The organism is Mesobacillus persicus (genome assembly GCF_900109925.1).
Lineage (GTDB): Bacteria > Bacillota > Bacilli > Bacillales > Cytobacillaceae > Mesobacillus_B > Mesobacillus_B persicus.
Genome location: NZ_FOBW01000013.1, coordinates 1 through 57,671, shown reverse-complemented (window position 1 = coordinate 57,671; position 57,671 = coordinate 1). Strand labels below are relative to the sequence as shown.

The following is a 57,671-nucleotide window of genomic DNA, read 5'->3' as shown; positions in this document are numbered from 1 at the left end:
TTACTAAATGTAGTTGGAAAACTACGAATATAGCTTCTAACTGCCGATTCCATCTCTTCAAATACGGTTAACTGTGCATCCAATTCTTTTATCGCTTGCATTCAGTCACAACCTTTCGGAATATTCAATCTTTTAAAGTGGTAATGATTCTATTCAGGTACTACATGTTTATTTTTGATTAAAAGGTCCAACTCGGTATGTTTGCTCAGCTTCATGTCCGGGTTCCGGAAACATCTCTTCAGTGAAACAATCTGAAATTTCACAGGGACAATCCATTTTTTTTGCCAAGCCTTTAAAGAGCGATTGTGATGGCACATTTGAAGGGGACACAGTTGCCTCCAAGTATTGAACATCTTCACATGCTTCTCGATCTAATAACTCATTTAAAAGCTTATTCCCTATTCCTTTCCCACGATAATCTGAATTGACAGCAACTTGCCAAACAAATACTGTATCAGGATTCGCGGGTGGACGGAAAGCGGACACAAAGCCGATGATTTGATCCTCATCCTCTGCAATTACACATGTATCAGAAAAGTAATGGCTAAGCAAAAGATAAGAATAAGCTGAATTTAAATCCATGTTACTGGTACTTTTAATCAATTCCCACATTTTAGCCCCATCTTCTTTATCTGGAATGCGGTAAGAATATGAGGTCAATTTATCTAACTCCGATGTTTTTATCATCTAAAGTATTTGAATCCTCCTTTTGTTCAAGATAATAAAAGTATAAAAGGTTTAACTTAGGAAATTGTCTAGCTCCAGCGCCCAGCGACTAGTGGACTTCGCTCTACTCCCTACGATAAGTCAACATCGAATCGCTAACGCTCTTCGTGTTTCCTTTATCTCAGTCGAAGCGCTCCAGTCCATACGTCGCTGAACGGGCGCCTCCGCTTTTCTAATATCCTAACGATATTTATCATAACGGGAAAAAAAAATAGCGTCAAAGCGCGTATTTAGGGGTTAATCTAAATAATCAAGGCTGAATAAGTGTAAGGCATACTCAGCTTGTTCTGCTTCCATAATCCCCCTGTTTCCTCCCGAATCCTCGCAATCGACAAAATATTTTAAATTTTTTACGCACCATTTTATGGTTTAACTGGATAGAATCATATTCCGCTTCTCTTCACCCTGAACCCTTGAGGGATATGTGTTTTAACACGAAAGGCGACCACTGAATTGCTGCTCTTTCATGACTAAACATTTAACAATTTCTATTCTTCTTATAAAACTTAAAAACTTTTACCTCATCTCACATAAAAAACCGAGCACCACAATTAAAGCAGCGGCACTCGGTAAAAGAATTATTTCTTCCTCTTGGTATCATTATTCGTTTTATTTGCCGCTTCTTCAAGTCGCCGGAAGCGACGCAAATCCGCCTTTCTAATCGGCAAGGGTTCTTTAGCTAACAATTTTGCAATTGCAAACATCAAGAGCATTAAAATAATTGTAAATGGCAGTGCAGCAATTAAGGACGCCGTTTGTAAGGCCTCGAGACCTCCTGCATATAAAAGAACTGCAGCAATTGCCGACATAAGAATTCCCCAGACGACCTTTGCGTATTGGGGAGGATTTAAACTCCCAAACATCGTCATACTAGCCAAAATATAGGTTGCCGAGTCAGCTGACGTTACAAGGAACGTAAAAATCAGCAAAATAGATAATACTGAAAGGATTGTTTTTAACGGTAGAAATTCATACGTCTGAAACAACGCCGTTGTCAAATCAGCATTTACAAGTTCAGCAATATTCGTTCCGTTATTTAAATCATTCCATAAGCCTGTTCCACCAAAGGCAGCAATCCAGATACAGGCGATTAACGGCGGAATAACCATGACACCGATAATGTATTCACGGATTGTTCTTCCCCTAGAGACCCTCGCAACAAATGCGCCTACATATGGAGACCAAGCTATCGCCCAGGCCCAATAGAAAATGGTCCAATCTCGAACCCAAGTGCCTCCTCTGTACGGTTGTAACCTTAAACTATATTGGATGAAATTCGTTAGGTAGTCCCCTATGCCCAATGTGAAGGATTCTAAAATAAAAACAGTCGGGCCTGCAAAGAACACAAACACTAAAAGTACTAAAGCTAGTCCTAAATTTAAATTACTTAAATATTTAATCCCTTTTTCAAGTCCAGTTGAGGATGACAGCATATAGGCAATAAAAATGACCAAGATGATGATCATTTGCGTACCGACTGAATTACTAGTTCCAAATACTACATTTAAACCACCATTCATCTGGAGAACACCTAGACCAATGGAGGTCGCAATCCCCATTACGGTTGCAATAACTGCTAGGGAGTCAATGGTTTTTTTGACAACAGGTTTGTTCCCCGTTACAGGTTCTAATGCCGTTGAGACAAGGCCATCCCTTTGCTTTCGAAACTGTAAAAATCCAATGACTAAACCCACAATCGCAAATACAGACCACTGACTAACACCCCAATGGAAAAAGGAGTAACCCATGGCAAGCCTTGCAGCCTCAACTGTTTGCCCCTCAGCTCCCACAATCGGTGGTGTAAAAAAATGACTCATCGGTTCCGCTACGCCCCAGAATACTAAACCTGCTCCAAATCCAGCGGAAAACAACATTCCAATCCAAGTAAAGAAAGAGAATTCAGGCCGTTCCTTTTCTCCTCCTAATCGAATGGCTCCATATTTACTAACTGCAAGTCCAATCAGGAAAATTATTAGGATAAATACCGCCAATAAATAAAACCAACCGAAATTAACCGTTGTAAAACCGAATAACCTCCCAGCCACTTCTCCAAAAGCTTTTGGTAATATAGCTCCAATAATGACTAGTAAGGATATGACAATTCCAGATATTAAAAATACAGCATTCTTCCAACTATTGTTTTCCATATCAATCCCCCCTAGAACGTCTATCGTTTATTATTACCCAATTGTTTCATTTTTTACGCTAAATTACCGGTATAAAAAAGAGAGGCCCTTACCTGAAGTAGGTAGAATCCTCTCTCTTAAAAATAACCTATTTTATTTGTTTTAAACCTTCACTGTTTAAATGGGTTTTTCCATTCCATTAACGCCGCATAATTCTTAGACTCTTCATCTTCCAAATAATCTGTTACAACGCCAAGAGGTGTTCGTCCACACCGAAGCAGGAAGGAAATGACAGGGTCTTTCAACGTCCCTTTGACCACCTGCTCCAAGTAGTGATCCGCCGTCATTGTACTCGCATGTTTATGATATCCAGGCATACGGCCTCCACCTAGCAGTCGATCAAGCCCTTTATGGACGACAACTTCATACATCGACTGCATTAACCATTTTCCTAAATCAAGTTTACGATAGGCTGGACGAATACAAATATCGACCACATATAAGGAATTCCCATTTGGGTGGTGATTTCGAATATATCCGTTATCTGTAATTTCCTCCCAGGTGTGATTGGGTTGATTTGGATTAAAATCAACGATCAAGCCTGTCATTGATCCAGCCAAAATGCCATCAACCTCCACACATAATGCTCCTTCGTTAAATAAAGTAATATGGTTCATTAGTTGGTCTTCATTCCACCATAATTCCTCGGGAAATGGTGGGGGAAAGCTCTCCTGTTGTATCCGAATTAGATCCGTAAAGTCATCCTCTCCATAATTACGGATGACCACCTCTACGTTACGTTCACCATTTTTAAGAACAAGACGCTTTTTAAAGCCCATTTCTCTCCTCCCCTTTGCTCTAAGGTTACTTTTTATAGTAAAAAAAATGCCGGCTATTTTCTATTAAAAGGCTTATTAATTTATCTTATTTGACCAACTCCATCGCTTTCATCTCTCTTTTTGATCGGTAATAATTATAGACTCCAAAAATTAGAAGAACTACTCCTATAGAAATAGCAGTATATGCTGTAATCTGTAACTTCTGACTCTTGTTAAAGAATTCTATAAGTGCAGCCGCTGCGGCAAAGAAGGATAAGGATGTGCGAATATAGGCCAAAAGTGTGCGATCATTAGCAAGTTTTGTTCTTTCCATGGCTAATTTGGTCCGCTCCATAGCAAGTAGGTCCCTCGCGTTGACTGTATATTGACTTTGTGACTGATTATTACTCCCGCTCATGTTTTACTCCTTTATGGTTATTATGTTTATCTAGTATGCCACTTTGGGATAAACCTCAGTATTGCTGCTCTAAAATCAATAACCTTACGATTAGATAATAAGTATTTTCATTCAAAGCGGGATAGTTCCTTTTCTTTTACAGATAACTATAAGTGGAGACATTTTTTTTGTGAGAAAGAGGTTATCGAATGAAGGAGATGAATTACTGGAACCCAAATGATCAAACATTTTGGGCTTCTAGAGGAAAATCCGTTGCCAATCAAAACCTATGGATTTCCATTCCGAATTTGTTAATTGCCTTCAGTGTTTGGCAAATTTGGTCAATCTTATCGCTTCAATTAACTGATGCAGGATTTCCATATACAACAGAACAAGTTTATTCTCTTACAGCCATCCCTGCACTAACGGGAGCCTTAGTGAGAGTTTTTTATTCAATAGGTGTGACCTATACGGGAGGAAAGACATGGACCGTTTTATCCACGCTTATTCTTCTCGTTCCTGTGGTCGGCATCAGTTTGGCCTTGCAAAATCCTGAAACACCTTATTCCATTATGGCGTTGCTTGCTGCTCTTTGTGGTTTTGGAGGTGGGAATTTTGCCTCCTCAATGGCCGCCATTGGCCCCTTTTTCCCTAAATCGAAACAGGGGTCGGCTTTAGGAATTAATGGCGGCCTAGGAAATCTCGGAGTTAGTTTAGCTCAGTTTCTTATCCCTCTTGTCATTACCATTCCTCTGTTTGGACAGCTAGGCGGCCCACCACAAACGATTCAAACGGGGAATGATACAACTGAGCTTTGGCTTCAAAATGGTGCCTTAGTCTGGATTATTCCGATTGTACTATTTGCTTTGATGGCGTGGTTTGGGATGACAAATTTACCTCTAGAAAAGCCAAAACTATCCGAGCAATTGAGGGTATTTAGGCGGAAACATATGTATCTAATCACCATCTTATATATTATGTCTTTTGGCTCTTTTATCGGTTATTCAGCTGCCTTCCCACTATTATTAAGGGGTGAGTTCCCGGAAATTAATGGGATTCAGTTAGTGTTTATTGGACCATTACTTGGTGCCCTTGGCCGACCTGTTGGTGGCTATCTTGCTGATAAAATTGGAGGGGCAAAGGTCTCCATTATTGATATTGGTTTTATGATTATAGGTGTGATCGGCGTACTTATTTTTATAAGTGAAAACTTTAGAAGCTTCCTAGGCTTTTTCCTGTCTTTCCTGCTATTATTTGCTGCTGGTGGAATTGCAAATGGATCAATATTCACGATGTTTCCAATTATTTTTGGGCCTAGTGAATCACCGGCTGCAATTGGCCTCGCCTCAGCAATTGGCGCTTTTGGTGGATTTTTTATTCCTCAATTGTTCGGGTGGTCGATAAAGAATACTGGGGACGTCAGCAGTGCATTTTACGTTTTTGTTCTCTATTACTTATTTTGTGCGGCCATCATTTGGATTTATTATGCTCGTGACAATGCCGAAGTGCCAATTGATTCACTAAGGACAAGTAAACCTTGTGATTGAGGAAGTAGGCGCAGAGAACCCCCTTCCTTCATATTAAAAAGATCTTAAATACCAAAAAGGCTAACCTTCAATGATAAGAAAGGTTAGCCTTTTTAAGCAGCTAGCTTTTTATGTTCCTTTTTCATAAGCATATACGCTAGAAGTGTTTTACATTGTGGTAAGGAGAAACCGACAATTGGACCTAAGAAAAAGGCGATAATTACCGTGCCAATTCCAACTGGTCCCCCCAGTCCCCAACCTAGAAGGAGAACTAGAACTTCCATCCCATTGCGAACCCATTGGATACTCCAACCGGTTTTATCAACAATCATGATCATAATACTATCACGGGGTCCCGAACCTAAATCAGCTGAAACATAGAGTCCAATTCCATAACCTATTAGCACAACACCTAAGATAAAGAATAAGACAGCACCGATTAAACTATCAGTACTAGGCAATAGCCAGATAAAGAAGTCAATAAATAAACCAAGCAACAGCATATTCAAGAAAGCACCGATTTTAGGTAGTTGTTTCGTTAGGATGGAGGATGTAGTTAATAGTAGGAATCCGATAATGATGGACCAAGAACCAATGGTTAATCCCAGCTTTAGTGACAGTCCATAATGAAACACGTCCCAAGGACCAATTCCTAGAAACTTCCCTTCCACCGTCAAGGCAGCACCAAGTGCTAAAATCATCAATCCGAAAACAAAAAAAGACCAGCGAAGAATCCTTTCCTTTGTCATATTAGATCCCTCGATTCTCAACGTTTTTAAGCTAACCCACTATACCACAACAAAACGACCGAATTCCATAAAAAATATATGGGAATCCATAAGAAAACACGACTATTTTTTTGAAACAACTCTATAATTCGTTATACTATAGCTGTGATTCATTCTAAAAATAAAGTATAGTTAATTATTTACTAAACAATCCTCTAATTTAAGGGTGGGTGTAGCAACATGCGTATTAATAAGTTTATAAGTGATTCTGGAAAAGCATCGAGGCGTGGTGCAGATAAATTAATTAACGATGGGAGAGTAATGATAAACGGCAAAAAGGCAACACTGGGCAGCCAGGTTGAGCCCGGGGATGAGGTTCTTGTAAACGGGGATCCCATTCGGATCGCAAGGAACAATGTCTATCTTGCCTTGAATAAACCTGTCGGCATTACTAGTACAACAGAAAAAGGTGTAAAGGGAAATATAGTTGACTTGGTCAACCATCCATTAAGGGTATTTAATATTGGGCGCCTCGATAAGGATTCAGAGGGATTAATCCTACTTACGAATGATGGTGATATTGTTAACGAAATTCTCCGTGCTGAAAACAAGCATGAAAAGGAATATATCGTTTCCGTGGACAAGCCAATTACACCTGAATTTTTAAAGAATATGTCAGAGGGTGTAAAAATATTGGGAACAAAAACACTTCCTTGTAAAGTCCATCAACTATCAAAATTTGACTTTCAAATCATACTTACACAAGGGTTAAACCGGCAAATTCGCCGCATGTGCGAAGCTTTGGGCTATGAGGTCTACAGATTACAACGAACCCGGATCATGAATATTCATTTAGGCAACCTCCCACCTGGGCAGTGGAGAGATCTATCTAAGAAAGAGCGAACACAATTATTTAGGGAATTAAATTATGAACCTAGAGAGTGGTAGATTAGGCGGATATCGAGTTTGCCTCGAAAATTCGAATAGTGCTGCTTTCCATGAAAGAAGCACTCAATGACTTAGGAACCCACCTATTTTTTTGTGGTACGGTTCATCATGACTCATCAAACTCTCTTCCTTTTGATTGGTGAACCTAGCAAAAGAAAAATAAGCGGAGATTTTCCGTCTAAATACAGAATGGAGCTCATTTCGATGTAAATAAGGGGAGATTTTCCGGTTATGCAAAGCAAAATACCACATTTTCACGTTTTTCGAGTCAATAACCGGAATTTCTCCGTCTATTTGAGCTAGTTTTTATAAAAATTACTAATTAAGCGGAATTCTTCCGCTTATTAATTAGACCGGATCTTTAACCTGATCCCCTAACCGATAGGAGCGGATCCTCTTGGTTCCAGATGTAGGGATTAGCATCTTTTTTTCGACTAATTGAGAAAGTACTTTTTTTACTGTCTTGTCACTTAACTTTAAATACTCCTCAACTTCCGTTGGGGATATGTCTTCTCCTTTTCGAATCACTAGTCGAAGCACTTCCTTTTCAAGAAAGGACAGAGATGTCTGGTCCAGCTCATCACCCAGCCACTTACCAATCACTTGCTGAACAATCTGTTGGCATCTACGAGGATTCTCTTTCACTTGATCAAAAGAAAAGCGAATCACGGTCCATCTATCAATCACCAGCTGGTTTTGACGTTCTAGGTTGTCGGAAAATTGCCATCTGCTGATGTTCTTTAGGTGAGGGCCATACCCGTCGACCTCTAAGCAAATCTGGATGCCGGGACGAATATAAGCAAAATCCAAATACCGTTTGCCATCCTTGTAATCATCCACTTCATGTTCTGGATGAAGATACTTGAATTGGTGAAATAATGGCCACCATACTTGTTTTAAAAACAACATTTCAGCCTGTTTGTGACCTTCTTGTAGGCGCCGCAACCGTTCACCGGTTCTTGCCTGTAAGTGAGCATTTAAAAAGGCCTGGTATTCTTTTTCAAATCCCATACTTCCCTCTCCTATCTAAAAGAACATTCACAACATAGACAATTAAATAAAATCCAGTGAATATCTCCATTACAGATTGCCTAGAATTTTTAGACGGATCTTTGAAAAACTATGAAAATTATTATGTGGTAGATGATAGCGAAAAAAAGAGGATTAGTAAAACACAATTGAAGGATCGTAATTGGCAAATAAGACTTGCGGAGTAGAGCAAAGATATAAGGATATTTCGAGAAAAATTCGTGGATAGAACTAACTTTAGTTTAATAGAATTATTACAATTGTCAATCCACTTACTTCATTATTGGGGAATACCCTTCCTATAGTTTTTTTCTAACCTCCCCAACACTTAAGGAGAGGCGTTGGTCTAAATCTGATTTACTTATGATACGGTTCAGCCTTGTGAATCTAAATGAGGGTTTTCTAGTTTTAATGCTTAATGCTTAATGTTTAATGCTTAATGCTTAAAATTCAAAAACTGCATTTATTCTTTCGTAGTTTTTTTTCCATCTAATCTGCTAAATTTAAGCAAGCCAAGTAAAAAGTTTTACCCTCAACTGTCTATTAATGATTTTAAGAAATTAAGATGTTTTCTAAAAATTCATCAGATACTTTATATTCCTTCGGTCTTTGGCTTACCAAATTAACATAGCCATCATCTTCTAATTTACTCATTATATGATTTACTTTATATCTTGACTTATTAGAAAGTTCCATCAACCTAATTACAGAAAAATTGATTTCTTCATTAACAAATACACTTAAATATGTCATTATCCTTAATAAATCGGATTCTTCCATTCGTTCATGCCAGATTTCACTTTTAAAAGATTCTTTAATTCGTTCTATTTTGGACAAATTTATTTCTAAATCTTCAATAATCCCTTCTTGCCCTGACAAAAGCAATTCTAGCATATCCATCAAATAAAAGGTCACTTCTCCTTTATTTAAAGGAGTAGGTATTTCTTCAAGAGCTTTATAATACTTTGATTTGTTCTTATTCACTGCATAAGAAAAAGTAATTGAAGAATATCTCTCTAAATATCTAGATAAATAACTACAAACTAATAAACGCCCTGTTCTACCGTTTCCATCATAGAAAGGATGTATGTATTCATAATAGTAATGTGCCACCATATAGCGGTACAATTCTGAATGCTCTTCATCATCGAGAAAGTTGACTAATGCGTTTAGTGATTCAATAATTTTCACTTCGGAACTTACGCCTATATGAGTTGTATTTGATCCATCATTTATCTCTACATAACCTTTTCTAAATAATTCACCGTCAGGCGCATCTTCCCTATCTATCTCATCTGAGACTAAATCATCAAATAGCTTTCTGAAATCTGATATTTCCGTAAAAGGTTTAATTTGATCAATAAACAAATATGTCTTCATTAATCCTTTAAAACGTTTTTGTTTTTTTTCAGATTTCATTACATCTCCCAATACTTCTTTTAATTCCTTTTTAGTACTACGTATACCTTCTATTTCATTATTACTTTGTGCTTCGTTCACAATTAGTTTATGGAAATATGGCTCTACCACGAACTTGGGGAGCCTACTAATAAGTGAAGATATCTTTGAACTATTGATTAACACTTTGTTATTTAGAGACATCAATTGATGAGTATTCACATAAAATAATTGGTAGGATTCATTAATTATTTGTCCTTTTCTAAAACTTCTAATAGTTAAGTTTGTTAAATAACTACCGTAACTACTTTTTCTTTTCTCAATTTCATTTTCATAATATTCTTTTCCCTTTTTATAAAAAACCTTAGATAATTTCTCATATTCCATACCAGATCACCTACCTTAATTTAAATTATTGCCTTTTTTTAAATTATATAGTCAAACAAGATGATTTAAAACTTAAAAAAACTATATTTTTTAATTTACATGTCTACATTCTGAAGTTATTCACTATATAATTTAAACTTTTATTCTTTTTGAAATAATAAAAGGCTTGAACCGAACATATATGTGTTAGGCTCAAACCTCCTTTTCCTTATTTAAAAACCTCACTTACTTATGGTAAGGTTCACCGTGACATGTCTAAATGAGGTTTTCCATCTTTTATTTAGTCATTTGCGGCTCATTTGCGGCTCATTTGCGGCTCATTTGCGGCTCATTTTTTTAATTTATATTTACTGGATTTATTTTGACCTTCTAAAATTATTCTTTCCTGTTCCCTTAAATCCTTTAGTATTCTTTTACTTGTAGCTGGTGAAAATCCACAAAGCCTCTCAACTTCTTTACGGGTTATATATTCGTTTTTAGATAAGTAGTCCAAAATCATTACGTTAGCTTGAATTTCATCAAAGTCTTTATCTTTTGTATATTCAATATTGGCATTAAAACTTTCGTATACTCGATGGGTAAACATATATTTATTTCTTGCTTCCCTTTGTAGAATATTTCTCTTTTTACAAAGTTTGTTTAACACATTTGCTGCTGATTGAGTTGTTATTTGAGCCACCTCGGCAGCCTTGCCTAGAGTAATGGTTTTATTAGATTTAATGTATTTTAATATACAGATTTCCGAAACTGAAAACTCACCGTTAGTTTCTTCTTCTTTAGTAATAAACTTTAGAAATTCTATGTCCTCTAAACTGCTTCTTAAAGTCAAACTTACTGCCTCAGAATATAAATTATATTCTGGAGCTGACTTTCCTAAAGACAGCATATCTTTAAATATGATATCTACTCCTTGTCCGGAACGTTGAACGTATCTCAGTTTTTGGAGCGTTTCAGCAATTAACTTATTTCTCGGTGAAGAAGGATGTGTAATAATATTTGTACTATCTACCCCAGACGGGAACGAGCCAGGATTTTCAATAATTATTTCATTCGGATAAAACTTAACAAATATTGAAGAAGTGCTCTCATAATCACGATGTGAAATTGCATTTAAAAGAGCTTCTTGGAAAACATTAATAGGATAATCTTGAATTTCCAATTTGAATAGTCCCATTTGAATGTTCTGTATTCCATTTCTATCTTCAAAAAATTGTTGAATCCTATCTACTGCCTGGACTAATGGAACTTTGAGCTCTAAACGCTTATGGTATTCAGTTTGCCCTTCATTATATGTAAGAATAATTATCTCAGATTGTGGTAAATACCTAGTAATTGCCTCTTTAGTTCCAACAAATAATAAACCTGCCACTGTTAACTGAATTTCATCACCAATAATATCTATCAATCGTAAGTCCTTTAAGAAAGTGATATTGTCTGATTGGTATAAAGTAGAATCTTTATCACGAGATTGTATTTTTAACTTTAAGCGCTCTACTTCAGTAAAATCTATATCATCATTGGTAGCAGGTTCGATAATTTTTGCGGAGTAGTCTCCTTTAAATCCTTTTATACTATTTGAGGTGTATTCTGATGGATAAAATGGCTTTGTATTTTTCCCTAATCTTTTAAATACAACGCCTTTTGAAGTAGCTACAATTTCATGTGATTTTTGAATGGATATTTTTATGATATCTTTATTAGCAATCTTTATTACATCAATATCAGTAAACAGCTTCGGTATCGTCTTATCATAAATGCTCTCAATGATACCCTGTTCATCATAGTCATCACATCCGGTAATTTCCCCATCATCTTCAACTCCGACTAAAATAATACCACCATCTGAATTAGCAAATCCGACAGCCTCATTTGTTAAGATATTCATGAGTTCTTTTTTGTTTGCTTTCACCCAACTTTTAAACTCTACATACTTAGTTTCACCCTGTTTAATTACCTCTTTAATGTCCATAAAATACACCTCCTAACTTGATATATACATTATATCAAGTTCAGAAGACAAAACGGAAAGATATGGTTATAAAACAACTACTAAAAAACCTCATTTACTTATGATACGGTTCACCACGGTTAATCCGAAAAGCTCGATAAACTTGCTCTACAAGAATCAACTTCATCAGTTGATGTGGAAAGGTCATCTTTGAAAAACTCAACTGCTCATCCGCCCGCTTTAATACATCATTACTTAACCCAAGCGATCCACCGATAATAAAGGCCACCTTGCTCTTCCCGTAGGTGGCCAATTTATCGAGGGTCTCAGCGAGTTCTTCTGATGATTTCAATCTCCCATTAATTGCAAGAGCAATCACATATGTATCCTGGTTGATTTTTGCTAATATGCGCTCGCCTTCTTTTTGCTTCACTTGCTCCATTTCTATTTCGCTTAATTCTTCGGGTGCTTTTTCGTCTGCTACCTCAATTAAATCAATTTTCGCATAGCTATTTAGTCGTTTTACATATTCCTCTATCCCTAGTTTCAAGTACTTTTCTTTTAATTTCCCAACCGTCACAATTGAGATATGCACAGGCCATCCCCACTTTACAAACAGTTTACAAACAACATATCCACAGAAGTTATCCACATATCAACAGCATTAACTGTATTTAGTAGGCAGATCATTCGTTCCCTACCATATATACAGCAGGTTTTCCACAGTATCCACAGGTTCCGCTTGAGTTTTCCACACTTTCTAACTTCTCAAGCTTTGGAGCTACCTCATGTTCATCCACAACATCATCTAATGCCATATCTACATGTTCTGTACAGCAATAAATCACACTTTCATCTCCATTCATCTGACCATTTTCTTTCCTTATTAATTTATCCACAGACCATTTTAGCATACAATGAAAGATTTTATTTTTATTATGTGTTGATTTACGCTCCAGGCATTAGTATCCCTTTAACTTCAATGAGTCCATCCAATAATCCCTTTTAACAGAACGACATAAAAAAGACAGTAAGCAAATAGCCCACTGTCAAATACTGATTCCTGTTTAATTCACTTCCAAATTTTCCTCCACAAGCATCAAAGTCGTTTCCTGAAGCTTGCCATCACGATAGAACTTAACTTTTAACTCCTGGCCAGCATCTTTTTCATTATATAAATGCTTGCGTAAGTCTACGGCATCCTTAATTTGAACTCCATCCATTTCAACAACTACATCATATTCCTTTAATCCTGCTTCTGCTGCTGGTGAGTTTGGAACGATTTCTAATATTGCCACACCAAAATTAATATCCTCAGGTAGTTTCAAAGTAGACTGTTGATAACGTACAGGGATTTCGTTAACGGAACTCAAGCTAACCCCCATATATGGTCGCTTGACTTCTCCATATTGCTCCAAGTCCTCAATAACCGGTACAGCATAGTTAATTGGAATCGCTAAGCCAATTCCTTCAACTGAAGATTGGGCAATTTTCATTGAATTGATCCCAATCACCTGTCCATCAATATTAACTAAAGCTCCACCACTGTTTCCTGGATTAATGGCTGCATCCGTCTGAAGGACCTCCGCCTGCCAATCTGGTACCCCGTCCTGATTAATATCAACTGGTATAGCACGTTCCAGGCCAGAGATAATTCCTTGTGTTACAGACCCGGAGAATGTTAACCCTAGGGGATTTCCAATCGCAATTGCTGGTTCACCGATTTGCAACTGATCGGAGTCACCGAACTCTGCTACTGTTTTTACCTGTTCAGATTCAATCTCTAAGACTGCTAAATCTGTCCATTGGTCTCCGCCTACAAGGGTTGCTGGTACTTTTTTTCCGTCACTAAAGGTTACTTCAAGCTCGGATGCCCCTTCAACCACATGATAATTAGAAACAATATAAGCTTTGTCACCACTTACCTTGTAGATGACGCCAGAGCCCGTACCAGCTTCTTGATTTTGACTGGTTTCAAACCAGAACCCACTTCGTCCAGACTGAATATTTGTAATGCCAACCACTGCTTCGCCTGTTTTTTCAACCGCTTCCGTGATTCCTGTTAAAACATTAACTGACACATTTTTATTTTCATCACTTTCTACTACATGTTCAACGGCATTTTTAGGCGCTACGTCATAAGGAAGCGCTCCAAACTCTGCAAGAGTTGGTACACTAAATATAACAATTAGCCCACCTATTACGGCCCCAGCTAGACTTGAGAAAAGAGAGCCGCCTTTCCCTCGTTTTTGCTGCTGATAGCGAGTTTGTTGGTCTTCATCATAATAGCCCATGATATCCTTCCTTTCACAAAGCGTATGAAGATAAAATTCATTATTTTCCTATAACCATTATAACCTGAGATTACGTTAATTTTAATTTTTAGGTTTCGTCAAATTGCGTAACAAAAAGCCTCATCACAGTGTAACGTGGTTTTTTCATACTAGAATTAAGTTGGTGTTCATTTTACTACCCTTAAGAAAGCTCTCTTAAACTAGCATGATGGTTTCCACTCCAGATACTCTAACCAACGGTGAGCAACATCACCAATGTCCTTTAACATAGCCTAAAAAAAAGGAATGAACGCCATTTCTGACCACATTCCACCAGTTTCTATTCACAGCTGCCAATTCTAAACAGCTGTTAAAGCCGTTGGTTTTTTCGGATCAGTATCGAAGAGTTCAAATTGTTCACCTGTTCGGATCCCTCGTCCCTCAAGTGTCTGAGATACAGACATTTTCGCAAGGTCCTTCATATTATTATCAGCACTAAGATGAGCTAAATAGATCTGTTTGGTTTTATCACCAACGACTTCACTCATGGCGATGGCTGCATCTTCATTTGACACATGCCCATAATCACCTAGAATCCGTCGCTTAATATTCCAGGGATAACGGCCCATTCTTAACATTTGGACATCATGATTGCTCTCAAATACATAAACATCCGCATTTGAGATGATCCCCTTCATCCGGTCACTTACATAACCTGTATCGGTAATAAGAGCTAGCTTTTTCCCTTCATGGTGAAAAACATAAAACATTGGTTCGGCTGCATCATGTGAAACCCCAAATGATTCAATATCTAGAGAACCAAAGCTTTTGACCGTTTCCATATCAAACGTGAACTTCTGTTCAAGTGGTACTTCCCCAATTAACCCATCCATCGCTTTCCATGTCTTTTCATTCGCATAGATTGGTAACTTATATTTACGGGCAACGATCCCTATTCCTTTAATATGATCGCTGTGTTCATGCGTAACTAGTAAACCTGAGAGGTTCTTCATATCACGGCCAACTTGCGTGAATAAAGCGTCCATTTGCTTGCCGCTTAACCCAGCATCCACCAAGAATCTCTGGTCCTCCGTCTCCACATAGATCGCATTTCCCGTACTCCCGCTTGCGAGAACACTAAAATGCAAAGTCATATCTATTTCACTCCGTTATATTATTTTCGTCTTGATTGAACTGAATAACTTGTCCTTCAAATGCATGGACAAATAGATTTTCTTCCCCATTAACAACAACTCTCCAAGTCGGAGCTAATACTTGTGATGCTGCTAATTGTACTAGTGTAGAATATCCTAACTCTACCTTGGTAATCTCGCTCTTCGGCTTTAATAAGCCCTTTTTATAAAGAGTTTCGATTGCCCCCAACTTAGTAAGTATTTCTTGCTCATTTGATAGCTTTTCAATCTCTTCTGAATAGGTCTGTTCATAGGAGACGACTTCATTTTTATCATTTAGATAAAAGGTGAGCTTCCCATTCAAGTTATTATACAACATTTTCCCTTCATAAAGTTGATAAAAAGTGATGGTTCCTTCTAAATCGTCCTTTTTCCAAAATCGGTATTTTTCCCCTGATTGAACGATCCCTTTTACAGCGAGGATTAATTCATCCGGATTGAACTCAGCTCCTATTTTAATAGGCTCTTCTAACTGTCCAATAATCGTCGTTCCATCAATATTATTAGAAATCTTAAGTGCTTGATTTGCCGATAAGTCTGCTTGAGTAAAAACTTTAGGCTTCACGCTAATATATCTCTCTTTTTCTAGTTGTTGTGAAGCCTCATTATTATACTTTATATCATCATTCTTTAGCTTTTCTTCAATAGAGGCTTCTTCAATGACTTCATAATTTGCTTCACTACGCGTATTCATAAATTGAAAAACGAGATAAATATCTAGGAGCAGGAAGCTGATGATAAAGATGGTTTTAATCCGACTCCAATCCATTCATTATCACCCTCTCATTTAGAATCAGCTCAAACCATATCCCATCGTATTGATAAAACCATCCTGGTCTCAAGGTAATAATAGAAGAATCTTGGCTATCTTTTAACATATAATACCCGAGCGATACATCCTCAAGAAGTTCTTTATCTAACTCCTCTTTTGAATTTAACACCTCGATGATTTCGTTCCCTGAAGGCATAGTCACTAATCTCATTTCTGGATTGATTGGTAACTCTAGCTGAAAGCTTGGCCGAACGAATCGTTTAATCTCTGATTGACTCCACTCTTGATAGATTTCAGATAAACCAACCTGATTAAAGATTGGATACCCTTCATCACTGTACATACGGAAGACCACTTGTTGATTAAAATCATCCTTAAACGCATATCGATAATTATCCGTCCAACCACTATGACCATTAATAAACTCGATTCCTTTTTGGATGATATTCTCCGTACCCACAACAGACTCACTTTCTCTAAAAGGATTAACATAAGTGATCATATTGGTATTGTTATTAACCGTCATTTTACTCGCTTCATCTGTGTATTCTTCCCCATCAGTGACAAAACTTCTTTGAACAAAGCTTGGATCCCTAAAGAGGGCCTTCTTTAATTCCTCAGGTTCTATTGGATTCCGATAATAGGTGTAATTTAACATCTCCATCTCTTGCACAGGCAAATAAATCATCGTACCATTGGCCAACTCATGTGAAAAAAAAGGTTTAAAATCTTCAACTCTCTCTTCATATTCCTCAGAAAATTCATTAATGGATGCCAAGCTTACATGGCTTAAATAAGCTTGTTGGTTTTTTGTAGAATAAAAATAAACGGAACCCTCTTTTCCCTCATTTGCTAGTTCATCAATTATAATTCGGTCAAACTCAAATTTAGGTAGATCCTGGTCTTCAAAGTTTAGGACTTTTTTATAAAGCTCTATCGGGACTTCATCTGGAAAAATCAGTTCGGTATAACGTCCCTTAGTAAGTGATTGGTTTATTTCAAAGCTGCGGTTAGAATCATTTATCACATCGTAATATTTCCATTGGCTTATCATCGTAACAATTTTATTAATTTCTGAATCATCATTCGTACCAAGGTGTTTTCCTGCCGTATGAAAGACAATTTGGTCCGGCTGAACAATTTTCTTCACTTCTTGCTTCAATCCCAAAGCTACATTCACTGGTTTTTCATTTTCCATTACTTCATATCTTGGTTGAAAGGTCCAAATATTCCAAGTTAGTACCCCACTAAGAACAATTAAAAAAACTAGCAATCCTGTTTTCACTTTTTCATAATTCATGACCATTCATCCTCTGCCGTTCGATCATAAGGAAGAGTGAAAAAGATGGTTGTTCCCTTTCCTTCCACACTTTCTGCCCAAATGTCTCCTCCATGCGCCTGAACCATTTCCTTCGCAATGGCAAGCCCTAGTCCTGTACCTCCAAGCTTACGTGTTCTTGCTTTATCTACTCGATAAAAGCGGTCAAAGATTTTCTTCACATTGTCTTTTGGGATTCCAACACCTTCATCCGACACACTAACAACGATCTTCGTATCCTCTTCCTTCAGTTTAAAAGTAATGTGGCCACCTTCTGGAGAGTATTTCATAGCGTTTGAAATGATATTATCCAACACTTGTGTTGTTTTATCTTCATCAATCTCAACAAAAATAGAATTACTAGGAATTTCCCTTTCAAAGGTGACATTCTGGTTTTTTGTGAATTCAAACCGATCAATGATTCGGTTAAAATAAATCGAGAAATCAATCCATTCCTTAGAAAGGCGGTAGTCCGTTCGATCCATTTTAGAAAGCTGTAACAAGTCATTGACTAGCCTAATCATTCTCTCTGTTTCTGTCCGAGTCGTTTGTAAGAAGTTCGGCGCAATTTCTTTATCCTGCCATGCCCCATCAGCTAGTGCTTCTAAATAGCTTCGCATGGTTGTTAATGGAGTCCGTAGCTCGTGCGAAACATTTGCAACAAACTCGCGCCGCTCCATTTCAATTTTCTCCTGTTCCGTAATATCATGTAATACCGTAATCAGGCCATTAACAAAACCACTATCCTTTTGGATAACAGAGAAATTAGCCCTTAATATTAAACGTTTATTCTTTGTGCTAAAGTCCAGAATGACTGATTCCTGCTCAAGCAACAAGTCATCAAAGCTATAGTCGTCCTCAACTCCAAGAACCGAAACTATTGAATTTGATAACACTGTTTCACGTGAAACATCAAGCATTTTTGCTGCCGGCTCATTGATTAAAATAATTCTCCCTTTACGATCGGTAGCAATTACCCCGTCAGTCATATTTGAAATGACTGAGCTAAGTTTCCGCTTTTCCCCTTCTGTTGTCGCCGTTGCTTCTTGGAGCTTCTTCGTTAGATCATTAAATGTCATCGCGAGTTGACCAATCTCATCGTTATCGTAAATTTTTACCTTTCTAGAGAAATTCCCTCTAGTCATTACTAACGCTTGTTTTTTCATATCTGCTATCGGTCTAGTAATGGTTCTCGCCAGTAGAATTCCAAGAAGTGCGGTGAAAATTAAAGCAATAGCCGTTCCAGTGAAGAGAATTTTATTAATATCTTTCATTTGGGTAAATATATTTTCAACCTTAGCGACTAAATAAACAGCCCCAATCACCTCTCCCTTTGACCGGATGGGTGTAGACTGGACCCAGACTCTGCTGACTTTACTTCCTGTCTGTGTGTCTAGCTGAATACTCCCCTCATCCCGATCCAGAGCGATTGATCGTTTAATTTTCAGTTCAGGAGTCCTTTGGCCAACTATTCCTTGTTTACTCTGGTCCGATGTACCGATGATTCTGAAGCTTCCCCCATCGATTACCCTTATCTCAGAAATATCCGTGGTTTTATATTCACGTAATACTTGTCTAATTGCCTCTTCCCTAGTAGCATCCTCTTTCCCACGTTCCTTGACCATCTCTTCTTCAATATCAAAAACGAGCATATTGACTCGCTGTTTGAGAGAATTTTGGAAATTGGTCATTAGGGTATCTTCAAGTGTTTTCACAAAGTAAACACCAATAATTTGCATTGCAATCATAATCAGAAGTACATAAATAATGACAAACTTAAGGTGAATAGAGCGAAAGAAACCAACCTTTTTCATTTACTCTATTACTCCTGTTCAGAGTTTCTTAAATAATAGCCGACTCCCCTACGAGTGACAATCCATGTAGGGTGACTCGGGTTATCTTCAATTTTTTCCCGAAGACGTCTAACTGTAACATCTACCGTTCTTACATCACCATAGTAGTCATATCCCCAAACCGTCTGAAGTAAATGCTCTCTAGTCATGACTTGTCCAATATGTTTCGCTAGGTAATGAAGCAACTCAAATTCACGATGAGTCAGTTCAATCGTTGCGCCTCGCTTTGACACCACATAAGCATCAGGATGGATTGTTAACGAACCAACTGATATTTCATTGGACTCTTCTTCTTCTTCAACCCGTGATGCATTATTCTGATGCCGACGTAAATTGGCCTTTACACGGGCAATTAATTCTCTTGTACTAAATGGCTTTGTTACGTAATCATCCGCTCCTAATTCTAAACCAAGCACCTTGTCAATTTCAGAATCTTTAGCAGTCAACATAATAATCGGCATATCATATTTCTTCCGTATTTCCCGGCATACTTCCATGCCATCTTTTAAAGGAAGCATGATATCTAATAAGATAATGTCAGGTTGAATTTCATCTACCATTTCAACCGCAGTGTTTCCATCATAGGCACAGTGGACTTCATAGCCCTCTTTTTTTAAGTTAAACTGTAATATATCCGCAATCGGCTTTTCATCATCAACAACGAGAATTTTTTTCTCCATAATCAATCTCCTTTTCGTCCGTAAAATGTTCTAGTTTTAATCATTCTACCTAATCTTTCAAAAAGGTTCTATTTAACCTATTTTACTGTATTAGAAGGAAAAACAAAATTATTCTGTTATCTACCTTTGATATCTTCTTTGGGAATGTAAACATTTCTAAGAACAATCAGCCTAAAAAATCTAAGCAATTGCTAGAACATAATCAATCCTTAAAATGAAAAAGCCTCTAGTGATATCTAGAGACTTTTCCTATATGATATTATCTAAAATGCGGATCTTGGATCAATATGTTGTCCATTCCTTAATACTTCGATATGAAGATGGACACCCGTAGAGTCACCGGTTGATCCCATCACACCAATTTTCGATCCTCTAGGTACTGTTTGTCCAGGACTTACCGAAATGGAAGCAAGATGTGCATAAACTGTGCGATAGCCATTTTGATGATCAATCACTACCTTGTTTCCATATCCACCATTATCATAACCAGCCGACACGACTACACCATTGTCTACTGCTTTAATGGTAGGTTCACTCGGCCTAGCTATATCCATGCCTTTATGCATTCTTCCCCAACGATATCCCATATTGCTTGAAACATAACCTCCGTTAGTTGGCCAAACGAAGCTACCTGTTCCACGGGACGGCACAACTTTAGTACCTTTGATGATGATTTCTTTAACAGGCTCTTCAATGACCTCTGTTGCTAATGTTTCCTGTTCAACAATAACTCCATTTTCTTCAGTTACAGAATAGGTTACACCTTTTAGTCCTTGTTTACCTTCTTGCTTAACTTTAGTATCCCCTTTAAACATTGTGTCATCAGAGATCACTTCTCTATCGAATGGGACTACTTCTGTTCGATAACCTTGTTTGTCGACTTGAACTACAGCCAATGGCTTCTGATATGTAACATTTAACTCCATATCAGGCTTTAGGACTGTGTTCTCATTGAAACCAGGATTTAATGACATAAGCTGGTCCAACTGTAAGTCATGAGAGTCTGCTATCGTTCCAAGAACATCCCCGGGTTGGACTTTATACTTCTTCTCTTCTAACGTTCCCTTTTTGAAGAGTTTAACTGCTTCTTCAATAGATAAAATATCTTCTGGATTAATTTCTACTTCAGTTATTGAAACTTCTTCTGATAAATTAACGTCTACTATAATAGAAGTTTGATCTTCTGTTACTTGTGGTATAGATTGATTAGAATCATCTTGTCTGGCATCTACTTCAGCAAGCTGATCTTCCGTTACATAATCTAGCTTTAGCTCCTTAAGCACATTCGCTGCGGATTCTTCATCCGGAACATAAGCAACTTCATTACCATCAATAACTAGGGCGTAAGCATTTGCCACAAGATTAACTTTTGTATCAAGGATATCTAGTATTCTGTCAAGGTCTGCTTGATAGCTAGATTGAAAAGCTTGTTCCGGGATATAGGAGAAATCCTCTCCTAATTCTAATTCAACACCTTGATACTGATCTTCCATTGACTCAACCTTCTGTTCAAGGAACAATTCTACTTCTGCAATATCCTTTACTTTTCCAATATACTCATTTTGTATGTATAGATGGTAGAAAGTCGTTAACTGTGAATTTGCAGCTGCTATTAAATGACCCGTTCCAAATGTAAGCGCAGAAACGGTCAATACTGATACGATTGATTTATTAATTGCCGGCTTAAGTTTAGTAGTAAAACCAGACAAAATATTTCTCATCTTTCTCATGTTATCCTCCTGCAGGTACAAAAAAAAACAACTAAGACTAGTACCAATAGAATCATAATTTTTTAGATTAACCTTCTATAGGTTACCACATTTGGTTTTAAAAAGATTAGTTGAATTTATAATGTAACAAAAATGTATAATAACTGACATTTTACTACATTATTTGTAAATCAATTGGTAATCTTTTTGTGAAAGACTCTGGGTCTTATTACCCTCTTATTGTCGAAAAAACCAGTAATATAAAGGAATCGCATATATTACGATCTGCTGTAACCTCCTCTCTCTATCCATATCCACCATTTATATAATGAGAATAATTATATTATGCTGTTTGTTACAGTTTTGTAATATAAGGTCATTTAAAAATAAGGCTCTGTTAGACAAGTATGTTGATTTCCGCTCCAGGCGCTTGCTTTCCGCGGGGCGTGCGGTGAGCCTCCTCGTCGCTGCACTCCTGCGGGGTCTCACCTGTCCCGCTGCTCCCGCAGGAGTCAAGCGCCTTCCTCTTCAATCAACGGTTAGCAAAAACAGCATTACTCTTTATAAAAAATAAAAAAAGGAACGTGTAATGTATACACGCTCCCTTTTTTGATGGCTCAGGACGGAATCGAACCGCCGACACATGGATTTTCAGTCCATTGCTCTACCGACTGAGCTACTGAGCCATAAATAGTATTTAGTTTCGCTTAATCCTTGTTTTAAGTCCTACGTCCCAGCCTTAAGTGTTATGTTCATGCAGCGATTGGCTGGTACGCTGGTGTATTTCAAAGTAGCTTATTCGGTTGTGCACGACCGACTCAACTACTGAGTGTTCTAAACAGTCTTACCCATGCGTTTTATGTAAATTATGTATAATGACCCCTACGGGATTCGAACCCGTGTTACCGCCGTGAAAGGGCGGTGTCTTAACCGCTTGACCAAGGGGCCATGATGAAAAATTATACTAGTGTGAAGAAATGGTGAGCCATGAAGGACTCGAACCTTCGACCCTCTGATTAAAAGTCAGATGCTCTACCAACTGAGCTAATGGCTCTTGCTATGTTAGGTACTACATGGTGCTCTGTAAAAGTCTTACTAGGTAGCGCATCTGCGCTGCTCGAAACACCTTACGGTCTTCCTCGCAAGTTTCCTAGATGCTTTTCAATGAAGTTAGAAACTTGCTCTACCAACTGAGCTAATGGCTCTTGCTATGTTAGGTACTACATTTACAAGTTTCGACAAATTTCTCACCGCTCACAAACGACTTTTTTATATTATCATAGGGAAAAACGTTTGTATATCTTTTTTTGAGTTATTTCTAAAAAATTTATATCATTAAGGTTTTAATATCTGTTGTACTATTTTCTTGAAACATAACTTTTGCAATCTTACCCTAATATTTTTTGTTCCTAGCAGTTTCATGGTGCATATATTCCGGCTTCCCACCCAATTTGAATAAAACAAAAACTCCCTCATAAAAGGGAGTTTTTAGTTAGTTACTTATTAATTCTGTCTCCATGGGCTACGAACGATATTGGTTTGGTTTCGATCTGGGCCGACAGAGAAGATTGATAATGGAATCCCAGTCAATTGAGATACTCTTTCAATATAATGCCTTGCATTCACCGGTAACTCATCTAAAGTTTTACAAGAAGTGATATCTTCTTTCCAACCTGGTAGTTCCTCATAAACAGGTTCACATTCCGCTAAAACCTTTAGGCTAGCTGGAAATTCATCTATAACTTTTCCTTTATGCTGATACGCAACACAAATCTTTAAAGTCTCAATTCCTGTTAGAACATCAATTGAATTGAGCGACAGATCTGTGAGGCCACTTACACGACGTGCATGTCGAACGACTACGCTATCAAACCAGCCGACACGGCGTGCCCTTCCTGTTGTCGTACCATATTCGCGACCTACTTCACGAATTTGATGCCCAATCTCATTATCTAGTTCTGTTGGAAATGGCCCATCCCCTACTCTAGTTGTATAAGCTTTGCACACGCCGACTACATGAGTGATTTTAGATGGCCCAACGCCAGAACCAATCGTCACTCCTCCAGCCACTGGATTTGAAGAAGTAACAAAAGGATAAGTACCCTGATCAATATCAAGCATCACTCCCTGAGCTCCTTCAAATAGAACGCGGCGCCCGTCATCTAAAGCGTCATTTAAAACAACTGATGTATCACAAACAAGTGGAGCAATTTGTTGACCGTATTCATAATATTCATTAAGAATATCTTCAATCTTAAATCCATCTGTTTCATACATGCGCTCAAATAAACGATTTTTATCTTCAAGGTTACGAGTTAGCTTCTCCTCAAATACTTCACGGTCAAGAAGGTCAGCGATCCTTATGCCAACACGTGCTGCCTTATCCATATAAGCGGGACCAATCCCCTTTTTCGTCGTTCCTATTTTATTATCGCCTTTTCTTGCCTCTTCCACTTCATCTTGTTTCAAGTGGTAAGGTAAGATGACATGCGCACGATTACTAATTCTTAAATTATCTGTCGCAACACCTTTGTCGTGGAGGTAAGCTAGTTCTTGTACCAACGCTTTCGGATCAACGACCATCCCGTTCCCAATCACACAGATTTTATCTTGATAGAAAATTCCTGATGGAATGAGGTGAAGCTTATAGGTCTCACCGTTAAATTTAATCGTATGGCCCGCATTATTGCCACCTTGATAACGAGCAACGACTTCAGCATTCTCAGATAAAAAATCGGTGATTTTTCCTTTTCCTTCGTCTCCCCATTGCGTTCCGACTACAACAACTGATGACATACAGAAAGCACCTCCAAATGTTCTATGTAAAAAGTTAATTTTTCTAATCAAACAAGATAATTTTATCAGTTTTACCTAAATAGTGTCAATAAAACACGAACAATAAATATATAAATTTATATTACGTTCGTAAAAATGCACACACTTAACCTTTTCAAGATTATTATGCCTAAAAAGGCGACTGTGGTAAACATGTCAATTAATTTCCACTTAATCAACCGGTTGTTGTTTAACAGAGCTAAAGAAAAGAAAAAAAGATTAACCTATAGTAGGCTAATCTTTTAAGCTCCTGGAGGAATGGCCGACGAATCATACCGTGTCTCCAAATTAACGAATTTATTATATTCTTTAACAAAAGCTAATTGAACAGTCCCTACTGGGCCATTACGTTGCTTCGCGATAATAATTTCTATAATGTCCTTGTTTTCTGATTCCTTGTCATAATAGTCATCACGATATAGGAAGGCAACAATATCGGCATCCTGCTCGATACTTCCTGATTCACGAATATCTGACATCATTGGGCGCTTATCTTGACGTTGTTCCACACCACGGGATAGCTGAGACAAAGCAATAACCGGGACCTGTAGCTCTCTGGCTAGGGCCTTTAGGGAACGTGAAATTTCCGAAACCTCTTGTTGTCGGTTCTCTCCAGACCGTCCATCCCCTAGAATAAGCTGTAGATAGTCAATTAGAATCATCCCTAATCCATGCTCCTGTTTCAAGCGACGGCATTTTGAGCGAAGTTCACCGATTTTAACCCCTGGAGTATCATCTATGAAAATACCAGAATTAGATAGGCTTCCCATTGCCATCGTTAACTTACCCCAGTCTTCATCTGTTAAGGAACCTGTTCTTAAATTTTGAGCATTGATATTGCCCTCGGCACAAAGCATACGCATCACTAGCTGCTCAGCACCCATCTCGAGACTGAAAATAGCCACATTCTCTTGAGCTTTAGTGGCAACATTTTGAGCAATGTTAAGAGCAAATGCTGTTTTACCTACAGAAGGACGTGCTCCTACGATGATTAAATCATTCCGCTGGAATCCTGCTGTCATTCTATCAAGCTCTGCAAATCCTGTTGGAATACCTGTTACATCACCAACACGATTAGCGATTGTCTCGATGTTGTCGTATGTGCGCACTAGTACATCTTTTATATTATGAAAGGCCCCAGCATTCTTTCGCTGTGCAACCTCTAGTATACTTTTTTCAGCCTCACTAAGAAGTGACTCTACTTCATCTTCTCTAGAGTAGCCATCAGAAGCAATTGTTGTGGCCGTTCGAATTAATCTTCTTAACAAAGACTTCTCTTCAACAATTTTCGCATAATATTCAATATTGGCTGCAGTTGGTACCGACGCGGCTAGTTCACTCAAATAACTAACTCCACCTGTATCTTCAAGGAGCTTGGCCGCAGCCAGTTCCTCTGTAACGGTTACAAGGTCAACTGCTTTCCCTTTATCGTTAAGGTTCAAAATGACATTATAAATCTGCTGATGTGCTGCCCGATAAAAGTCATCAGGAATTAGGAGCTCAGAAGCAACGGTTAAAGACGAAGGCTCTAGGAAAATAGCACCTAACACGGCCTGTTCCGCTTCAATATTTTGCGGCGGCATTCGATCAGCTAATAATTCATTCATCTAAAAACCTCCTATTTAGAGGATATATAACTATCATCCACTTATACTATTTAAAATAGCAATATAAAGAAAAAAAGTGATCAGTATAAAAACTAACCACATGCTGTACATAGAAAGGACAGAAAGGTTGACTACGTTTCTGCCGATTCTTTTATTTTACCACGTTTTTTTTGTAAAGGAACTGCCAAATTTAACTGCCTTCTTTTACATGAACATTTAATGTGGCTGTTACTTCGGAATGAAGCTTGACTGGAACCTTTGTAACACCAAGAGCTCGAATCGCATCATCCATTTCAATTTTACGTTTATCAATTTTAATCTTATGCTTCTTTTGTAGTTGTTCAGCGATTTGCTTGCTTGTAATCGACCCAAATAATCGGCCGCCTTCTCCTGATTTAGCTAAGAGTTCAACCGTAAGCTTTTCAAGCTTTTCTTTTAAATCCTTCGCTTGTTGTAGCTCTTCCTCTGCCTGCTTCTCTTCTTTTTTCTTTTGAGCATTCAATGAACTCATCGCTGCTGATGTGGCTTCTGCAGCAAGCCCTTGTTTAATCAGGAAGTTATGAGCATAACCGTCTGAAACATTTTTGACTTCACCTTTTTTACCTTTACCTTTAACATCTTTTAGGAAAATGACCTTCATTCTTTCGTTCCCCCTTCTAAATAGTTAACAATGGCTTCTTGCAACATGAATTCAGCTTCGCTAAGTGTAACATTCGTAAGCTGAGTAGCCGCATTTGTCAGATGACCACCGCCATTTAAATTTTCCATTATAACCTGGACGTTTACTTCACCAAGCGACCTTGCGCTAATACCTACCAGCGTGTCTGACCTTAGCGAAATAACGAAGGATGCACTGACACCATCCATGGTTAAAAGTGTATCTGCTGCCTGAGCAATAATGACTTGATTGCTTATATCTTCATCATCTGCTTTCGCAATAACAATGCCCTCGCGGAAGAAATACACATTTTCAATAATTCTAGCACGCTTGATATACGTCTCGATATCTTCTTTAAGAAACTTTTGTACCAGAACCGTATCTGCACCATGGCTCCGTAAATACGAGGCAGCATCAAACGTACGAGATCCGGTTCTAAGTGTGAAACTTTTTGTATCAACAATAATCCCTGCAAGTAGAGCTGTCGCCTCAAGCATTTGGATTTTACCACTTTTGGGCTGGTATTCAAGTAACTCTGTGACTAACTCAGCTGTCGAGGAGGCATATGGTTCCATATAAACAAGCAATGGATTCTTAACAAACTCTTCTCCTCTTCGGTGATGGTCAATAACGACGCGATTTTCAATTCGATTCAATACACGTTCATCGATAACAAGTGATGGCTTATGAGTATCGACAATAACGAGGAGTGTATCATCTGAGGCAATTTCAAAAGCCTGTTCTGGACTGATAAACCGAGAAGATAGCTCTTCCTTCTTGCCTATTTCCTCCATCATTCGCTGAACACTAACATCAATTTCCTGTTTATTGACGACTATAAATCCTTCACGTTGATTCATCTGAGCAACCTTTAGAATCCCAATGGCAGAACCAATCGCATCCATATCAGGGTACTTATGCCCCATCACCAATACCTTATCGCTTTCCCCAATTAAATCTCTCAAGGCATGTGAAATGACCCTTGCCCTTACGCGTGTACGTTTTTCTACTGGATTAGTCTTTCCGCCATAGAACTTCACTTTACCATTCGTAAGTTTAATAGCTACCTGATCACCGCCGCGACCTAATGCTAAATCAAGGCTAGACTGGGCTTGTTCTCCGAGTTCCGGCAAAGAAGAAAAGCCCGTTCCCACCCCAATACTAACCGTAAGCGGAACATTCTGCTTCAAGGCCGTTTCCCTTACCTCATCAAGGATGGAAAACTTTCCTTTTTCTAATAACTGTAGGATATGTTCATTAAAGACACCGATAAATCTCTCAGAAGAGACCCTTTTAAGGAACACACCGTTATTTGTTGCCCATTTATTTAATAGTGACGTAACGAGATTGTTCAAACTACTCCTTGTCTGATCATCCATCCCCTGAGTTAGTTCATCATAGTTATCAAGATAAATATAGGAGATAACTGTTCTTTCATCATAATAGAGCTTTTCAATTTCCGTTTGCTCTGTTACATCAAAAAAGTAAAGTAATCGTTCCTCTGACTTGTGAACTACCCTGAATTTCCGATCATACATAGAGATAATCTCAGTCTCAACTTCCTGCTTTATAAGCGGGACCACCACATCTGCTACATCATAAAGTGATCGTCCAACAAGGCTATCTTCATTGAAACAAGAGGCGATAAATGGATTTGTCCATTCAATGAGATAATCATCATTAATTAACATTATTCCTATCGGCATCTCCATTAAAGCCTCTTCGCCGACCTTCTTCACACGATAAGAAAGTGTTGAAATATACTCTTCGGTTTCTTTCCTTACTTGATAAAAGATATTAAAGAGAAAGAAAATGCAGAGCCCTGTTAGGAAATAACCAATCGCTCCAATAATCCAATTATAATAAGATAAAATTCCAAGAAGAACAAGGAGCACAGCTATTAACCCATATAAAGGATATCTCATTTGCCGCCTTTCTAAATATGAAGGCATGTACTCAGCTCCTATAGCAGTGATTTCTACTTATTTTTTCTCACCCATTCGCTTTCTTAAATCGAAACCTAAGTCAATTATACCTAATATCCTAACAATATAAAGAATAAAAGGAATTAGGACTGCAAGGATAATCGAAACAACCAAGATTGCCTTAGAGTACCCTTTTGGATGAGAATAATAAGCAATAAAAGTAAAACCTTGAACCAACATAAGGAATTGCAACACAAAGAGAAGATTCGTTATTGCCCAATGCCAATAACTCCCTACCTCTGGTTGCACGAACATAGAGGCTATTAGTGAAAGAAGGTAATACCATAACAAACTTTTCGGTAAAGACATTTCTCTAAATGGCATCCATTGTTGGACCTTAACCCCAAACCTCCTTAAGACAGGGAAACACAATAGTTGAATAAGGAAAACAATCATAAATGATGCCATGACAAACATACTAGGCATTAACGTTTCCATCAAGGTTACGGTTGATTCAAATTGTTCGACAACCGACTCATCCACGGTTTGGCCCATATTTTCAAGCATGCCTACTGAAGTATTGATGGATTCTTTAAAAGTAACTAGAAACTCTTCAATCATATTCATGTTAAATAAAGCAACAGCTATTGCATATTGAATGATTGTGTTTGCTAGAAACACCAAAGACCCTGCGACAAAGATAGCCAATCTGCTCTTTCCCTTGCCAATCATCAAGCCAATTACTACCCCGGTCACGCCATACGTAAGGGCAATTGGAATGGCAAGGAATGTCCCTACGATAAGAGATAGGATAAGAGCAGCAATTGTAAAAACAGATGCACTCTTCCAATCATGTTTTGCTGAAAACATCATAAATGGCAAGGCTAAAAAGAAATTCACCACTAACCCTAAGCCTGGTATATAAAGTGTCATCAACAATAATACAGTGAAAATGGCCAAGAGAATGGCCCCTTCGGTCAACTTATATGTACTTTTATTTTTCAAATTGTCACCTCAAGAAAAGTTCTACGTAACAACTATTTTAGCTAGTCATCACGTGAGTTTCAACTAAATGACATATAATCTGAAAACAAGAGGCAGCGGGAATCCCCCGCTGCCTCTTGTTTTCGAACATTATTCGCCTGATACGTATGGCAGTAATGCCATTGTACGTGCACGTTTGATTGCAACTGTCAATTTACGCTGATATTTCGCGCTTGTACCAGTTACACGACGTGGTAAAATTTTACCGCGTTCTGAGATGAATTTTTTCAGAAGATCAACTTCTTTATAATCAATGTGCGTAATTCCGTTAGCTGTGAAATAACAAACCTTACGGCGTTTTGCACGTCCGCCTCTGCGTCCTCCCATTGCCATGAGTTTTCCCTCCTTTTTTTATCATTTTATTTAAACCTTAACGATCTTAAGATTAGAATGGTAGGTCATCATCTGAAATGTCAATCTGACCGCCACCTGCAAATGGATCTTCATCTAATCTAGTATTTCGTTGAGGTTGAGGTTGGCGTTGATTCTGATTTCCAAACGGGTTATCTTGTCCACCATTCGGACGAGGAGTATAACCTTCTCCTCTATCAGCGTTTTGGTTTTGACCTTTTGGTTCAAGGAACTGGACACTTTCCGCCATTACTTCAGTGACGTAAACACGTTTGCCGTCTTGTCCTTCGTAACTACGAGTTTGGACACGTCCGTCAACACCTGCAAGACTCCCCTTTTTAAGAAAGTTCGCAACGTTTTCAGCAGGACGACGCCAAACAACACAATTAATAAAGTCCGCTTCCCTCTCACCTTGCTGGTTCGTAAATGCCCGATTAACAGCTAGAGTAAAAGAAGCAACTGCTACTCCGTTCGGTGTATACCGAAGTTCCGGATCCTTTGTCAAACGGCCGACAAGAATTACACGATTCATCATCAGTAATCAACCCCTTTCTTTTCAGTAAGTTCCACGTGGAACAATTATACCTGAAAATTTATATAAAAATTATTTTTCGTCTTTAATTACAATGTGGCGAATGATATCTTCGCTGATCTTTGCTAGACGAGTGAATTCATCAACCGCAGTTGGACCTGCATTCACTTGAAGGATTTGATAGTATCCGTCGCGGAAATCGTTGATTTCATACGCAAGACGACGCTTACCCCAATCCTTTGCCTCAGCAATCTCCGCACCATTATCAGTTAAGATGCCGTTAAAACGTTCAGTTAACGCTTTTTTCGCTTCATCTTCAATATTTGGGCGGATGATGTACATGATTTCGTACTTTCTCATCACTTTCACCTCCTTTTGGACTAACGGCCCACTCAATTGGGCAAGGAGCAATTATACATTACTCACAATGAAAGATTATAGCATATAGATAGATCAAAAGCAACTAAGCTTGAGGGTGAATCTTGTTTGTTCTATTTACTTTACTTTCTTTCAATTAAATACTAACATACGTTCGTACTCTTGTCCATTTTTAGAATGCTCTGTAAACCTGTATGTTGGTTTCCGCTCCAGGCACTCGCTTTCCGCGGGCGTGCCGGGGAGCCTCCTCGGCGCTTATTGCGCCTGTGGGGTCTCCCCTGCCCCGTCATCCCGCAGGACACTGCATAACATCCTCGAATATGCCCACGCACGAGAAAATGTGCAGTTCATTTTCGAGGAGTCGAGTGCCTTCCGCTCCAACCAACATATAGCGAATTAAACAATTTTCCTCCTAAATTAGTTCTTAGAAAGAAATCTAGCAAATAAAAACCCATAGCTTTTCTAAGCTACGGGCTACTCTATTCTTTATACGTTAAAACGGAAATGGATGATATCTCCGTCTTTTACTATATAATCTTTTCCTTCAAGTCTTACTTTACCTGCTTCACGGGCGGCGGTCATTGAACCTGTGGCAATTAAGTCATCATAAAAGACAGTTTCCGCACGAATAAAGCCTCTTTCAAAGTCAGAATGAATGACTCCAGCGCATTGTGGAGCTTTCATTCCTTGACGGAAAGTCCAGGCACGAACTTCTTGAACACCTGCCGTAAAGTAAGTAGCAAGGCCAAGTAGGTTATATGCAGCACGAATCAACTGATCAAGGCCTGACTCTGCAATTCCTAGTTCAGAAAGGAACATTTCCTTTTCTTCCCCTTCAAGCTCGGCAATTTCCTCTTCAATTTTTGCACAAATCACAATGACCTCGGCATTGTCTTTAGCTGCAAATTCACGAACTTTTTGAACATACTCGTTGCCTGATGGGTCGGCAACATCATCTTCATCAACATTTGCTACATATAGCATTGGCTTTGTTGTTAGCAAGTGAAGACCTTTAACTACTTTTGCTTCCTCTTCAGTCAATTCAACTGTACGGGCAGCTTGTTCGTTTTCAAGTGCTTCTTTTATTTTAGTAAGAACCGGGAATTCAACAAGTGCTTCTTTATCTTTTTGTTTCGCAAGTTTTTCCACTCGGCTAATTCGCTTATCGACTGATTCTAGATCCGCTAGGATAAGCTCTAAATTAATGACTTCAATATCTGATATTGGATCGACATTGCCTGATACATGGGTAATATTTTCATCCGCAAAGCAACGGACCACCTGACAAATCGCATCCACTTCACGAATATGAGCAAGGAACTTATTCCCTAGCCCCTCACCTTTACTTGCACCTTTTACAATACCTGCAATATCGGTAAATTCAAATGCAGTTGGTACGGTTTTCTTCGGTTGAACCAATTCTGTTAATTTTGTTAAACGATGATCTGGAACTTCAACAATTCCGACATTCGGATCAATTGTACAAAATGGGTAGTTTGCTGATTCTGCACCAGCCTGTGTAATTGCATTAAACAAGGTCGATTTCCCTACGTTCGGAAGCCCGACAATACCTGCTGTTAAGGCCATCCCTGTCACTCCTAATCAATATCTATTATTTTGCAGATTAATGGACTGTAATCAATTTGCCTCTCACAATTATAGAGAGTAAGGAAAAAAAAGACAAGCTGTCAGTAGAATGTATCCTAATCATGTAGTCTTTTAAAAGTCTACCGATGGAATACATTTTACCGACAGCTTTAGATAGTAACCTTTTCAATATTTACTAGACAGTCATACAATGTACTTCCCTGTCGATTATCTGATTCTAAATCAGAGGTGAGCTGGTTGACTGAACCGCCAAACTTCCCCCATATGCCCTCATCAATATTAATGGTTCCTGGATGTGCCTTTTTCAAAAGCGAAACCCTTCCGGTAATTTTACCACGGTCGTTCCATACGACAGCCTGATCACCGTCAGTTAGACTTCTAGCTTCAGCAATATCTTCAGCAATCTCAACCTTCACCTCAGGCTCATTCCCTAATAGATGATAATGTTGAGAGTGGTTTGACCGGAGAGGATGAATCGTCAGTAAAGAAAATGGATACTTTTCTGCTAGATTAGGGTTCGTCCATTTTGACTCATTTGGAAGTGTAAGAGTGATTTTCCCGTCAAAACCAGCCTTTACAGCAGAGGTAGAGGTGAATTCATATTTTCCACTTGGTGTTTTAAACTTCCTATCACTCCACGGAATAGAATCTACCGGCAATTCTGCAAACTTGGTTTCTCGTAGAGATTCAATTGTAATGTCCTCTTTGTTTAAGGAAGAAAGACCAAGATTTAGATATTCTTCTCTAGTAAACGCAAAATCCTCTCCAAAGCCAAGGCGATTTGCCAACTGCGACCAAATCCACTCATCCGTCCTAGCCTCCCCTGGAGGCTCTACTAGTTTCGGCCCATGATTGACGTAATGATGATACATTGAGGAATAATAAACATCTTCTGTCTCAAATGCCGCTGTAACAGGTAACACATAATCTGCCATTTCCGCTGTATCCGTCATATATTGGTCAACTACAACAAGTGTCTCTAGTGAAGAAAATGCTCGTTTTGCTTTATTCGTATCAGGAAGTTGTGTAAGTGGATTCCCACACGTGACAATGGCCATTTTCACTTCAGGTTCTGTCGCCGTTAAGATCCCTTCTGCTTGCTTCATCATCGTAAAATTTCTACTTTCTTTTTTACGATTAGGTAAAGTAATTGCTTCTGTATGAAAACTTTGACCTACTTGTTTGCTGGCATAGTTAGCACCACCACCAGCAATACCGATATTTCCACTCATGGCAACAAGCGCATCGATTAACCGAATCGTATTGCCACCGTTCGCATAGCGCTGCATTCCTAAACCGAACATCGTCGCAACAGGACGCTGAGCGTACACTTTAGCTAAGTGTGTAATGGTATCGATTGGAACTTCTGTAACAGAACTTATATACTCTAGTGAAACACTATCAAGCAAGACTTGTAGGTCTTGGTATCCAACTGAATGCATTTCGATAAACTCTTTGTCTTCCAAGCCCATCCTTGTCATTTCCTTCATAACCCCTGCAGCTAGGAGGCCATCAAGTCCAGGTTTAATTGAAATATATTGATCAGCAATTTTAGCAGTCGCGTTATATATCGGGTCAATTACAAACAATCTTGCCCCGGACTTTTTAGCTTTCTGCAATTGCTCATATAAATGCATATTCGTCCTTGCGACATTGCGGCCCCAAATAACGATGTTTTTACTATTTAAAAGATCACCCGGTGCATGGCTGTAAGCATCACCAAAGTCCCAATTTTGCGCTTCAATGCCCGCACCCCAGCAAAGTGAACCGGTTAATTCAGTTACGCCGCCATAACAATTAAAAAAACGACTGTCTAGGTTTGTTAAGAGGCCGCCATTGGCATAATCATGGCTATGCAAGACGGAAGTTGTCCCAAAGTTTTCTTTATACTCTTTTAGTTTTAAGGCAATTTCATCGAGAGCTTGTTCCCAAGAAACTCTAATAAAATCTCCATCTATCTTTTTTAATGGGTAAAGCAAACGTTCACCCGAATTCACTCGCTTTTCAAGCATCCGTCCTCGTCCACAAATCTTCCCCTTTGTGATGGGATGATCTGGATCCCCTTCAACCTTTGTCACTTTCCCATCTATAACCGTTACTTTAAACCCGCAGCTATCCCAACAATTTAACGGGCATGCTGCATGAAATACTTTTTCCAATCACTCTCATCCCCATTGTTTTGTCTTTTTATGTGGCTCTTTCTCATACCTTGTTGCGTTAAAATCAGCTTTAGGTTTTTAACAACAATCTATAACGAAAAAGCCTTTTATCTATCTTAATCGATGGTCGAAAAAAAATAAGCAGGATTAATCTTCCTGCCTCTCAAGGATTTTTTTCATTTTCCGGGTAAAATCCTTTCTTGGAATCAATACACTATGGTCACAGCCTTCACACTTAATGCGAATATCCATCCCTAGGCGAATAATTCTCCAGCGGTTGGTCCCACATGGATGAGGCTTTTTCATCTCCACAACATCGTTCAGTTGAAATTCTTTTTGTTCCACCACTCTTACCTCCCACTAACAACAAGGTCTCATACCGGTCTTCTAATGTCTTTAGTTAATTTTAGCTTTAGTTTATCAATTTTTATCTCAATTCAAAAGAAATTAACACGTATACTTATAGCAATTTTATAAAATGCAAAGCTAATTAGCAAAAATGAGCTATGTGATTGTTCTTTTTTTTCTTAGATGTATAGATTAATGGAATTTTCCGTATACTGATATTATGAAATAAAGGGAGTGGAGCCAATGAATCTGAATTTTTTTGATAGAAAAGGTAGCGACTTTAAAATCGACCATGAGGATCAAGAAGCTGCTGGTAAACTTGCTAAAAGCATTCTTTCCCACATGCCAACGATTACTAGCCGCCCCATTGTGATTGTCTGTATTGGAACAGACCGATCTACTGGTGATTCATTAGGCCCCCTAATCGGAACTTTCCTTGAAGAAAAGAAGGTTTCTTCCTTTCATGTCTATGGTACATTGGAACAGCCCATTCATGCTGTTAATCTTGAGGAAAAGTTAAAGGAAATAAAAGATAAACACTTTAATCCATTCATTATTGGAATCGATGCCTGTTTAGGGCGAATGAAGAGTGTTGGATTCATCCAAGTTGGCTCTGGACCCGTTAAACCTGGAGCAGGCGTAAATAAAGAGCTCCCTGAAGTTGGGGATATCCATATCACCGGAATCGTAAATGTAAGTGGATTTATGGAGTTTTTTGTCCTCCAAAATACAAGATTGAATCTTGTATTAAATATGGCAAAAACCATCGCAAATGGTCTCCATGAAACAAGCACCCGTTTCCCTACAAAGCAAACATGGACAGATCTCAAGTGGGATTTGGACCAAGAACAAACCAACTAAAAGAGGAAGGCTTACTGGAGCCTTCCTTTTTTTCGTTATAGGGTGCTAATTTGCTCGAATTAAGGATTGAACTTGGAACCATCGACCATTCATGAAGCTCATTTTAAGCGAATCTTACTCTTTCTTGTCTCATGAGCCTTCAAGAAGCACATTTTACTCGAAACTTATTCTTGTCGGGTTTCATGAACCTTTTATGAATCCCGTTATCCCTTTTCCGGTCTAATGAACTGCTTGAAGCCCGCTGAACCTAATAAGTCCCCATCTATGTTCACACGAAATAGTGATTAATTAATAAAAGATTGATATCCATAAATAACGGATACAATTATTGCTGTTACAAGAATACCAGGTAATAGATTTGCTACCTTGATTTTTGTGACACCAGCTAAGTTTAAGCCAATAGCAAAAATCATCACGCCGCCCGAGGCTGTAACTTCAACAATAAAGCTATCCATCAACTCAGTTGGAATAAAACGATCGATTTGTGTAGCAAACGTAGCGATGGCCCCTTGGTAAAGCATCACTGGAATAGCGGAAAAAATAACGCCCACCCCTAAGGTTGTTGTTAAAATTAATGCGGTAAAACCATCAATAATTGCTTTCGTATATAGTACATCATGATCACCCCGGATCCCGCTATCAAGAGCACCGATAATAGCCATTGCACCAATAACAAAAATGAGGGTCGCGGTAACAAAGCCTTGGGAGATGCTACCTTCTCCTGAGGAGGTACCCATTTTCTTTTCAAGCCAGTGACCTACTGAGTTTAATTTATCATCCAGGTTAAAATACTCACCAATTACAGCACCAGCTACAAGGCTAATGATTACAATTAGGAAATTTTCACTCTTAAATCCCATTTGTAAACCTAATACAATAACAGAAAGGCTAATTCCGTACATGACTGTTGTTTTCATACCCTCTGGAATCCGATGCAACAATTTCCCTAGAAGAACCCCTATCACAATCAACAGTCCATTTACAATTGTCCCCAATAAAAACATATTCCTCACCTAATTACCCTTTAATTTCAAACCAATAGACTTAAAATAGCATGAAATTGAAATGATTCCCACTCATTTTGTTCAGACTAGTTAAATCTAGGGTTCACATCCTGTCCCTTTACGAAAACAGAGCATAAAAAAATAAGCTATCTACACGATAGCTTACGAATCATTTCTTCCGATTAACTCAAGGATTCGATCAAGGTCATCCTTTGAAAAGAAATCAATTTCAATTTTGCCTTTATTTTTAGATTGCTTAATCGTGACAGTTGTTCCGAAACGTTCCCGAAGTTGGGTTTCCTGATTACGAATGAAAACATCTTTTTCTGGCTTTTTCTTCGTTTCACGTGGAACCGCATCGTTTAACTGCTGAATCAAAAGTTCAAGTTGCCGAACGTTTAATCCTTCTTTTACTATCTTTTCTGCAACTGCTTGAAGCCGTTCCTTTTGCCGTAATCCTAGCAGTGCCCTGCCATGTCCCATCGAGATTTTCCCATCTGAAATAAGCGCCTGTATTTTCGGCGGCAAGCTTAGTAATCGAATATGATTGGCAAGATGCGGTCTGCTTTTACCAAGACGCTTAGCTAGTTCTTCTTGTGTCAAGCCGAGCTTTTCAATCAATGTCTGATATGCAGCGCCTTCTTCAATCGGGTTTAAATCTTCACGCTGTAGGTTTTCGAGGACCGCAAGCTCCATCATCTGCTGTTCATTGAATTCTCTTACAACAGCAGGTACCGTTTCTAGTCCTGCTGCCTTAGCCGCACGATATCGACGTTCTCCAACAACAATCTCAAATCCTTTTATACTCTTCCTAACAATTAGTGGCTGCAAGATCCCGTGTTCTAGGATGGAATTCTTTAATTCATCAATCGCCTCTTGTTGGAAGATTTTACGTGGCTGGTAAGGATTGGGCCGAAGTTCCTGGACACTTATTTCTTTCACAGTCTCTTCTTTTCCAACTTCCATACTAAAAAAGGCATTTAATCCTTTCCCTAAACCTTTAGCCATGGGCAAGCACTTCCTTTGCAAGATCTAGATAAACCTCAGCACCTCGTGATTTTGGATCATAAATAATGATTGGCTCTCCATGACTTGGGGCCTCACTGAGTCGAACATTGCGTGGGATAATGGTTTTATAAACCTTGTCCTGAAAATACTTCTTCACTTCTTCAATGACTTGAATACCGAGATTCGTCCGGGCATCCAACATCGTTAGGAGTACTCCTTCTATTTTCAAATGCTGATTTAAATGCTTTTGAACTAAGCGGACTGTATTCAGCAGTTGACTTAATCCCTCTAATGCATAATACTCACACTGAACTGGGATTAGCACAGCATCTGAAGCAGTAAGGGAGTTAAGTGTCAGTAATCCTAGTGAAGGTGGGCAATCAATCAGAATAAAGTCAAACTCGTCTTTAACCTCTTCAAGGGCCCTCTTTAATCTAACTTCCCGGGAAATAGTTGGCACTAACTCAATTTCTGCGCCTGCTAATTGAATTGTCGCAGGAATTGCGAATAAATTTTCCACTGCTGTTGGCAAAATGACTGATTTGGCTGCAACATCATCAACGAGAACATCATAAATACACTGGTTCACATCTGCCTTTTCAATCCCAACACCACTTGTGGCATTACCTTGTGGGTCGATATCCACTAATAAAACCTTTTTTCCTATATATGCTAAGCAGGCACCCAAGTTCACTGAGGTGGTTGTCTTTCCAACCCCGCCCTTCTGGTTAGCAATTGCAATGATTTTGCCCACATTGTCACCTACCTTCGAACCGATAACTTCTGTTTAGAAATGAGAAAGAATTTATAAAATCAAAGCTACTATCTATTAAAATTAATCATGTATTTTATTTTATCATAAACTAAATGGGAAATTTATAAAAAACAAAGTTAGTAATCTAATAATCTACAAAAAAAAGCGAGAAACATTCACCGTTTCTCACATTCTAGTATTATTTCTTTTTAGGAATTTGAATGGTAATTTGATAGTAGTCCTCATGTTCTTCTTCTTCAGACTTTAAATTAATCCCTGAATCGGAAACCATAGACAAGGATTGACGAATCGTGTTGACCGCAATGCGCACATCCTTACTGAAGGCCTTACGCTTTGGTTTCGGCTTCTCAGTGGACTGATTAAGCATTTTCTCTACCCTAAGTTCAGTTTGTTTGACATTAAGAGATTTCTCTATGATTTCGTTCAACAGCTGAACCTGTTTTTCAGGATTTTTAAGTGGAATTAACGACCGTGCATGACGTTCGGAAATCAATTTATTTAATAGTGCATCCTGAACTTCTTGAGGCAACTTTAGCAATCGAAGCTTATTCGCAACCGTAGATTGTCCCTTACCTAAGCGCTGGGCCAATGCTTCCTGCGTTAAGCTATGAATTTCTAATAACTTGCCATAGGCAATCGCCTCCTCAATTGGAGACAATTCTTCCCGTTGAAGATTTTCAATTAAGGCAACCGATGCGGTCTCTGCATCACTTAAATTATTGATAATGGCTGGAACTTCATCCCATCCAAGTTTTTTCATCGCCCGCCAGCGGCGCTCACCTGCGATGATTTCATACTTTCCATTTTCAAATTCCCTGATGACGATAGGTTGAATCACTCCGTGCGTGTGGATTGTACGGGCGAGCTCCTCAATTTTCTCATCGTCAAACACCGTCCTTGGCTGAAATCGGTTCGGAACGATATCATCAATCGGGATTTTTTTTATTTCATCTCGTTCTATCGGTTTCTCTACTTCTACTTCTATCTGTTCCAATTGTTCTTCCTGCTGTTCCTGCTTTTCACCCAAACCAAAGAAGCGTGAAAAAGAAGGCTTCATTCCCTGCACCACCTTTACGAAACTCCCTTTAACATATTCAATATATAAAGACAAGTTCCTGCATCTAAATATTATTATAAACTAATTTTAAAGAGAAGGTACCCCTATTCGATAGGAGTTTTGTTTGGGGTACCTGGTTTCCTCGGGTACTGCTTCGGTGTTTTCTTCTTTTTTTCAATCACTAATATATTCCGTTCACTTTCTTCAACGGGGAGTTTAAAGGAATGTACACTTTTCACTTTTCCACCGAGCACATCAAGTGCCTTTTTTCCGCTTTGGATTTCTTCCTCCGCCTGGCCACCCTTCATGGCAATAAAGGTACCGTCCATTTGAACTAAAGGCAGACACAGTTCACTAAGAACTGATAATCTTGCAACCGCCCTAGCCATAACAAGCTCGTACTTTTCTCGGTATAATGGGTTTTTCCCAAATGTTTCAGCTCTGTCATGGATGAATTGTGTATTCTCAAGTCCAAGCTCCTTGGCCAAATGTTCAAGAAAGGAAATTCGCTTGTTTAGGGAATCAACAATGGTGATGTTCAAGTTTGGAAACGCAATTTTTAAGGGAATGCTCGGAAATCCAGCGCCAGCTCCAACATCACAAATCGTAAAAGGCTTATTGAAGTCAAAATAAAAGGCCGCCGAAATTGAATCATAGAAATGCTTTAAGTACACTTCCTCTTTTTCAGTAATTGCCGTTAAATTCATTTTTTCATTCCACTCAACAAGCGTTTTGAAATAGATTTCATATTGCTCCATCTGCCGATCGGAGAGAACAATCCCTTTCTCAGCAAGAGCTGCTTTAAATTGGTCTGGATTCATAGGCTAATCCCTTTCTGCTAAAATTTATATCAATCATTTGATACCCGTGCGATTTTACCCTGTTCAATATAAACTAATAGGATGGAAATATCCGCAGGGTTTACACCAGAAATACGAGAAGCCTGGGCAATTGAAAGCGGACGGACATCCTTCAACTTTTGTCGAGCCTCAGTTGCAATCCCTGTAATGGCATCATAATCAATGTTCTCCGGAATCTTTTTGTTCTCCATTTTTTTCAAACGATCCACTTGTTGCAATGATTTTTCAATATAACCCTCATACTTGATTTGGATTTCAACTTGTTCTTCTACGTCTGTATCCAATTCTACTTCTGGTGGAATCAGCTTTTTAATATGCTCATATGAAATTTCCGTTCTCTTAATAAAGTCAGAAGCACGAATTCCATCCTTTAATTCACTACCACCAAGTGAGCGAATAAGGCTCTGAACCTCTTCCGAAGGCTTGATAATAATGGAACGAAGCCTTTGGACTTCCGCATCAATAGCTTCCTTTTTTTGAATGAAACGCTCGTAACGTTCTTCGGAGATCATTCCGAGCTCATGCCCTTTCTCAGTTAAACGTAAATCAGCATTATCATGACGGAGCAATAAGCGATACTCTGCTCTTGAAGTCAGCAATCTGTACGGCTCATTCGTCCCTTTTGTCACAAGGTCATCAATCATGACACCAATATAAGCGTCAGAGCGGCTCAAAATCAATTCTTCTTTATCTAAGGCTCGTCTTCCTGCATTGATCCCAGCCATTAACCCCTGGCCAGCAGCCTCTTCGTAACCTGAGGTTCCATTAATTTGTCCGGCTGTATAAAGGTTCTTGACGACCTTTGTTTCTAAAGTCGGCCATAATTGTGTCGGAATAACGGCATCATATTCAATCGCGTAACCAGGACGCATCATTTTGGCATTTTCAAGGGCAGGAATCGACCTTAGAATTTGCTGCTGCACATCCTCAGGTAAGCTTGTTGATAGGCCTTGAACATAGACCTCCTGTGTATGACGTCCTTCTGGCTCAAGGAATATTTGATGACGTGGTTTATCATTAAATCGAACAACCTTATCTTCAATGGATGGGCAATAACGCGGTCCCGTTCCTTTAATCATTCCTGAGAACATCGGTGACCGATGGAGATTTTCATCGATAATTTGATGGGTTTTTTCGTTAGTATAAGTAAGCCAGCAAGGAAGCTGCTCCGTAATATATTTTGTTGTCTCATAGGAGAACGCTCGTGGAGTGTCATCTCCAGGCTGAATCTCTGTTTTAGAATAATCAATTGTATTACTATGGATCCTTGGAGGTGTTCCCGTTTTAAATCTCGCCAAGTCAAAACCAAGCTCCTCTAGATGTTCAGAAAGCTTAATCGAAGGTTGTTGATTGTTGGGACCACTAGAGTATTTCAACTCACCAAGGATAATTTCTCCGCGCAGAAAAGTACCAGTCGTAATGACCACTGTTTTTGAACGATACTCTGCCCCTGTCATTGTAATGACACCATTACAAACACCGTCCTCGACAATTAACCGTTCAACCATTCCTTGAACCATTGTTAAGTTCGGTTCTTCTTCCATTGTTTTCTTCATTTCATGCTGATAGGCAAATTTATCTGCTTGAGCCCGTAATGCTCGTACAGCTGGCCCTTTTCCTGTGTTTAGCATCCGCATTTGAATATATGTTTTATCGATGTTGCGGCCCATTTCACCGCCTAATGCATCAATTTCTCTGACAACGATCCCTTTTGCTGGCCCACCAATGGATGGGTTGCATGGCATAAATGCAATCATATCCAGATTAATGGTAATCATTAATGTTTTGGCACCCATGCGTGCTGCCGCAAGACTTGCTTCACTACCGGCATGACCCGCACCGATTACGATTACGTCGTAATTTCCGGCTTCAAATGGCATTTGGCTGCCTCCTTTGCTTTCTTAAAATAAAATTCTAAATAAAAGGCTATGTTAACGTTGCTGTTGATTTCCACTCCAGGCACTCGCCTTCCGTTACAATCAACAAATAAAGCTTAACGCTTCTATTTACCTAAGCAGAACTGGGAGAATAATTGGTCGATTAGGCTTTCGTGAACACTTTCTCCGATGATTTCTCCGAGCAGTTCCCATGAGCGGGTTAAGTCTATCTGAACGATGTCGACGGGAACACCGCTTTCTACTCCATTAATGGCTTCCTCGATTGATCGGTTTGCCTGATTTAACAAAGCGATATGTCGGCTATTGGATACGTAAGTCATATCTCCTGCTTCAAGCGCCCCTGAGAAGAATAATGAGGAGATTGCTTCTTCTAGTTCATCAATTCCCTTATCTTCTTTTAAGGAAGTCGTGACAACTTTATAGTCTTTAGCTAATTCATGTAACTCGTCCATATTCATCTTTTGAGGTAAATCGGTTTTATTGACAATCACAATCACGTCCATACCTGCGACAGCTTTAAAGAGATTGTGATCTTCTTCCGTTAACTCATCCGAGTAATTGAGTACAAGCAAAATTAAATCGGCTTCTTTCAACACTTGGCGAGATCGCTCTACTCCGATTCTTTCGACGATATCCTCTGTTTCTCGAATACCTGCCGTATCTAAAAGCCTTAATGGAACACCTCTAACATTGACATATTCCTCGATAACATCCCTTGTCGTTCCTGGAATATCAGTTACAATTGCTTTATTTTCCTGTACTAAACTGTTCAATAAAGAAGATTTCCCGACATTTGGGCGACCGACAATAACGGTTGAGAGTCCTTCACGAAGGATTTTCCCTTGCTGCGAAGTTTCAAGTAACTTTGCAATTTCCTTATGAACATATCTAGATTTTTCTAGAAGCATATTATGGGTCATTTCTTCGACATCATCATACTCAGGATAATCAATATTGACCTCCACATGCGCAAGTGTCTCCAATATCTCCTGACGTAGCTTACGAATGAGTCTAGATAGTCGTCCATCCATTTGTCCCAGTGCAACATTCATCGCTCGATCAGTTTTTGCACGAATCAAGTCAATAACCGCTTCTGCCTGTGAAAGATCGATTCGGCCATTTAAAAAAGCCCTTTTCGTAAATTCACCTGGCTCAGCAAGCCTTGCTCCCTCACTTAGCACTAACTGGAGTACCCGGTTAACAGACACAAGACCACCATGACAATTGATTTCAATTACATCTTCCTTCGTAAATGTCTTGGGGCCTTTCATTACTGAAACCATAACCTCTTCTGCTACCATATTGGTCTTCGGGTCAATCATATGACCATAGTGTATTGTATGTGAAGGAACTTCTACAATTTTTTTATTCCCTATTCCTTTGAATAGTTTGTCTGCTATTTTAAAAGCATCATCTCCGCTTAAGCGGACAATCGCAATCGCTCCTTCTCCCATTGGAGTAGAAATCGCGGCAATTGTATCAAACTCCATCTTTTCACCCCATAACTAAAACTACAAGCACTTCTATCTATACCAGGCTTCGTTCACCAATTTTTATAGAATATCACATCAACATTGAAAAAAATATAATCTCTAGCTAAATCTTATCCACAACAAACATAAGAAGTAGTTATTATTTTAACTTATCCACATGTGAATAACAATAAAACAGGATACTACAGGATTTTAAAATAGATTATTTTCTAAAGGCTGTTTTTTTTGTGTTAAACGTAGGTGTTGATTTCCGCTCCAGGCACTTCGCTTTCCGCGGGCAGTCCGGGAGCCTGTCTAGCTGCAGCGCCTAGCCCCTCGAGACGCTTCTACTTTTCTATCTCCTCGTCGCTACGCTCCTGTGGGGTCTCCCTTGGCCTTGCACTCCCGCAGGACACTGAATGTCATCCTTGAATAGGCCCACGCACGAGAAAATGTGCAGTTCATTTTCGAGGAGTCTTCGTGCCTTCCACTCCAATCAACCGGTTTCACAAAAAAATCCTTTGCAAAAAAATTCAATAGTCCTATTTACATACAAAATAAAAAAGACTGCAGGCAAGCTCGAATTCTCCGAGTTTGTCTTCAGTCTTAATCAATCTATAGCCTATTTATTTCCCTGCAGGGGTAATGACGATGTGACGGTGTGGGTCACTCCCGTCTGAATAGGTCTTTACTTTCCTATTTTTCACCAATGCTGTATGAATCACTTTTCGTTCATATGAAGGCATAGGCTCTAATGCAACCTCCTGGCCAGTTCTTAAAGCCTTTTGAGCAAGACGCTCTGCTAGTTGAACCAGGGTATCATTTCTTCTTTTGCGGTAATCCTCAGCATCCAAAAGAACCGTATAAAATTGATTCGAATAACGATTCATCACTAGTTGAGTTAGGTACTGAAGAGAGTTAAGAGTCTGTCCTCTTTTCCCTATCAATAAGGCGATCTTATCACCTGTTAAAATAAACTGAACTTGTTTGCCCTCTTGTTTGAGCTCAATTTCTGCCGGCGCTCCCAGTTCATGGCTAATCTTTTTCAGGTAGTTGATTGCTTCTTCAAAAGGATCAATTTTAACTGTCACTTTAACAATCGCTGGTCTTGAACCAAAGATCCCAAAGAATCCTTTTTTCCCCTCATCAACAATCTGTATCTCGGTGCGGTCCTTCGTAGTCTGTAATTGAGCTAGTGCTGATTCTACTGCTTCTTCGACTGTTTGTCCTGTAGCAGTTATCTGTTTCACTTTTTCTTTGCTCCTCCCGCTTTGCCGGTGGCTGTTGCTGTCGCTGGCTGCTTCTTCAAATCCGGCCCTTTAATAAAATAGGTCTGAATAATAGAGAAAATATTTCCGACAACCCAGTATAAAGGCAAGGCTGCAGGTAAGTTAAAGGCGAAAACAACAATCATAATTGGCATCATCCAAAGCATCATCTTCATTTGAGGATTATCTGGCATTCCTACCATCATAATCTTTTGCTGTAGGAATGTTGTGATTCCCGCTACAAGTGGCAAAATGAAAAATGGATCTGGTGCACCAAGCTCGAACCATAGGAAGTTATGTCCAGCAATTTCTCGGGTACGTACAATTGCATGGTAAAAACCGATTAAGATTGGCATTTGAACAAAAATTGGCAAACAACCCGCTAGTGGATTGACTCCATGCTTTTGGAATAAGGCCATGGTCTCTTGTTGAAGTTTTTGCTGCGTTTGTTGATCCTTTGAGCTATATTTAGCTTGCAATTCCTTTATCTCAGGCTGAATCGCTTGCATGGCCTTCGAACTTTTCGTTTGTTTAATCATTAGCGGCAAAATGGCAAAGCGAATAAGAATGGTTACCGCAATTAGTGAAAGTCCAAAGCTTCCACCTAGCCAATCGGCCATGTGAACAATTAACCAAGATAGTGGATAAACGATATATTCATTCCAAAAGCCTTCGCTTTCAGAAGTGATGGCCTGTTCGTATTCCATACAGCCTGTTAGAACTGTCATTAGAAATACCAGACTCACTACAAGTAACATTCTATTTTTCAATCCCTATTTCCTCCTAACCGTGATCAATCCCTGACTAATATTGAATTATCTGAAGCAATTTACGACCAATTATGTAATTACACCCAAATCGGTTACAACAAATTTGATCATTAATAGTCCAAATGTATTTTATCATCTTTTATAAAAAAGCGCTTTAAAAAAAGGCGCTTTTCATAAAGATTGTTGTTAAAATCCTAAAGGCCTTTTGTTAGTAAAATTTGCAAGCTCTTTTCTCCATGTAACAAAGCTTATTTCTCTCAATTTTTATTTCTATAAGAGACAAAGCTTTCCTTCACTCATTATGACCAATGTTCTTTTTTTTCAAAACGCGAGCGACCTTTAAAACATGTTCTAGACTTTTTTTTACATCTTGCATTCCCATTTCAGCTGTCGGCTTTCTCGCAATAATAACGTAATCGTTCCCCTTTTTAACTTCATCTTTCAATTCGAGGAATGCCTGACGAATATATCTCTTAATTTGGTTACGTTTAACGGCATTTCCAATCTTCTTGCTTACCGATAAGCCGATCCGAAAAGTTTCCTGGTCTTCCTTTTTCATGACATAAACGACAAATTGCCTATTTGCAAAGGACTTCCCTTTTTGAAAAACTTGCTGGAATTCCTTATTCTTTTTAATTCTAAGTTCTTTCTTCATATAAACACACCTTCACTCCAGCCTGACAAATTACTATTACTTACTATAGAGATTATCTTGCGTTCCAATTGATCGGTTAGCTTAGCTGAAAGAGAAAAAAAGCCACTGACAGTTCAGTGGCCTAGGCTGATAATACTTTTCTTCCTTTACGACGACGGCGAGCAAGTACCTTGCGTCCGTTTGCTGAGCTCATGCGGCTACGGAAACCGTGAACTTTGCTGTGCTTACGTTTATTTGGTTGGTAAGTTCTTTTCATATATGACACCTCCCTGAGGAATTAGCTGCTAAGTCAGACATTCCTACTAATTATAAGGACGGTACCAGTAAAATGTCAATAGCCACAATTGAAAACTAAAATTTATCTGCATGAAAAGTTTTTCCATCCCACTGATTTCTATATTTAAAAATTGATTTTTTTCCTATACAAAATCCTATCTACATAGGCTTGTGGACAAAAATCGACACGTTTTTCTTTATCCACAATCATAATTAACAACTTTTACACAAATAAATATCCTGTGGACAATTTCTCTCCACAGCTGTAGACTATTGTGGATAAGGTATCAAAAACCGTTGCGCCATAATGGATTTTTTGATATTATATTTGTGTTTTCACTCTTAACAACTAATGTTGAAAATTATACTTATCCACAAATTGTGGATATCATGTGGATAGGTTATCCAAGCCTGTGATTTGAACTTTGTCCACAAATCGTGGATATTGTCGAAAAACCGCTTTTATTCCTATTATATATTTTTCCACATTAATAGACTTGTATAATTATAAATTTCGCCCAAAAAGGCTTTATACATGGTTATGCATGGTTATAAATACATTGCCAAAGGAGGGTTATGGATTGGAAAATATCGCGGACCTCTGGAATACAGCCTTATCCAAAGTTGAGAAAAAAATTAGTAAGCCTAGTTTTGATACTTGGCTAAAATCAACAAAGGCTCATTCTCTCCAGGGAGACACACTGACCATTACAGCCCCGAATGAGTTTGCCCGTGACTGGCTTGAAGAACGGTATTCCCAGCTGATTAGCGGAATTATTTATGAAATTACAGGTGAAAATCTAACAATCAAGTTTATTATTCCGCAAAATCAAAGTGAGGAAGAAATAAGCCTGCCCGTCCCACCAAAGAAAGCAAACAAAGGTGAAGATCACCATGATCTTCATAACAATATGCTTAACCCTAAATATATCTTTGATACTTTTGTAATTGGATCGGGGAATCGGTTTGCTCATGCTGCTTCGCTTGCGGTTGCAGAGGCACCGGCTAAAGCCTATAATCCACTGTTTATATACGGGGGAGTCGGACTTGGTAAAACTCACTTAATGCACGCGATTGGCCATTATGTTCAGGAACATAACCCTTCTGCGAAGGTAGTTTATTTATCTTCTGAAAAATTTACAAACGAGTTTATTAATTCTATCCGCGATAACAAAGCGGTCGAATTCCGGAACAAATATCGGAAAGTCGATGTTCTTCTTATTGATGATATTCAATTCCTCGCTGGAAAAGAATCAACTCAAGAAGAATTCTTCCATACTTTTAATACCCTGCACGAAGAAAGCAAGCAAATCATTATCTCCAGTGATCGGCCTCCTAAAGAAATACCAACATTGGAAGACAGGTTACGATCACGTTTCGAATGGGGCTTAATTACCGATATCACCCCTCCTGATTTAGAAACAAGGGTAGCCATTCTTAAGAAAAAGGCAAAAGCTGAAGGCCTTGATATTCCAAATGAGGTCATGCTTTATATTGCAAACCAAATTGATTCCAATATCCGCGAACTTGAAGGGGCATTAATAAGAGTAGTTGCCTTTTCTTCGTTAATTAACAAAGACATTAATGCTGATTTAGCTGCCGAAGCTTTAAAAGACATTATTCCTAACTCAAAGCCAAAAGTGATTACCATTCTTGATATACAAAGAACTGTTGGCCAGCACTATAATGTAAAACTTGAAGATTTCAAAGCAAAGAAACGTACTAAATCCGTTGCATTCCCAAGACAAATTGCCATGTATCTTTCTCGTGAATTAACTGACTTTTCCCTTCCGAAAATTGGGGAGGAATTTGGCGGGCGTGACCATACAACCGTCATCCATGCTCATGAAAAGATTTCTAAACTCCTATCGACTGATTCAGCCCTGCAAAAACAGCTAAAAGAAATTCATGATCAGTTGAAGGTCTAGGGATAATGTGAATAACTAGAGAGTAGTTGCACACAGTCTGTCCACATGTGGATAGGCTGTGTTTCCTTGTCGAAAATAAGGTTATCCACAAATCCACAGGGCCTACTAGTACTTTTACTATATTTTTAAAATATAAATATATGCATGATGTGCGAAATAAATACCAAATTGGAGGATTTTCAAATGAGGTTTGTCATCCAGAGGGACTATTTATTACAAAGTGTCCAAGATGTTATGAAAGCAGTAACCAGCAGAACGACCATTCCTATTCTGACAGGGATTAAAATTGTTGCTACAGAAGATGGAGTAACATTAACTGGAAGTGATTCGGATATTTCGATTGAATCTTTTATTCCAAGAGTAGAAGATGACAAAGAAATAGTTGAAATCAAACAAACTGGAGCGATTGTTCTACAAGCGAAATTCTTTAGTGAAATTGTTAGAAAGCTTCCTACAAGCACAGTTGAAATTGATGTAGAAAACCATTTACAAACTGTCATTCGTTCAGGGAAATCTGAATTTAATTTGAATGGCTTAGATGCTGAGGAATATCCACACCTACCTCAAATTTCAGAAGAAAATGCTTTTCGGATACCAACAGATTTACTTAAAGCCCTTATTCGGCAGACAGTATTTGCAGTGTCCACCTCAGAAACACGCCCAATCTTGACAGGTGTAAACTGGAAGGTTGAAAATAGCGAATTGATCTGTATTGCAACAGATAGTCACCGCCTGGCATTAAGGAAAGCTAGATTAGAGACAGAAGCAGATGGAAAGCATAATGTCGTTATTCCAGGAAAGAGCCTGACGGAGTTAAGTAAGATTCTCGATGATACCGCAGCGATGGTTGATATTGTTGTTACTGAAAACCAGGTACTCTTTAAAACCAAACACCTATTATTCTTTTCCCGACTGCTTGAAGGCAATTATCCTGATACGGCTAGATTAATTCCAAATGAGCGAAAAACCGATGTCGTTGTAAATACAAAAGAATTCCTTCATGCAATTGATCGTGCTTCTTTACTAGCAAGAGAAGGGAAAAATAATGTCGTTAAATTCTCAACTATTGATGGGAATTCAATTGAAATATCATCCAACACACCGGAAATCGGAAAAGTTGTTGAAGAAATTCAAACTCAATCTGTTGAAGGGGAAGAATTGAAAATTTCCTTCAGTGCTAAATACATGATGGATGCTCTAAAAGCCCTTGAGGGAAGCGAAATTCAAATTTCCTTTACTGGAGCGATGAGACCCTTTGTTATTCGTCCACTAAATGACGAAGCGATTCTCCAGTTAATTTTACCGGTAAGAACTTATTAATCTTTTGCCAATCCCTTGTCAGCTTGACAGGGGATTTTCTTTTTAGAAAAAAGAGTGAAATTTTCCGTTTTTAAAATTATTTAGTCAGGAATCATGCATGCTCATCGGACCACGTCGCTTTTGTTACTTGTCTCTTGCGTTTTTTTTTAGTAAAATAAAGTATTAAATCCTTTTAAAGAAATGGTGAAAATAAATGAGCGAAGAAATTAAAATTGACACAGAGTTCATTACATTGGGCCAGTTTCTTAAGCTAGCAGAGGTCATTCAATCCGGCGGAATGGCTAAATGGTTCTTAAGTGAACATGAGGTCTATGTCAACGGAGAACAAGATCAAAGAAGAGGAAGAAAGCTCCGAAATGGAGATCAAATCATGATTCCCGAGTACGGAGAGTTTCTAGTCATCCAATAATTAAAGGATGGTCCATTCATGCATATTGAAGAATTACAAATAAAAAATTATCGGAATTATGAGCAGCTAGAAGCGCATTTTGAAAATAAAGTAAATGTGATCATTGGTGAGAATGCCCAAGGAAAAACAAATGTGATGGAATCGATTTTTGTATTGGCCATGGCAAAGTCTCATCGGACAGCAAATGATAAAGAACTTATTCGCTGGGACACAGATTATGCTAAAATAGAAGGTAGGATTATAAAGAACCGTGGATCCGTACCAATGCAACTCGTTATTTCCAAAAAGGGAAAACGAGCAAAATATAATCATATTGAACAAAAAAAGTTAAGCCAGTATGTAGGGAATATGAATGTTGTGATGTTCGCGCCTGAGGATTTAAACCTTGTGAAAGGGAGTCCACAAGTAAGGCGCCGTTTTATTGATATGGAAATTGGACAGGTATCCCCTGTCTATTTGCATGATATTAGCCAATATCAAAAAATGCTTCAGCAACGTAATCATTACCTTAAACAACTGCAGATTAAGAAAACAACAGATTTGACTATGCTTGATGTTTTAACAGAACAGTTTATTCAAATGGCAGCGAAAATTATTATTAAACGGTATGAGTTTATTCGTTTGCTTGAACAATGGGCACTCCCAATCCACGAGGGGATTTCCCGTGGGCTAGAAACATTGAAAATTGACTATAAACCATCTGCTGATGTATCAGAAGACCAAGATTTGTCGAAAATGATAGAGGTCTATGAAAATAAATTTATGAAAATCAAACAAAGGGAAATTGAACGAGGAACAACTATGTTTGGTCCGCATCGAGACGACTTAGAGTTTATCGTCAATGGACGCGATGTCCAAACATTTGGCTCTCAAGGACAGCAACGGACAACTGCCCTATCAGTTAAGTTAGCTGAAATTGAATTGATTAATAGAGAAATTGGTGAGTATCCGATTCTTCTTCTCGATGATGTTTTATCAGAATTAGACGATTACCGCCAATCCCATTTATTAAATACAATTCAAGGGAAGGTCCAAACCTTTGTCACAACGACTAGTGTGGATGGGATTGACCATAAGACACTGAAAGATGCCGCCGCTTATCGGGTGGAATCTGGAGTGATGACAAAAATCCAATGAGGTGAAACATGTACTTGCATATTGGAGAAGATACGTTGGTCAGAACAAGTGAAATTATTGCCATCTTAGATAAAGAAAGCACCGGCTTTTCTGATGTGCTTGAGGAATTCCTCGCTCGTCGGAACCAAGAAATCGTTAATTTATCAAAGAAAGAGTACAAATCTATTGTTATCACAAAGGATCAAATTTATTACTCTCCTCTAGCAGCTGGAACATTAAAAAAGCGTTCGCAAAAATTAACTGTTCAGGAGTTTCCTCTATAGTCTCTAACATGATTAGTAATTGAACTGTAAATTGAAAGTGTAGGTGACCGATATGGCAATGGAACAAGAAGCCATGCAAGGACAATCGTATGAAGCAGACCAGATACAGGTCCTCGAAGGTTTGGAGGCGGTTCGAAAACGCCCGGGGATGTATATCGGATCAACAAGTGGAAAAGGCCTTCATCACCTCGTTTGGGAAATCGTAGATAACAGTATTGATGAGGCACTAGCTGGTTATTGTGATGAGATTAATCTCATTATTGAAGAAGACAATAGCATCACCGTTCATGATAATGGCCGAGGGATCCCGGTAGGAATGCATGAGAAGATGGGAAGACCAGCTGTTGAAGTCATTATGACGGTTCTTCATGCCGGTGGTAAGTTTGGCGGTGGAGGTTACAAGGTTTCTGGCGGACTTCATGGCGTTGGTGCGTCCGTTGTTAATGCCCTTTCTACCCTTCTAGAAGTATATGTCCACCGTGACGGCAAGCTTCACTATATCTCCTTTGAGCGTGGTGCAATAAAGCAAGAATTAAAGGTGATTGGTGAGACAGACAAAACCGGAACAACGGTTCATTTTGTTCCGGATGGAGAAATTTTCAACGAAACACTTGAATATGACTTTGAAACGTTAGCCACTCGTACTCGTGAGTTAGCTTTCCTCAATAAAGGGTTGAAAATAACCATTGAGGATAAACGTTCTGAAGGCAAAAAAAGTGAGTTTTATTACGAGGGCGGTATTCGCTCTTATGTGGAGCACTTAAACCGCACAAAAGATGTCCTTCATGAGGAACCAATCTATATTGAAGGTGAAAAAGACGGAATCACGGTCGAAGTAGCGATTCAATACAATGAAGGTTTTACTAGCAATATCTACTCATTCGCAAACAATATTCATACGTATGAGGGTGGAACGCATGAATCTGGATTTAAAACAGCCCTCACAAGAGTGATTAACGATTACGCTAGAAAAAATGGGATATTTAAAGCGAATGATGACAATCTATCAGGCGAAGATGTTCGTGAGGGAATAACCGCGATTATTTCTGTTAAACATCCAGACCCTCAGTTTGAAGGTCAAACGAAAACAAAACTTGGTAATTCGGAAGTTCGGCACGTTACGGATACCACTTTTTCGGAACACTTCGAAAAGTTCATGCTTGAAAATCCATCGGTTGCACGAAAGGTCGTCGATAAGGGATTGATGGCCGCCAGAGCTAGATTGGCTGCTAAAAAGGCACGTGAGCTAACAAGACGTAAAAGTGCATTAGAAGTTTCAAGTTTACCTGGTAAATTAGCTGACTGTTCTTCGAAGGACCCTTCGATAAGTGAAATATATATCGTTGAGGGTGATTCAGCAGGCGGTTCCGCAAAACAAGGGCGTGATCGTCATTTCCAAGCAATCTTACCGCTTAGAGGGAAGATTTTAAACGTAGAGAAGGCACGACTTGATCGTATCCTTTCGAACAATGAGGTAAGAGCTCTGATTACAGGAATCGGAACCGGAATTGGGGAAGATTTTGATATCTCAAAAGCCCGCTACCACAAAATCGTTATTATGACCGATGCTGATGTAGATGGTGCACATATTCGGACGCTGTTATTAACATTCTTTTATAGGTATATGAGACAAATTATTGAAGCTGGTTATATTTATATTGCCCAACCACCGTTATATAAAATTCAGCAAGGTAAACGAATTGAATATGCCTACAATAATAAACAGCTAGACGCAGTTTTAGCTCAGCTGTCTGCCTTACCTAAGCCTGGTATTCAGCGTTATAAGGGTCTTGGTGAAATGAATCCAGGGCAGCTTTGGGAGACAACGATGGACCCAGATAACCGTTTATTGTTACAGGTTAGTCTTGAAGATGCGATCGAAGCGGATGAAACCTTTGAGATGTTAATGGGAGACAAAGTAGAGCCTAGACGTCAGTTTATCGAAGAAAATGCCGTTTATGTTAAAAACTTAGATATTTAACAGGATAGATATACTGTCTATCCTGCTTTTCTATTAGTAGCAAGTAGCGCCCCCTAGCTCCTCAGGGTTGGACAGGCGCTTTCGCTTTTCTATTAAAGGAGGTACCTTCCAAATGGCAGAGACGCCCAATCCTCGTGTGAAAGAGATTAATATTAGTCAGGAAATGAAGACATCCTTCCTAGATTATGCTATGAGCGTTATCGTAGCTCGAGCCTTGCCTGATGTGCGTGACGGCTTAAAACCGGTACACCGACGCATCCTTTACGCAATGCATGATCTTGGAATGCACTCAGATAAGGCTTATAAAAAGTCAGCTAGAATCGTTGGGGAAGTTATCGGGAAATACCACCCACATGGTGATTCAGCAGTTTATGAAACGATGGTCCGGATGGCCCAGGATTTCAATTATCGTTATATGTTAGTCGATGGTCATGGGAATTTCGGTTCCATTGACGGAGATTCCGCTGCAGCGATGCGTTATACAGAAGCAAGAATGTCAAAAATCTCTATGGAACTCCTTCGGGATATCAATAAGGATACGATTGATTATCAGGATAACTATGATGGCTCTGAAAGAGAACCAGTTGTTCTTCCTTCAAGATTTCCAAACCTCCTTGTCAATGGTACATCAGGGATTGCAGTCGGAATGGCGACAAATATCCCACCACATCAACTAGGAGAAGTGATTGATGGTGTTCTAGCAGTAAGTAAGGACCCTGAAATTTCAATCCCAGAACTAATGGAAATCATACCTGGCCCTGACTTCCCTACAGGCGGAATGATTCTTGGCAGAAGTGGTATCCGAAAAGCTTATGAAACAGGTCGTGGATCGATCACTGTAAGAGCTAAAGTAGAGATTGAACAAAAATCAAACGGTAAAGAAGTAATTATCGTTAATGAAATTCCATATCAGGTAAACAAAGCAAGATTGATTGAAAAAATTGCTGACTTAGTTCGTGAAAAGAAAATCGATGGAATTACTGATTTGCGTGATGAATCCGATCGTGACGGACTCCGAATTGTTATTGAAGTACGTAAAGATGCTAACGCGAATGTGTTGCTAAATAATTTATATAAGCAAACGGCATTACAAACTAGTTTTGGGATTAACACTTTAGCGCTTGTAGACGGTCAGCCTAAGGTTCTGAATCTAAAACAATGTCTAGTTTATTATTTGGACCATCAAAGGGTAATTATTCGTCGTAGGACTGAATTTGAACTTCGCAAGGCAGAAGCGCGTGCCCATATCCTTGAAGGCTTACGTATCGCATTAGATAATTTAGATGCTATCATTAGCTTAATTCGTGGTTCAAGAACTACGGATATCGCCCGTGAAGGATTAATGACTCAGTTCAATTTATCCGAGAAACAAGCACAGGCAATCCTCGACATGCGTTTACAGCGTTTAACAGGTTTAGAACGCGAGAAGATTGAGGAGGAATACCAAAGTCTAATTGAATTAATCTCTGAATTAAAAGCTATTTTAGCAGATGATGAAAAAATCCTTGAAATTATCCGTGAAGAACTATTGGAAGTTAAAGAACGCTTCAATGATAAACGCAGAACAGAGATTATAACTGCGGGTATTGAAATGATTGAGGATGAAGATTTAATTCCACGTGAGAATGTTGTTATCACCTTGACTCATAATGGATATATCAAACGCCTTCCTGTTTCAACCTATCGTGCTCAAAGACGAGGTGGACGCGGAATCCAAGGAATGGGAACCAATGAGAATGACTTTGTCGAGCATTTAATTACCACTTCGACACATGATACGATTCTTTACTTTACAAATAAAGGGAAAGTTTATCGTACAAAAGGATATGAAGTACCAGAATTCAGTAGAACGGCAAAAGGCCTTCCAATTATCAATTTATTGGGAGTGGAAAAAGGCGAGTGGGTTAATGCTATCATCCACGTAGAAGAGTTTGTTGAAGATTGGAGTCTATTCTTTGCAACGAAAGATGGAATTGCAAAACGAACTCCACTTACATCTTTTGCGAATATCCGAAACAATGGTTTAATAGCCCTTAACCTTCGTGAAGGAGATGAGTTGATTTCAGTTCGCCTAACCGATGGCGACAAGGAAATCATCATCGGAACGAAAAACGGCTTAATGATTCGCTTCCCAGAAACCGATGTCCGGTCCATGGGACGTACTGCTACCGGAGTTAAAGGGATTACTCTTGCTAATGATGATGAAGTAGTTGGTATGGAGGTTCTTGAAGAAAGTGCGGATATATTAGTTGTAACAAAACATGGCTTTGGTAAACGTACACCTGCCACCGAGTATAGAAGGCAAGGCCGTGGCGGTAAAGGAATCAAAACATGTAACATTACCGAGAAAAATGGTGATCTAGTTACAATGAAGGTTGTCCAAGGTGAAGAAGACTTAATGGTTATTACAACGGGTGGAGTTATCATCCGTATCCCTGTAGGTGGAATCTCTATTACCGGCCGTAATACCCAGGGAGTAAAGCTCATTAGTCTAAATAAAGAAGTGAATGAATCCGTATCGACCGTTGCACAGGTTGATAAGGAAGAAGAAAAACTAGAAGAATTAGAAGCTGTCGAATCTGAGCATGATAATGTTTCAGAAGACGGACTACCAGTTACGGAAGATGAAAATCAACCGATTTCTACTGAAGAACCACCAGCAAATGAAGATGGCGAAGAATAATTAATTAGAGCACATTTTTGTGCTTATCAGACTGTAGACAAACTCTTGTCTACAGTTTTTTTATTTTAAGCGATCGCAGGATTCTGATGATGGTCTTTATTCAAACTTTAGAATGAACTTGGGGTTAAGCCAACTTTGGTGATTTTAAGCTTAATACTTATATCTGAGCTATCTATATACAGAAAACAGCCACCAATTATGAGAAAAGGGGCTGGTCGTTAGATTCGACTTAGGATTTTAACAACAATCTTTATGCAAGAATCTTATTATGTTTCGGGGGATTCCGGAGATCAGAAAAAAACTTTGCAAAAATAGAATAAAACCTTGTTTTTTAGGATAATGCCTGATATACTCTTATAAGTCAGCAGCGAAACAAGTTATTAACATTTTAAAAGTTTTAAAAAAATATTGACTTCGCTGGATGAAAGTGTTATATTAATAAAGTCGCTCAAACGCGATGATTGCTCTTTGAAAACTAAACAAACAAGCGTCAACAAACAATTTTTATCATGTCTTCTATTATGGAAGAACATGAGCCAACGTTTTATTTTATGAGCTAATCACTCTTTATTGGAGAGTTTGATCCTGGCTCAGGACGAACGCTGGCGGCGTGCCTAATACATGCAAGTCGAGCGGACTGATGGGAGCTTGCTCCCTGATGTTAGCGGCGGACGGGTGAGTAACACGTGGGCAACCTGCCTGTAAGACTGGGATAACTCCGGGAAACCGGGGCTAATACCGGATAATTCATTCCCTCTCATGAGGGGATGCT

50 protein-coding genes, 3 tRNA genes and 1 rRNA gene (1 of these 54 running past the window's edge) are annotated in these 57,671 nt (G+C 38.8%); 11 read left to right on the top strand and 43 right to left on the bottom strand.

Going from position 1 to position 57,671, the window contains the following annotated elements:
• The 5 genes from ectB to BMX30_RS16870 all read right to left on the bottom strand — a co-directional run.
• Positions 1-101, bottom strand: the 5' portion of a protein-coding gene (gene ectB, locus BMX30_RS16890) for a diaminobutyrate--2-oxoglutarate transaminase (RefSeq protein ID WP_090748439.1). It extends 1,177 nt beyond the left edge of the window; the window shows 101 of its 1,278 coding nt (coding positions 1-101); the start codon lies at positions 99-101; its stop codon lies beyond the left edge, outside the window.
• 67 nt (positions 102-168) lie between these two features.
• The gene (gene ectA / locus BMX30_RS16885) at positions 169-687 is read right to left on the bottom strand and encodes a diaminobutyrate acetyltransferase (protein WP_090748436.1); all 519 of its coding nucleotides are present in this window, start codon (positions 685-687) and stop codon (positions 169-171) included.
• Positions 688-1,304: 617 nt separating this feature from the next.
• Positions 1,305-2,873: a BCCT family transporter gene (locus BMX30_RS16880; RefSeq protein WP_090748433.1), complete on the bottom strand. Its 1,569-nt coding sequence runs from the start codon at positions 2,871-2,873 to the stop codon at positions 1,305-1,307.
• Between the two features lie 149 nt (positions 2,874-3,022).
• Complete coding sequence (locus BMX30_RS16875) at positions 3,023-3,691, bottom strand: GNAT family N-acetyltransferase (protein WP_090748430.1); 669 nt, start codon at positions 3,689-3,691, stop codon at positions 3,023-3,025.
• Positions 3,692-3,776: 85 nt separating this feature from the next.
• Entirely contained in the window at positions 3,777-4,088 is a 312-nt protein-coding gene (locus BMX30_RS16870) for a DUF202 domain-containing protein (RefSeq protein WP_170843920.1), read from the bottom strand.
• Between the two features lie 188 nt (positions 4,089-4,276).
• Between BMX30_RS16870 and BMX30_RS16865 the strand changes: the two genes are divergently transcribed.
• Positions 4,277-5,614 (top strand): MFS transporter, encoded by a 1,338-nt coding sequence (locus BMX30_RS16865; RefSeq protein WP_090748427.1) that lies wholly within the window; start codon positions 4,277-4,279, stop codon positions 5,612-5,614.
• 92 nt (positions 5,615-5,706) lie between these two features.
• Here BMX30_RS16865 and BMX30_RS16860 read toward each other — a convergent pair whose 3' ends face one another.
• Positions 5,707-6,342: a YczE/YyaS/YitT family protein gene (locus tag BMX30_RS16860; protein WP_090748424.1), complete on the bottom strand. Its 636-nt coding sequence runs from the start codon at positions 6,340-6,342 to the stop codon at positions 5,707-5,709.
• 219 nt (positions 6,343-6,561) lie between these two features.
• Between BMX30_RS16860 and rluF the strand changes: the two genes are divergently transcribed.
• A complete protein-coding gene (rluF, locus tag BMX30_RS16855) occupies positions 6,562-7,269 on the top strand; it encodes a 23S rRNA pseudouridine(2604) synthase RluF (protein ID WP_090748421.1) in 708 nt (235 codons plus the stop codon).
• Positions 7,270-7,617: 348 nt separating this feature from the next.
• Here the strand turns inward: rluF and BMX30_RS16850 are convergent, their stop codons facing one another.
• The 26 genes from BMX30_RS16850 to BMX30_RS16725 all read right to left on the bottom strand — a co-directional run bounded on the left by BMX30_RS16850 (position 7,618) and on the right by BMX30_RS16725 (position 35,271).
• Positions 7,618-8,280 carry a hypothetical protein gene (locus BMX30_RS16850; RefSeq protein WP_090748418.1) on the bottom strand — a complete coding sequence of 221 codons (663 nt, stop codon included), beginning with the start codon at positions 8,278-8,280 and terminating at the stop codon, positions 7,618-7,620.
• A gap of 570 nt (positions 8,281-8,850) precedes the next feature.
• Positions 8,851-10,083 (bottom strand): Fic family protein, encoded by a 1,233-nt coding sequence (locus BMX30_RS16845; protein WP_090748415.1) that lies wholly within the window; start codon positions 10,081-10,083, stop codon positions 8,851-8,853.
• A gap of 328 nt (positions 10,084-10,411) precedes the next feature.
• Complete coding sequence (locus tag BMX30_RS16840; RefSeq protein WP_090748412.1) at positions 10,412-12,052, bottom strand: RNA-binding domain-containing protein; 1,641 nt, start codon at positions 12,050-12,052, stop codon at positions 10,412-10,414.
• Positions 12,053-12,146: 94 nt separating this feature from the next.
• The gene (gene rlmH / locus BMX30_RS16835) at positions 12,147-12,626 is read right to left on the bottom strand and encodes a 23S rRNA (pseudouridine(1915)-N(3))-methyltransferase RlmH (protein WP_090748409.1); all 480 of its coding nucleotides are present in this window, start codon (positions 12,624-12,626) and stop codon (positions 12,147-12,149) included.
• A gap of 91 nt (positions 12,627-12,717) precedes the next feature.
• On the bottom strand, positions 12,718-12,897 hold the full coding sequence (locus BMX30_RS16830; RefSeq protein WP_425283775.1) for a CxxH/CxxC protein: 180 nt from the start codon (positions 12,895-12,897) through the stop codon (positions 12,718-12,720).
• A 201-nt stretch (positions 12,898-13,098) separates the two neighbouring features.
• Entirely contained in the window at positions 13,099-14,325 is a 1,227-nt protein-coding gene (locus BMX30_RS16825) for a S1C family serine protease (protein ID WP_090748406.1), read from the bottom strand.
• Between the two features lie 338 nt (positions 14,326-14,663).
• Positions 14,664-15,458 (bottom strand): MBL fold metallo-hydrolase, encoded by a 795-nt coding sequence (locus BMX30_RS16820; protein ID WP_090748403.1) that lies wholly within the window; start codon positions 15,456-15,458, stop codon positions 14,664-14,666.
• Between the two features lie 7 nt (positions 15,459-15,465).
• Entirely contained in the window at positions 15,466-16,266 is an 801-nt protein-coding gene (locus BMX30_RS16815; protein WP_090748399.1) for a two-component system regulatory protein YycI, read from the bottom strand.
• A complete protein-coding gene (locus BMX30_RS16810) occupies positions 16,247-17,569 on the bottom strand; it encodes a YycH family regulatory protein (protein WP_170843919.1) in 1,323 nt (440 codons plus the stop codon). The genes BMX30_RS16815 and BMX30_RS16810 overlap by 20 nt, the downstream gene beginning before the upstream one ends.
• Entirely contained in the window at positions 17,566-19,401 is a 1,836-nt protein-coding gene (gene walK / locus BMX30_RS16805) for a cell wall metabolism sensor histidine kinase WalK (RefSeq protein WP_090748392.1), read from the bottom strand. Before walK ends, BMX30_RS16810 begins: the two co-directional genes overlap by 4 nt.
• A gap of 8 nt (positions 19,402-19,409) precedes the next feature.
• Entirely contained in the window at positions 19,410-20,120 is a 711-nt protein-coding gene (yycF, locus tag BMX30_RS16800; RefSeq protein WP_090748388.1) for a response regulator YycF, read from the bottom strand.
• Positions 20,121-20,383: 263 nt separating this feature from the next.
• Positions 20,384-21,850 carry a peptidoglycan DD-metalloendopeptidase family protein gene (locus BMX30_RS16795; protein ID WP_090748385.1) on the bottom strand — a complete coding sequence of 489 codons (1,467 nt, stop codon included), beginning with the start codon at positions 21,848-21,850 and terminating at the stop codon, positions 20,384-20,386.
• Between the two features lie 592 nt (positions 21,851-22,442).
• Positions 22,443-22,515, bottom strand: a tRNA-Phe gene (locus BMX30_RS16790).
• 190 nt (positions 22,516-22,705) lie between these two features.
• Positions 22,706-22,777: transfer RNA gene (locus BMX30_RS16785), tRNA-Glu, on the bottom strand.
• 30 nt (positions 22,778-22,807) lie between these two features.
• Positions 22,808-22,883: transfer RNA gene (locus BMX30_RS16780), tRNA-Lys, on the bottom strand.
• Positions 22,884-23,332: 449 nt separating this feature from the next.
• Positions 23,333-24,625, bottom strand: coding sequence for an adenylosuccinate synthase (locus BMX30_RS16775; protein WP_090748382.1), 1,293 nt, complete (start codon positions 24,623-24,625; stop codon positions 23,333-23,335).
• Positions 24,626-24,906: 281 nt separating this feature from the next.
• Positions 24,907-26,271 (bottom strand): replicative DNA helicase, encoded by a 1,365-nt coding sequence (gene dnaB / locus BMX30_RS16770; protein WP_090748379.1) that lies wholly within the window; start codon positions 26,269-26,271, stop codon positions 24,907-24,909.
• A 190-nt stretch (positions 26,272-26,461) separates the two neighbouring features.
• Entirely contained in the window at positions 26,462-26,911 is a 450-nt protein-coding gene (rplI, locus tag BMX30_RS16765) for a 50S ribosomal protein L9 (protein ID WP_090748376.1), read from the bottom strand.
• The gene (locus tag BMX30_RS16760) at positions 26,908-28,881 is read right to left on the bottom strand and encodes a DHH family phosphoesterase (RefSeq protein ID WP_090748374.1); all 1,974 of its coding nucleotides are present in this window, start codon (positions 28,879-28,881) and stop codon (positions 26,908-26,910) included. Before BMX30_RS16760 ends, rplI begins: the two co-directional genes overlap by 4 nt.
• A 30-nt stretch (positions 28,882-28,911) precedes the next feature.
• The gene (locus BMX30_RS16755) at positions 28,912-29,859 is read right to left on the bottom strand and encodes a YybS family protein (protein WP_244532636.1); all 948 of its coding nucleotides are present in this window, start codon (positions 29,857-29,859) and stop codon (positions 28,912-28,914) included.
• 129 nt (positions 29,860-29,988) lie between these two features.
• Complete coding sequence (rpsR, locus tag BMX30_RS16750; RefSeq protein ID WP_090748619.1) at positions 29,989-30,225, bottom strand: 30S ribosomal protein S18; 237 nt, start codon at positions 30,223-30,225, stop codon at positions 29,989-29,991.
• Positions 30,226-30,283: 58 nt separating this feature from the next.
• Positions 30,284-30,784 (bottom strand): single-stranded DNA-binding protein, encoded by a 501-nt coding sequence (gene ssb, locus BMX30_RS16745; protein WP_090748371.1) that lies wholly within the window; start codon positions 30,782-30,784, stop codon positions 30,284-30,286.
• Between the two features lie 69 nt (positions 30,785-30,853).
• Positions 30,854-31,141 (bottom strand): 30S ribosomal protein S6, encoded by a 288-nt coding sequence (gene rpsF / locus BMX30_RS16740; RefSeq protein ID WP_090748367.1) that lies wholly within the window; start codon positions 31,139-31,141, stop codon positions 30,854-30,856.
• Positions 31,142-31,645: 504 nt separating this feature from the next.
• Positions 31,646-32,746: a redox-regulated ATPase YchF gene (gene ychF, locus BMX30_RS16735; RefSeq protein ID WP_090748364.1), complete on the bottom strand. Its 1,101-nt coding sequence runs from the start codon at positions 32,744-32,746 to the stop codon at positions 31,646-31,648.
• Positions 32,747-32,916: 170 nt separating this feature from the next.
• Positions 32,917-34,926 carry a molybdopterin-dependent oxidoreductase gene (locus BMX30_RS16730; protein WP_090748361.1) on the bottom strand — a complete coding sequence of 670 codons (2,010 nt, stop codon included), beginning with the start codon at positions 34,924-34,926 and terminating at the stop codon, positions 32,917-32,919.
• Between the two features lie 147 nt (positions 34,927-35,073).
• The gene (locus BMX30_RS16725; protein WP_090748358.1) at positions 35,074-35,271 is read right to left on the bottom strand and encodes a DUF951 domain-containing protein; all 198 of its coding nucleotides are present in this window, start codon (positions 35,269-35,271) and stop codon (positions 35,074-35,076) included.
• 246 nt (positions 35,272-35,517) lie between these two features.
• On the opposite strand from BMX30_RS16725, the gene yyaC reads away from it, so the two are divergent.
• The gene (yyaC, locus tag BMX30_RS16720; protein ID WP_090748355.1) at positions 35,518-36,135 is read left to right on the top strand and encodes a spore protease YyaC; all 618 of its coding nucleotides are present in this window, start codon (positions 35,518-35,520) and stop codon (positions 36,133-36,135) included.
• Between the two features lie 284 nt (positions 36,136-36,419).
• On the opposite strand, the gene BMX30_RS16715 is transcribed toward yyaC, so the two are convergent.
• From BMX30_RS16715 to rpmH, 11 genes are all read right to left on the bottom strand, one after another.
• A complete protein-coding gene (locus BMX30_RS16715; RefSeq protein ID WP_090748352.1) occupies positions 36,420-37,139 on the bottom strand; it encodes a DUF554 domain-containing protein in 720 nt (239 codons plus the stop codon).
• Between the two features lie 162 nt (positions 37,140-37,301).
• Positions 37,302-38,147 carry a ParB/RepB/Spo0J family partition protein gene (locus tag BMX30_RS16710; RefSeq protein ID WP_090748349.1) on the bottom strand — a complete coding sequence of 282 codons (846 nt, stop codon included), beginning with the start codon at positions 38,145-38,147 and terminating at the stop codon, positions 37,302-37,304.
• Positions 38,140-38,901, bottom strand: coding sequence for a ParA family protein (locus BMX30_RS16705; protein ID WP_090748346.1), 762 nt, complete (start codon positions 38,899-38,901; stop codon positions 38,140-38,142). The genes BMX30_RS16710 and BMX30_RS16705 overlap by 8 nt, the downstream gene beginning before the upstream one ends.
• 199 nt (positions 38,902-39,100) lie before the next feature.
• On the bottom strand, positions 39,101-39,979 hold the full coding sequence (gene noc, locus BMX30_RS16700; protein WP_090748343.1) for a nucleoid occlusion protein: 879 nt from the start codon (positions 39,977-39,979) through the stop codon (positions 39,101-39,103).
• A gap of 104 nt (positions 39,980-40,083) precedes the next feature.
• Positions 40,084-40,800: a 16S rRNA (guanine(527)-N(7))-methyltransferase RsmG gene (gene rsmG / locus BMX30_RS16695; protein ID WP_090748340.1), complete on the bottom strand. Its 717-nt coding sequence runs from the start codon at positions 40,798-40,800 to the stop codon at positions 40,084-40,086.
• A gap of 29 nt (positions 40,801-40,829) precedes the next feature.
• Positions 40,830-42,719, bottom strand: coding sequence for a tRNA uridine-5-carboxymethylaminomethyl(34) synthesis enzyme MnmG (gene mnmG / locus BMX30_RS16690; protein WP_090748337.1), 1,890 nt, complete (start codon positions 42,717-42,719; stop codon positions 40,830-40,832).
• Positions 42,720-42,841: 122 nt separating this feature from the next.
• A complete protein-coding gene (gene mnmE / locus BMX30_RS16685) occupies positions 42,842-44,227 on the bottom strand; it encodes a tRNA uridine-5-carboxymethylaminomethyl(34) synthesis GTPase MnmE (RefSeq protein WP_090748333.1) in 1,386 nt (461 codons plus the stop codon).
• A gap of 608 nt (positions 44,228-44,835) precedes the next feature.
• Complete coding sequence (jag, locus tag BMX30_RS16680; protein ID WP_090748328.1) at positions 44,836-45,459, bottom strand: RNA-binding cell elongation regulator Jag/EloR; 624 nt, start codon at positions 45,457-45,459, stop codon at positions 44,836-44,838.
• A complete protein-coding gene (gene spoIIIJ, locus BMX30_RS16675; protein WP_090748324.1) occupies positions 45,456-46,247 on the bottom strand; it encodes a YidC family membrane integrase SpoIIIJ in 792 nt (263 codons plus the stop codon). Before spoIIIJ ends, jag begins: the two co-directional genes overlap by 4 nt.
• Before the next feature lie 292 nt (positions 46,248-46,539).
• Positions 46,540-46,902, bottom strand: coding sequence for a ribonuclease P protein component (gene rnpA / locus BMX30_RS16670; protein WP_090748321.1), 363 nt, complete (start codon positions 46,900-46,902; stop codon positions 46,540-46,542).
• Positions 46,903-47,023: 121 nt separating this feature from the next.
• A complete protein-coding gene (rpmH, locus tag BMX30_RS16665; protein ID WP_066059809.1) occupies positions 47,024-47,158 on the bottom strand; it encodes a 50S ribosomal protein L34 in 135 nt (44 codons plus the stop codon).
• 601 nt (positions 47,159-47,759) lie between these two features.
• On the opposite strand from rpmH, the gene dnaA reads away from it, so the two are divergent.
• The 8 genes from dnaA to BMX30_RS16625 all read left to right on the top strand — a co-directional run.
• Positions 47,760-49,106, top strand: coding sequence for a chromosomal replication initiator protein DnaA (dnaA, locus tag BMX30_RS16660; RefSeq protein ID WP_090748316.1), 1,347 nt, complete (start codon positions 47,760-47,762; stop codon positions 49,104-49,106).
• Positions 49,107-49,289: 183 nt separating this feature from the next.
• Positions 49,290-50,426: a DNA polymerase III subunit beta gene (dnaN, locus tag BMX30_RS16655; RefSeq protein WP_090748311.1), complete on the top strand. Its 1,137-nt coding sequence runs from the start codon at positions 49,290-49,292 to the stop codon at positions 50,424-50,426.
• A 193-nt stretch (positions 50,427-50,619) separates the two neighbouring features.
• The gene (gene yaaA, locus BMX30_RS16650; protein WP_090748307.1) at positions 50,620-50,835 is read left to right on the top strand and encodes a S4 domain-containing protein YaaA; all 216 of its coding nucleotides are present in this window, start codon (positions 50,620-50,622) and stop codon (positions 50,833-50,835) included.
• Positions 50,836-50,853: 18 nt separating this feature from the next.
• Positions 50,854-51,972 (top strand): DNA replication/repair protein RecF, encoded by a 1,119-nt coding sequence (gene recF / locus BMX30_RS16645; RefSeq protein WP_090748304.1) that lies wholly within the window; start codon positions 50,854-50,856, stop codon positions 51,970-51,972.
• 8 nt (positions 51,973-51,980) lie between these two features.
• Positions 51,981-52,235 carry an extracellular matrix regulator RemB gene (gene remB / locus BMX30_RS16640; protein WP_090748301.1) on the top strand — a complete coding sequence of 85 codons (255 nt, stop codon included), beginning with the start codon at positions 51,981-51,983 and terminating at the stop codon, positions 52,233-52,235.
• A gap of 58 nt (positions 52,236-52,293) precedes the next feature.
• The gene (gene gyrB / locus BMX30_RS16635; RefSeq protein WP_090748617.1) at positions 52,294-54,216 is read left to right on the top strand and encodes a DNA topoisomerase (ATP-hydrolyzing) subunit B; all 1,923 of its coding nucleotides are present in this window, start codon (positions 52,294-52,296) and stop codon (positions 54,214-54,216) included.
• Between the two features lie 112 nt (positions 54,217-54,328).
• Positions 54,329-56,899: a DNA gyrase subunit A gene (gene gyrA / locus BMX30_RS16630; protein WP_090748298.1), complete on the top strand. Its 2,571-nt coding sequence runs from the start codon at positions 54,329-54,331 to the stop codon at positions 56,897-56,899.
• A 567-nt stretch (positions 56,900-57,466) separates the two neighbouring features.
• Positions 57,467-57,671: ribosomal RNA gene (locus BMX30_RS16625) — 16S ribosomal RNA — on the top strand; the annotation flags it as partial.

Coding starts and splice junctions, on each gene's coding strand:
- BMX30_RS16850 (WP_090748418.1), bottom strand. CDS start 8,280: ATGGGATTTGAAAAAGAATACCAGGCCTTTTTAAATGCTCACTTACAG.
- yaaA (WP_090748307.1), top strand. CDS start 50,620: ATGAGCGAAGAAATTAAAATTGACACAGAGTTCATTACATTGGGCCAG.
- rsmG (WP_090748340.1), bottom strand. CDS start 40,800: ATGAATCCAGACCAATTTAAAGCAGCTCTTGCTGAGAAAGGGATTGTT.
- rplI (WP_090748376.1), bottom strand. CDS start 26,911: ATGAAGGTCATTTTCCTAAAAGATGTTAAAGGTAAAGGTAAAAAAGGT.
- BMX30_RS16860 (WP_090748424.1), bottom strand. CDS start 6,342: ATGACAAAGGAAAGGATTCTTCGCTGGTCTTTTTTTGTTTTCGGATTG.
- yycF (WP_090748388.1), bottom strand. CDS start 20,120: ATGGAGAAAAAAATTCTCGTTGTTGATGATGAAAAGCCGATTGCGGAT.
- rnpA (WP_090748321.1), bottom strand. CDS start 46,902: ATGAAGAAAGAACTTAGAATTAAAAAGAATAAGGAATTCCAGCAAGTT.
- ychF (WP_090748364.1), bottom strand. CDS start 32,746: ATGGCCTTAACAGCAGGTATTGTCGGGCTTCCGAACGTAGGGAAATCG.
- BMX30_RS16825 (WP_090748406.1), bottom strand. CDS start 14,325: ATGGGCTATTATGATGAAGACCAACAAACTCGCTATCAGCAGCAAAAA.
- BMX30_RS16795 (WP_090748385.1), bottom strand. CDS start 21,850: ATGAGAAAGATGAGAAATATTTTGTCTGGTTTTACTACTAAACTTAAG.
- BMX30_RS16865 (WP_090748427.1), top strand. CDS start 4,277: ATGAAGGAGATGAATTACTGGAACCCAAATGATCAAACATTTTGGGCT.
- dnaB (WP_090748379.1), bottom strand. CDS start 26,271: ATGAATGAATTATTAGCTGATCGAATGCCGCCGCAAAATATTGAAGCG.
- rluF (WP_090748421.1), top strand. CDS start 6,562: ATGCGTATTAATAAGTTTATAAGTGATTCTGGAAAAGCATCGAGGCGT.
- remB (WP_090748301.1), top strand. CDS start 51,981: ATGTACTTGCATATTGGAGAAGATACGTTGGTCAGAACAAGTGAAATT.
- BMX30_RS16760 (WP_090748374.1), bottom strand. CDS start 28,881: ATGCCTTCATATTTAGAAAGGCGGCAAATGAGATATCCTTTATATGGG.
- BMX30_RS16875 (WP_090748430.1), bottom strand. CDS start 3,691: ATGGGCTTTAAAAAGCGTCTTGTTCTTAAAAATGGTGAACGTAACGTA.
- recF (WP_090748304.1), top strand. CDS start 50,854: ATGCATATTGAAGAATTACAAATAAAAAATTATCGGAATTATGAGCAG.
- BMX30_RS16880 (WP_090748433.1), bottom strand. CDS start 2,873: ATGGAAAACAATAGTTGGAAGAATGCTGTATTTTTAATATCTGGAATT.
- BMX30_RS16710 (WP_090748349.1), bottom strand. CDS start 38,147: ATGGCTAAAGGTTTAGGGAAAGGATTAAATGCCTTTTTTAGTATGGAA.
- BMX30_RS16815 (WP_090748399.1), bottom strand. CDS start 16,266: ATGGATTGGAGTCGGATTAAAACCATCTTTATCATCAGCTTCCTGCTC.
- ssb (WP_090748371.1), bottom strand. CDS start 30,784: ATGATGAATCGTGTAATTCTTGTCGGCCGTTTGACAAAGGATCCGGAA.
- BMX30_RS16830 (WP_425283775.1), bottom strand. CDS start 12,897: ATGAATGGAGATGAAAGTGTGATTTATTGCTGTACAGAACATGTAGAT.
- BMX30_RS16810 (WP_170843919.1), bottom strand. CDS start 17,569: ATGAATTATGAAAAAGTGAAAACAGGATTGCTAGTTTTTTTAATTGTT.
- rpsR (WP_090748619.1), bottom strand. CDS start 30,225: ATGGGAGGACGCAGAGGCGGACGTGCAAAACGCCGTAAGGTTTGTTAT.
- walK (WP_090748392.1), bottom strand. CDS start 19,401: ATGAAAAAGGTTGGTTTCTTTCGCTCTATTCACCTTAAGTTTGTCATT.
- yyaC (WP_090748355.1), top strand. CDS start 35,518: ATGAATCTGAATTTTTTTGATAGAAAAGGTAGCGACTTTAAAATCGAC.
- BMX30_RS16845 (WP_090748415.1), bottom strand. CDS start 10,083: ATGGAATATGAGAAATTATCTAAGGTTTTTTATAAAAAGGGAAAAGAA.
- BMX30_RS16715 (WP_090748352.1), bottom strand. CDS start 37,139: ATGTTTTTATTGGGGACAATTGTAAATGGACTGTTGATTGTGATAGGG.
- ectA (WP_090748436.1), bottom strand. CDS start 687: ATGATAAAAACATCGGAGTTAGATAAATTGACCTCATATTCTTACCGC.
- BMX30_RS16775 (WP_090748382.1), bottom strand. CDS start 24,625: ATGTCATCAGTTGTTGTAGTCGGAACGCAATGGGGAGACGAAGGAAAA.
- BMX30_RS16870 (WP_170843920.1), bottom strand. CDS start 4,088: ATGAGCGGGAGTAATAATCAGTCACAAAGTCAATATACAGTCAACGCG.
- BMX30_RS16820 (WP_090748403.1), bottom strand. CDS start 15,458: ATGACTTTGCATTTTAGTGTTCTCGCAAGCGGGAGTACGGGAAATGCG.
- gyrB (WP_090748617.1), top strand. CDS start 52,294: ATGGAACAAGAAGCCATGCAAGGACAATCGTATGAAGCAGACCAGATA.
- rpsF (WP_090748367.1), bottom strand. CDS start 31,141: ATGAGAAAGTACGAAATCATGTACATCATCCGCCCAAATATTGAAGAT.
- mnmE (WP_090748333.1), bottom strand. CDS start 44,227: ATGGAGTTTGATACAATTGCCGCGATTTCTACTCCAATGGGAGAAGGA.
- rpmH (WP_066059809.1), bottom strand. CDS start 47,158: ATGAAAAGAACTTACCAACCAAATAAACGTAAGCACAGCAAAGTTCAC.
- dnaN (WP_090748311.1), top strand. CDS start 49,290: ATGAGGTTTGTCATCCAGAGGGACTATTTATTACAAAGTGTCCAAGAT.
- noc (WP_090748343.1), bottom strand. CDS start 39,979: ATGAAGCCTTCTTTTTCACGCTTCTTTGGTTTGGGTGAAAAGCAGGAA.
- mnmG (WP_090748337.1), bottom strand. CDS start 42,719: ATGCCATTTGAAGCCGGAAATTACGACGTAATCGTAATCGGTGCGGGT.
- BMX30_RS16840 (WP_090748412.1), bottom strand. CDS start 12,052: ATGGACATTAAAGAGGTAATTAAACAGGGTGAAACTAAGTATGTAGAG.
- gyrA (WP_090748298.1), top strand. CDS start 54,329: ATGGCAGAGACGCCCAATCCTCGTGTGAAAGAGATTAATATTAGTCAG.